The organism is Salinibacterium sp. NK8237, assembly GCF_015864955.1.
Lineage (GTDB): Bacteria > Actinomycetota > Actinomycetes > Actinomycetales > Microbacteriaceae > Rhodoglobus.
In genome coordinates, this window is record NZ_JADYWE010000001.1 from 1,309,642 (window position 1) to 1,366,167 (window position 56,526).

58 protein-coding genes (2 of these 58 cut by a window edge) are annotated in these 56,526 nt (G+C 61.5%); 25 read left to right on the plus strand and 33 right to left on the minus strand.

The genetic code is table 11. From position 1 onward, the window contains the following. Both I6E56_RS06345 and I6E56_RS06350 read left to right on the plus strand, forming a co-directional pair. On the plus strand, positions 1–649 hold the 3' portion of the coding sequence (locus tag I6E56_RS06345) for an ATP-dependent helicase (protein ID WP_197136790.1). 4,199 nt of this gene lie to the left of the window's left edge; 649 of the gene's 4,848 nt are visible here — the last part of the coding sequence; its start codon lies off the left edge, out of view; its stop codon occupies positions 647–649. Beyond that, a complete protein-coding gene (locus I6E56_RS06350; RefSeq protein ID WP_197136792.1) occupies positions 642–1,490 on the plus strand; it encodes a DNA-formamidopyrimidine glycosylase family protein in 849 nt (282 codons plus the stop codon). Before I6E56_RS06345 ends, I6E56_RS06350 begins: the two co-directional genes overlap by 8 nt. 123 nt (positions 1,491–1,613) lie before the next feature. Here the strand turns inward: I6E56_RS06350 and I6E56_RS06355 are convergent, their stop codons facing one another. Beyond that, positions 1,614–3,392, minus strand: a complete 1,779-nt coding sequence (locus I6E56_RS06355; RefSeq protein WP_197136793.1) for an ATP-dependent endonuclease — start codon at positions 3,390–3,392, stop codon at positions 1,614–1,616. Positions 3,393–3,792: 400 nt separating this feature from the next. Here I6E56_RS06355 and I6E56_RS06360 point away from each other — a divergent pair, with 400 nt between their 5' ends. Continuing rightward, positions 3,793–5,424, plus strand: coding sequence for a TIGR02391 family protein (locus tag I6E56_RS06360; RefSeq protein ID WP_197136795.1), 1,632 nt, complete (start codon positions 3,793–3,795; stop codon positions 5,422–5,424). 3 nt (positions 5,425–5,427) lie between these two features. Here I6E56_RS06360 and I6E56_RS06365 read toward each other — a convergent pair whose 3' ends face one another. After that, on the minus strand, positions 5,428–6,480 hold the full coding sequence (locus tag I6E56_RS06365) for a DNA cytosine methyltransferase (protein WP_307842793.1): 1,053 nt from the start codon (positions 6,478–6,480) through the stop codon (positions 5,428–5,430). A gap of 365 nt (positions 6,481–6,845) precedes the next feature. On the opposite strand from I6E56_RS06365, the gene I6E56_RS06370 reads away from it, so the two are divergent. After that, entirely contained in the window at positions 6,846–7,244 is a 399-nt protein-coding gene (locus I6E56_RS06370) for a (deoxy)nucleoside triphosphate pyrophosphohydrolase (protein WP_197136799.1), read from the plus strand. An 18-nt stretch (positions 7,245–7,262) separates the two neighbouring features. Here the strand turns inward: I6E56_RS06370 and I6E56_RS15305 are convergent, their stop codons facing one another. From I6E56_RS15305 to I6E56_RS06385, 3 genes are read right to left on the minus strand one after another with little or no spacing between them, the layout of a single operon-like run. Then, the gene (locus I6E56_RS15305) at positions 7,263–8,471 is read right to left on the minus strand and encodes an MvaI/BcnI family restriction endonuclease (RefSeq protein ID WP_197136801.1); all 1,209 of its coding nucleotides are present in this window, start codon (positions 8,469–8,471) and stop codon (positions 7,263–7,265) included. Continuing rightward, positions 8,459–9,520 carry a protein NO VEIN domain-containing protein gene (locus I6E56_RS15310; RefSeq protein WP_197136803.1) on the minus strand — a complete coding sequence of 354 codons (1,062 nt, stop codon included), beginning with the start codon at positions 9,518–9,520 and terminating at the stop codon, positions 8,459–8,461. The genes I6E56_RS15305 and I6E56_RS15310 overlap by 13 nt, the downstream gene beginning before the upstream one ends. Before the next feature lie 38 nt (positions 9,521–9,558). Continuing rightward, positions 9,559–10,959 carry a DNA cytosine methyltransferase gene (locus tag I6E56_RS06385; RefSeq protein ID WP_197136805.1) on the minus strand — a complete coding sequence of 467 codons (1,401 nt, stop codon included), beginning with the start codon at positions 10,957–10,959 and terminating at the stop codon, positions 9,559–9,561. Between the two features lie 239 nt (positions 10,960–11,198). On the opposite strand from I6E56_RS06385, the gene I6E56_RS06390 reads away from it, so the two are divergent. The 6 genes from I6E56_RS06390 (at position 11,199) to I6E56_RS06415 (ending at position 16,362) form a co-directional block, all read left to right on the plus strand. Beyond that, the gene (locus I6E56_RS06390; RefSeq protein WP_197136807.1) at positions 11,199–13,349 is read left to right on the plus strand and encodes a RecQ family ATP-dependent DNA helicase; all 2,151 of its coding nucleotides are present in this window, start codon (positions 11,199–11,201) and stop codon (positions 13,347–13,349) included. 73 nt (positions 13,350–13,422) lie between these two features. Further along, positions 13,423–14,220 (plus strand): type IV toxin-antitoxin system AbiEi family antitoxin domain-containing protein, encoded by a 798-nt coding sequence (locus tag I6E56_RS06395; RefSeq protein WP_197136809.1) that lies wholly within the window; start codon positions 13,423–13,425, stop codon positions 14,218–14,220. Beyond that, entirely contained in the window at positions 14,210–15,130 is a 921-nt protein-coding gene (locus I6E56_RS06400) for a nucleotidyl transferase AbiEii/AbiGii toxin family protein (RefSeq protein WP_197136811.1), read from the plus strand. Before I6E56_RS06395 ends, I6E56_RS06400 begins: the two co-directional genes overlap by 11 nt. Positions 15,131–15,206: 76 nt before the next feature. Then, on the plus strand, positions 15,207–15,770 hold the full coding sequence (locus tag I6E56_RS06405; RefSeq protein ID WP_197138152.1) for a hypothetical protein: 564 nt from the start codon (positions 15,207–15,209) through the stop codon (positions 15,768–15,770). 98 nt (positions 15,771–15,868) lie between these two features. Beyond that, a complete protein-coding gene (locus I6E56_RS06410; RefSeq protein ID WP_197136813.1) occupies positions 15,869–16,240 on the plus strand; it encodes a hypothetical protein in 372 nt (123 codons plus the stop codon). A gap of 32 nt (positions 16,241–16,272) precedes the next feature. Next, a complete protein-coding gene (locus I6E56_RS06415) occupies positions 16,273–16,362 on the plus strand; it encodes a metal-sensing transcriptional repressor (protein ID WP_197136816.1) in 90 nt (29 codons plus the stop codon). A gap of 4 nt (positions 16,363–16,366) precedes the next feature. On the opposite strand, the gene I6E56_RS06420 is transcribed toward I6E56_RS06415, so the two are convergent. Both I6E56_RS06420 and I6E56_RS06425 read right to left on the minus strand, forming a co-directional pair. Then, entirely contained in the window at positions 16,367–17,992 is a 1,626-nt protein-coding gene (locus I6E56_RS06420; RefSeq protein ID WP_197136817.1) for an amidohydrolase, read from the minus strand. Further along, the gene (locus I6E56_RS06425) at positions 17,989–19,239 is read right to left on the minus strand and encodes an MFS transporter (RefSeq protein WP_197136819.1); all 1,251 of its coding nucleotides are present in this window, start codon (positions 19,237–19,239) and stop codon (positions 17,989–17,991) included. Before I6E56_RS06425 ends, I6E56_RS06420 begins: the two co-directional genes overlap by 4 nt. A 159-nt stretch (positions 19,240–19,398) precedes the next feature. Here I6E56_RS06425 and I6E56_RS06430 point away from each other — a divergent pair, with 159 nt between their 5' ends. Then, the gene (locus tag I6E56_RS06430; protein WP_197136820.1) at positions 19,399–20,055 is read left to right on the plus strand and encodes a TetR/AcrR family transcriptional regulator; all 657 of its coding nucleotides are present in this window, start codon (positions 19,399–19,401) and stop codon (positions 20,053–20,055) included. 29 nt (positions 20,056–20,084) lie between these two features. Here the strand turns inward: I6E56_RS06430 and I6E56_RS06435 are convergent, their stop codons facing one another. Then, positions 20,085–20,822 carry a hypothetical protein gene (locus I6E56_RS06435; RefSeq protein WP_197136822.1) on the minus strand — a complete coding sequence of 246 codons (738 nt, stop codon included), beginning with the start codon at positions 20,820–20,822 and terminating at the stop codon, positions 20,085–20,087. Beyond that, complete coding sequence (locus tag I6E56_RS06440; protein WP_197136824.1) at positions 20,819–21,202, minus strand: PadR family transcriptional regulator; 384 nt, start codon at positions 21,200–21,202, stop codon at positions 20,819–20,821. Before I6E56_RS06440 ends, I6E56_RS06435 begins: the two co-directional genes overlap by 4 nt. A gap of 138 nt (positions 21,203–21,340) precedes the next feature. Here I6E56_RS06440 and I6E56_RS06445 point away from each other — a divergent pair, with 138 nt between their 5' ends. From I6E56_RS06445 to I6E56_RS06460, 4 genes are all read left to right on the plus strand, one after another. Then, positions 21,341–21,622 carry a metal-sensitive transcriptional regulator gene (locus tag I6E56_RS06445; RefSeq protein WP_197109447.1) on the plus strand — a complete coding sequence of 94 codons (282 nt, stop codon included), beginning with the start codon at positions 21,341–21,343 and terminating at the stop codon, positions 21,620–21,622. A 61-nt stretch (positions 21,623–21,683) separates the two neighbouring features. Further along, positions 21,684–21,908: a heavy-metal-associated domain-containing protein gene (locus tag I6E56_RS06450; protein ID WP_197136826.1), complete on the plus strand. Its 225-nt coding sequence runs from the start codon at positions 21,684–21,686 to the stop codon at positions 21,906–21,908. 101 nt (positions 21,909–22,009) lie between these two features. After that, on the plus strand, positions 22,010–24,235 hold the full coding sequence (locus tag I6E56_RS06455; protein ID WP_197138154.1) for a heavy metal translocating P-type ATPase: 2,226 nt from the start codon (positions 22,010–22,012) through the stop codon (positions 24,233–24,235). Between the two features lie 84 nt (positions 24,236–24,319). Further along, positions 24,320–25,423, plus strand: a complete 1,104-nt coding sequence (locus tag I6E56_RS06460) for a sorbosone dehydrogenase family protein (protein ID WP_197136828.1) — start codon at positions 24,320–24,322, stop codon at positions 25,421–25,423. A 16-nt stretch (positions 25,424–25,439) separates the two neighbouring features. Here the strand turns inward: I6E56_RS06460 and I6E56_RS06465 are convergent, their stop codons facing one another. From I6E56_RS06465 to I6E56_RS06475, 3 genes are read right to left on the minus strand one after another with little or no spacing between them, the layout of a single operon-like run. After that, positions 25,440–25,850 (minus strand): nuclear transport factor 2 family protein, encoded by a 411-nt coding sequence (locus I6E56_RS06465; protein ID WP_197136829.1) that lies wholly within the window; start codon positions 25,848–25,850, stop codon positions 25,440–25,442. Between the two features lie 60 nt (positions 25,851–25,910). After that, positions 25,911–26,912: a YihY/virulence factor BrkB family protein gene (locus I6E56_RS06470; protein WP_197136830.1), complete on the minus strand. Its 1,002-nt coding sequence runs from the start codon at positions 26,910–26,912 to the stop codon at positions 25,911–25,913. Continuing rightward, the gene (locus tag I6E56_RS06475; RefSeq protein WP_197136831.1) at positions 26,905–27,405 is read right to left on the minus strand and encodes a DUF6328 family protein; all 501 of its coding nucleotides are present in this window, start codon (positions 27,403–27,405) and stop codon (positions 26,905–26,907) included. The genes I6E56_RS06470 and I6E56_RS06475 overlap by 8 nt, the downstream gene beginning before the upstream one ends. Before the next feature lie 119 nt (positions 27,406–27,524). Here I6E56_RS06475 and I6E56_RS06480 point away from each other — a divergent pair, with 119 nt between their 5' ends. Further along, positions 27,525–28,415: a VOC family protein gene (locus I6E56_RS06480; RefSeq protein WP_197136832.1), complete on the plus strand. Its 891-nt coding sequence runs from the start codon at positions 27,525–27,527 to the stop codon at positions 28,413–28,415. A 16-nt stretch (positions 28,416–28,431) separates the two neighbouring features. Here the strand turns inward: I6E56_RS06480 and I6E56_RS06485 are convergent, their stop codons facing one another. Together I6E56_RS06485 and I6E56_RS06490 are read right to left on the minus strand one after the other, a co-directional pair. Next, positions 28,432–29,058 carry a GyrI-like domain-containing protein gene (locus tag I6E56_RS06485; protein WP_197136834.1) on the minus strand — a complete coding sequence of 209 codons (627 nt, stop codon included), beginning with the start codon at positions 29,056–29,058 and terminating at the stop codon, positions 28,432–28,434. A 32-nt stretch (positions 29,059–29,090) separates the two neighbouring features. Continuing rightward, the gene (locus tag I6E56_RS06490; RefSeq protein ID WP_197109442.1) at positions 29,091–29,462 is read right to left on the minus strand and encodes a PH domain-containing protein; all 372 of its coding nucleotides are present in this window, start codon (positions 29,460–29,462) and stop codon (positions 29,091–29,093) included. A 151-nt stretch (positions 29,463–29,613) separates the two neighbouring features. On the opposite strand from I6E56_RS06490, the gene I6E56_RS06495 reads away from it, so the two are divergent. Then, on the plus strand, positions 29,614–30,837 hold the full coding sequence (locus tag I6E56_RS06495) for a ThiF family adenylyltransferase (RefSeq protein ID WP_197136835.1): 1,224 nt from the start codon (positions 29,614–29,616) through the stop codon (positions 30,835–30,837). Between the two features lie 2 nt (positions 30,838–30,839). Beyond that, positions 30,840–31,265: a molybdenum cofactor biosynthesis protein MoaE gene (locus I6E56_RS06500; protein ID WP_197136837.1), complete on the plus strand. Its 426-nt coding sequence runs from the start codon at positions 30,840–30,842 to the stop codon at positions 31,263–31,265. 79 nt (positions 31,266–31,344) lie between these two features. On the opposite strand, the gene I6E56_RS06505 is transcribed toward I6E56_RS06500, so the two are convergent. The 8 genes from I6E56_RS06505 to I6E56_RS06540 all read right to left on the minus strand — a co-directional run bounded on the left by I6E56_RS06505 (position 31,345) and on the right by I6E56_RS06540 (position 38,406). Beyond that, positions 31,345–31,590 carry a MoaD/ThiS family protein gene (locus tag I6E56_RS06505; protein ID WP_231606259.1) on the minus strand — a complete coding sequence of 82 codons (246 nt, stop codon included), beginning with the start codon at positions 31,588–31,590 and terminating at the stop codon, positions 31,345–31,347. Between the two features lies 1 nt (position 31,591). After that, entirely contained in the window at positions 31,592–32,656 is a 1,065-nt protein-coding gene (gene moaA / locus I6E56_RS06510) for a GTP 3',8-cyclase MoaA (protein ID WP_197136841.1), read from the minus strand. Positions 32,657–32,665: 9 nt separating this feature from the next. Beyond that, positions 32,666–33,493, minus strand: a complete 828-nt coding sequence (locus I6E56_RS06515) for an MOSC domain-containing protein (protein ID WP_197136843.1) — start codon at positions 33,491–33,493, stop codon at positions 32,666–32,668. 40 nt (positions 33,494–33,533) lie between these two features. After that, positions 33,534–34,730 carry an ABC transporter ATP-binding protein gene (locus tag I6E56_RS06520; protein ID WP_197136845.1) on the minus strand — a complete coding sequence of 399 codons (1,197 nt, stop codon included), beginning with the start codon at positions 34,728–34,730 and terminating at the stop codon, positions 33,534–33,536. Between the two features lie 4 nt (positions 34,731–34,734). Then, a complete protein-coding gene (locus I6E56_RS06525) occupies positions 34,735–35,613 on the minus strand; it encodes an ABC transporter permease (RefSeq protein WP_231606260.1) in 879 nt (292 codons plus the stop codon). Continuing rightward, on the minus strand, positions 35,610–36,443 hold the full coding sequence (gene modA, locus I6E56_RS06530) for a molybdate ABC transporter substrate-binding protein (protein WP_197136847.1): 834 nt from the start codon (positions 36,441–36,443) through the stop codon (positions 35,610–35,612). Before modA ends, I6E56_RS06525 begins: the two co-directional genes overlap by 4 nt. A gap of 2 nt (positions 36,444–36,445) precedes the next feature. Next, the gene (locus I6E56_RS06535) at positions 36,446–36,859 is read right to left on the minus strand and encodes a molybdopterin-binding protein (protein WP_197136848.1); all 414 of its coding nucleotides are present in this window, start codon (positions 36,857–36,859) and stop codon (positions 36,446–36,448) included. Between the two features lie 152 nt (positions 36,860–37,011). Further along, complete coding sequence (locus I6E56_RS06540; RefSeq protein ID WP_197136851.1) at positions 37,012–38,406, minus strand: OFA family MFS transporter; 1,395 nt, start codon at positions 38,404–38,406, stop codon at positions 37,012–37,014. 154 nt (positions 38,407–38,560) lie between these two features. Here I6E56_RS06540 and I6E56_RS06545 point away from each other — a divergent pair, with 154 nt between their 5' ends. Next, positions 38,561–40,876, plus strand: a complete 2,316-nt coding sequence (locus tag I6E56_RS06545) for an FdhF/YdeP family oxidoreductase (RefSeq protein WP_197136853.1) — start codon at positions 38,561–38,563, stop codon at positions 40,874–40,876. Between the two features lie 30 nt (positions 40,877–40,906). Here I6E56_RS06545 and fdhD read toward each other — a convergent pair whose 3' ends face one another. Next, the gene (gene fdhD, locus I6E56_RS06550) at positions 40,907–41,758 is read right to left on the minus strand and encodes a formate dehydrogenase accessory sulfurtransferase FdhD (protein WP_197136855.1); all 852 of its coding nucleotides are present in this window, start codon (positions 41,756–41,758) and stop codon (positions 40,907–40,909) included. A 142-nt stretch (positions 41,759–41,900) separates the two neighbouring features. Between fdhD and I6E56_RS06555 the strand changes: the two genes are divergently transcribed. Genes I6E56_RS06555 through moaC form a run of 4 tightly spaced genes read left to right on the plus strand, consistent with a single transcriptional unit; the run spans position 41,901 to position 44,596 of the window. Further along, positions 41,901–42,530: a molybdenum cofactor guanylyltransferase gene (locus I6E56_RS06555; RefSeq protein ID WP_197136857.1), complete on the plus strand. Its 630-nt coding sequence runs from the start codon at positions 41,901–41,903 to the stop codon at positions 42,528–42,530. Next, complete coding sequence (locus I6E56_RS06560) at positions 42,527–42,814, plus strand: DUF6457 domain-containing protein (protein ID WP_197136858.1); 288 nt, start codon at positions 42,527–42,529, stop codon at positions 42,812–42,814. Before I6E56_RS06555 ends, I6E56_RS06560 begins: the two co-directional genes overlap by 4 nt. Before the next feature lie 49 nt (positions 42,815–42,863). Next, positions 42,864–44,120, plus strand: a complete 1,257-nt coding sequence (gene glp, locus I6E56_RS06565; protein WP_197136859.1) for a gephyrin-like molybdotransferase Glp — start codon at positions 42,864–42,866, stop codon at positions 44,118–44,120. Continuing rightward, the gene (moaC, locus tag I6E56_RS06570; protein ID WP_197136860.1) at positions 44,117–44,596 is read left to right on the plus strand and encodes a cyclic pyranopterin monophosphate synthase MoaC; all 480 of its coding nucleotides are present in this window, start codon (positions 44,117–44,119) and stop codon (positions 44,594–44,596) included. The genes glp and moaC overlap by 4 nt, the downstream gene beginning before the upstream one ends. 73 nt (positions 44,597–44,669) lie before the next feature. Here moaC and I6E56_RS06575 read toward each other — a convergent pair whose 3' ends face one another. After that, positions 44,670–45,179, minus strand: a complete 510-nt coding sequence (locus I6E56_RS06575; RefSeq protein WP_197136861.1) for a molybdenum cofactor biosynthesis protein B — start codon at positions 45,177–45,179, stop codon at positions 44,670–44,672. A gap of 53 nt (positions 45,180–45,232) precedes the next feature. Here I6E56_RS06575 and I6E56_RS06580 point away from each other — a divergent pair, with 53 nt between their 5' ends. Next, a complete protein-coding gene (locus tag I6E56_RS06580) occupies positions 45,233–45,742 on the plus strand; it encodes an N-acetyltransferase (protein WP_197136862.1) in 510 nt (169 codons plus the stop codon). 12 nt (positions 45,743–45,754) lie between these two features. On the opposite strand, the gene I6E56_RS06585 is transcribed toward I6E56_RS06580, so the two are convergent. Genes I6E56_RS06585 through I6E56_RS06595 form a run of 3 tightly spaced genes read right to left on the minus strand, consistent with a single transcriptional unit; the run spans position 45,755 to position 49,955 of the window. Beyond that, positions 45,755–47,524, minus strand: coding sequence for an amidase (locus I6E56_RS06585; RefSeq protein WP_197136863.1), 1,770 nt, complete (start codon positions 47,522–47,524; stop codon positions 45,755–45,757). Further along, positions 47,521–48,591: an agmatine/peptidylarginine deiminase gene (locus I6E56_RS06590; protein WP_197136864.1), complete on the minus strand. Its 1,071-nt coding sequence runs from the start codon at positions 48,589–48,591 to the stop codon at positions 47,521–47,523. Before I6E56_RS06590 ends, I6E56_RS06585 begins: the two co-directional genes overlap by 4 nt. A gap of 2 nt (positions 48,592–48,593) precedes the next feature. After that, on the minus strand, positions 48,594–49,955 hold the full coding sequence (locus I6E56_RS06595) for an NAD(P)/FAD-dependent oxidoreductase (protein WP_197136865.1): 1,362 nt from the start codon (positions 49,953–49,955) through the stop codon (positions 48,594–48,596). 56 nt (positions 49,956–50,011) lie between these two features. Between I6E56_RS06595 and I6E56_RS06600 the strand changes: the two genes are divergently transcribed. Next, positions 50,012–50,656 (plus strand): TetR/AcrR family transcriptional regulator, encoded by a 645-nt coding sequence (locus tag I6E56_RS06600; protein WP_197136866.1) that lies wholly within the window; start codon positions 50,012–50,014, stop codon positions 50,654–50,656. A gap of 77 nt (positions 50,657–50,733) precedes the next feature. Here the strand turns inward: I6E56_RS06600 and I6E56_RS06605 are convergent, their stop codons facing one another. The 6 genes from I6E56_RS06605 to I6E56_RS06630 all read right to left on the minus strand — a co-directional run. After that, entirely contained in the window at positions 50,734–51,993 is a 1,260-nt protein-coding gene (locus I6E56_RS06605; protein WP_197136867.1) for a cell wall-binding repeat-containing protein, read from the minus strand. 407 nt (positions 51,994–52,400) lie between these two features. After that, positions 52,401–53,153, minus strand: coding sequence for a GntR family transcriptional regulator (locus I6E56_RS06610; protein WP_307842794.1), 753 nt, complete (start codon positions 53,151–53,153; stop codon positions 52,401–52,403). 71 nt (positions 53,154–53,224) lie between these two features. Continuing rightward, positions 53,225–53,935: a deoxyribose-phosphate aldolase gene (gene deoC / locus I6E56_RS06615; RefSeq protein ID WP_307842795.1), complete on the minus strand. Its 711-nt coding sequence runs from the start codon at positions 53,933–53,935 to the stop codon at positions 53,225–53,227. 70 nt (positions 53,936–54,005) lie between these two features. Then, positions 54,006–54,461 carry a D-ribose pyranase gene (gene rbsD, locus I6E56_RS06620; RefSeq protein ID WP_197136868.1) on the minus strand — a complete coding sequence of 152 codons (456 nt, stop codon included), beginning with the start codon at positions 54,459–54,461 and terminating at the stop codon, positions 54,006–54,008. 29 nt (positions 54,462–54,490) lie between these two features. Further along, positions 54,491–56,065: a sugar ABC transporter ATP-binding protein gene (locus I6E56_RS06625; RefSeq protein WP_231606262.1), complete on the minus strand. Its 1,575-nt coding sequence runs from the start codon at positions 56,063–56,065 to the stop codon at positions 54,491–54,493. After that, positions 56,065–56,526, minus strand: the end of a protein-coding gene (locus I6E56_RS06630) for a substrate-binding domain-containing protein (protein WP_197136869.1). Its footprint extends 567 nt past the window's final position; 462 of the gene's 1,029 nt are visible here — the last part of the coding sequence; its start codon lies off the right edge, out of view — the gene reads right to left on this strand; it ends in the stop codon at positions 56,065–56,067. The genes I6E56_RS06625 and I6E56_RS06630 overlap by 1 nt, the downstream gene beginning before the upstream one ends.

Consider the following 56,526-nt stretch of genomic DNA (forward strand, 5'->3'; position numbering starts at 1 on the left):
TCGCGGTTACTTCATCGAGGGGCTCGGTGCCGCCCAGTTCGCGACCGGAGCCACCGTTGACCGCCTGCGTGGTTTCACTCGGGATCCGGATGCTGCGCCCCAACTTTTGGCGATCACTCTCGCCGCGACCGACCCCGCCAACCCCTACGGGGCTGCTCTCGGTTGGCCTGGGCTCGGTGGCGAGGATGCTGGGGCTGAGGGTGGTGACGCCGGAGTCGGTGCTGATGGTGCTGCCGGCACGGCTGCTGCTGGCAAGACTAGTGCTGGCGCTGGGGCCGCTGGCGACGACACCTCGGACGCGTGGGCTGCAACGTCGGCATCGGCATCCGCTGCCGCATCCGCAAAGCCCATCGCTGACTCCCCCAAAAAGCATCGCCCCGGCCGCAAGGCGGGTGCGATCGTCGTGATGGTCGATGGGCACCTTGCCCTTTACCTAGAGCGCGGCGGCAAGTCGTTGCTCGCGTTCGATCTGGAACCAGCCGTCGTGGATGCCGCAACTCGCTCACTCACGAGCACCCTGCGCGGAACGCTGCCAAAACTCCGCATCGAGAAGGTCAACGGTGATTTCGCCGTCGGCACCCCGGTGGGAAAAGCGCTCGTGGAGGCCGGATTCGTCGCAACACCGCAGGGGTTGAGGCTTCGTGCCTGAGGGTGATTCCGTCTATAAGGCGGCAGCGAAACTGCGGGCAGCGCTCGACCACCAAGTGCTCACCCGCACCGACTTTCGGGTGCCCTCCTTTGCGACGCTCGACCTCAGCGGCCAGACAGTCACGAGTGTGGTGCCGCGCGGCAAGCACCTACTGATTCGCGTTGCCGAGGGAACCGACGGCGCCACAGCCGACGCCGTCGCACCCGCACCCGCACCCGCCAGCGAACCCGGCTCGGGCCTCACGATCCACAGCCACCTCAAGATGGAGGGCGTCTGGCAGATTTACGGCGCCGGCGAGCGGTGGCGCAAGCCGTCCTACTTGGCTCGCGGAGTGCTGAGCACGGCAACGAAGACCGCGGTAGGTTTCGAACTGGGGCTGCTTGAAGTGGTGCCCACGGCATCCGAAGACAGCATTGTGGGGCACCTGGGCCCGGACCTTCTGGGGCCTGACTGGGATGCCGAACTCGCGTTGGCGAACCTGCTGTCAGACCCAGCGCGCCCGCTTGCGCTCGCGCTACTCGATCAGCGGAACCTCGCCGGTCTCGGCAACGTTTTCGCCAACGAGTTGAGCTTTCTGCGCGGTATTCGCCCGCACACCCCCATCGGCGAGATCGCCGACCCGAAGCGCCTCGTCGCGCTCGCGTTCAAGGCGATCATGGTGAACAAGGACCGCCCGATCCGCAATCTCACCGGCCTGCCGCGCGGCAAACCCCGCTACTGGGTGCACGGGCGGCGCGGCGAAGCGTGCCTGCGGTGCGGCACCCGCATCGAGTCAGACCAGCTCGGCACCGGCCCCACCGACACCCGCTACATGTGGTGGTGCCCGAGCTGCCAGAACTAGCGGCGCTCGAGACTACGAGAATCTCATATCAACCCAGCGCGCTCAAAAGGGTTTTCCAGGACGAGAAGGCGTTCGTAATCGGTTATAGGTCGGTTAGGCGCGGGCGAAATCCGGATTGAACGGTCAGCTGTCAGAAAGGAGCCGATCTAGCTCAGCACCGATCTCAGAAAAGAACGGGTCGTCGTCAGGCAATGCAGCAAGTGCGATGATTTGAATAGCTAGTATCTGCTGCGCATTCGGCGCTTCATTCTCAAGCAGGCGTAGCGCTTCTTTAGTCCGCGTTACCCACACAGACTTCGCGAGTCCCGGATCTGACTCTGGCACGTTCAGTTGCTGAAGCAGGAGAGCGTCAGGGCTGACGTCCAAGGGGAGAAAACCGACACGTTTTAGGTACCAACCGAGTGTCGTGTGGCGCGCCTTTCGAAGCTGGGCCTCGCTGTTTCCTGAGCCACCATCTCGGATTAGCGATTCCTTCGAAATCCCTAGCGCATCGAGCACACCCTGCAATTCACCATCAGGCACTGAATTTACGTCGCGGGGGAGGCTGTCGGGTCGTTGGTCGCCGTCGAATAGAACCGAACACATCGATTCAAGTGGCGCTTGAACAGGAATTACACGCCGCGCGATAGTTGCCGCTCCCCCTGGGACGCAGACAATCTCGATTGAACTGAGGAAATCACTGCCGCGGATTCGGGCAACTCGTTCTACATAGGCCTTAGCGAGCTCGTCCTCGACAAGAATAGTCTTCTGCGAAAACTGAGCACCGATCCTTGAGAAAGCTTCGTTGCTTGTCGCAGTTTGCGCGAGAACTCTCACGCGACCGTCTGCCGGATCAATATCTAGAAGTTTTCTCGCAGAATCAGGGAGCTCCTCAACCATCGCAGGCGAGTGCGTTGCAAGGACGACTTGATGCTTTCTATCGAGACATTGTTCAGCGATGTATCGCATTAGCTCGCGTTGGGCCCCCGGATGAAGAGAAGTCTCGGGTTCATCTAAGAGAATAAGGCTCGCCTCGGGCGCCTGAGCGATCGCGAGCACCATCATAATCGTGGCAAACTCACCGCTTCCAGCATAAGCCTCAGAATACTCACGGTGTCGTGTCTTCAAGGATGCCGTGTAACCCTCGACTCCAAAAAAATCATGCTTCACGAGCCGGATTGATTCGTATTCACGCTGCAGAATGCGGCCTACAGCAGCGAGCTCAGCCGCCCCGAGCTCTTCCGCTGCCTCAAGAATACGATTAGCTCCGTATAGCTCATGCTCAGATTCGAGATCGTTCAAAGCGCCATTCACGTGGTGGCCAACTCGCCGAATGCGCTTCTTCTTAGAGTCAACGTCGTTTTTCTGACGCCGCCAGTTGAAGCTCATAAGAATGTCGTATGCGGGAAGTTCCTGCCGAAAGTCCAGATAGACAACTTCTTTCTCGATCGGACGCCACCGAGTTTTCTTCCGGAAAGCTCCGTCGACGGTGACCGATGGCGCAGGCATATTCTTCATGCCGTCGCGTGATCTGGGCGCGCTGGTCTCAAAATAGTCAAGCCCTCTAGACGCTTTGCCAACTCGTGTCTTGATGACCTCGGCGTTGAATCCGCTCGGCGTACGGTATCCGTGGATATAACGATGCGGGTCCTTGACTTGGTCTCCGTCTCCCCCCTCGATCCGGTCAAGCGGTGTATCGAACCAATAGTCACCGATGTTGTACTGGCTAGGACATCCCTGTAACGCTCGAAGAATCGAACTCTTATTCGTCCCGTTGGGGCCAATAAGGGCGGTAATCGGGTAATCGAAAGTTATCTGAGAACCGTTCGCAAGATTCTTGAATCGCGGGAATCGGACCAATCGGATGAAGGGTTCACATTGGTTGTACTGAACGAATTTTTTCAGTGAGTCAAAGGCGCTCAAAATCCTGACGCTCTGATTTCAAGGTGCATCCGCTCTCCACGACCCATTCTCTCCCCCACCGTTGAACCTTCGATTGAACCTTACGATAGTTCACGTTCGGCCCGGACTGCTCTAATCCGCAGCGAGATCCTCAAGCTTTGAGGGATGCCCGCATCCCTAGAACTTCTCGACAACGCCAGCGGTCGAGGGTGAATCCTGTCCGCCTACAGAGGTTTCGCGCCTTCAGGTGCCCTTATCAGCCGCCAGCCTTGCTCCGCAGCCAACACTCCAGAAGGTGCATGGCGCGAAGTGGGTCACGGCGATAAGTCACACCCAACCACCGCTTCAAACATGAGTTTCACTACGATGTGCGACGACCAGAGTCGATATGCTCGCCTACAACTGACCTAAGGATGGCGTCGTGGAAAATGAAAGTCCTCTAGTTCTAACTTTTGACCCACAGACGGTCGATCATTTGGGGGCGAAAATGTACTCTCACCTCCCGAATGCCCTAGCAGAGCTCGTAGCCAACGCGTACGACGCGGACGCCACCCAAGTGCTGATACGAATTGAAAGCAACGGCAGTGTCTCGATCACTGATGATGGGCACGGTATGTCACGTGAAGATGTGTCAACCAAATATCTACATATCGGCAGAAATCGTCGGCTAGACCAGTCAGCATCGACGGAGAGTGGGCGACGTCGAGTATCAGGGAAGAAAGGTCTCGGAAAGCTCGCGCTGTTCGGCATCGGTAAGCGAGTAGAGCTCATGACTACTCGTTCGAATTCGAAGGAGCGGACCTGCATCGTGATGTCCTACGACGACATGATGGCTTCCGATGGCGCGTATAGACCTACGGAGTCTCAGGGCGAGGTGACACTCGAAACGCACGGCACGGCAGTTCGTTTGAGTGACCTCAAGCGAACAAGCCCGATCAATGGATCAGACGTAGCTGTAGGACTTGCTCGGCTCTTTAACTATGTCGACGCTGATTTCAAAATTGTTGTTGAGTCCCCGGAGGGCGAGCGGTTCCGCGTCACTCCTGAAAGCAGGTTGGACGCAGTTGACGTCGAGTTTGAATGGAATTTCCCTCAAGACTGGAGCGATGATGACGCTTTCGAGCTCAGCAAAGGCACAAGTGGCCACATCGTCGCCTCCAAGACGCCACTTAGACACGGCATGCGAGGTATTACTCTCTATGTCAAAGGTCGTCTAGCAAACGAGCCCGAGTACTTTGGCGCATCAGAGTCAAGTTACGCATACTCCTATTTATCGGGCTACCTCGCAGTCGACTATTTAGACGACTTAGATCCAGACGTAATCGCTACAGATCGTCGAGCAATTGATTGGGACACCGAAGAGACGATGGAGCTTCGCGATCGACTCCAGATGCTAGTTGCGCGTATTGGGCTCGAATGGCGTCAGCGACGCAAGCTCAAGAAGAAGGATGAATCAGAAGCCGCTCTCGGCAGCACCACAGAGGAATGGGTAAACAGCATTCGAACTGAAGAACGTGAAGCTGTTCGCGGAATAGTTGCTGCGATCGAGTCCGATGATGTCGAAATACCTGTGGCTCAGCAAACTGAATTACTAAGAATGGTTCAAAAAGTCGCCCCACCGCGGGCCGAGTATGTCTGGCGTCACTTACATCCAGAGATACAACAAGTCACCCGTGCTTTCTACGAGCGTGACGATTTTTATACCGCAGTTAACGAAGCGATCAAGCGCTATGTAAACCGAACCAAATCGTCAGCGGGACTTGACTCGGGGGAAGCCGCACGAATCGTGTCACAAGCGTTCGGAGGGAATGGGAAACTGCAGGTGTTTGCTCCCTACCTGAATCTATTCGATCCGAGTACGGCTTATAACGTAGAACAGGGCCAGATGCATGTGTCGATGGGCGTTGTCGCCGGCTTCAGAAACCCTCTCGCGCACGAGGAAGTTGAAAAATTGCATTCGTCCGGAGCCTTTAGCTTCGACGATTGCCTCGACGCATTGAGTATTATCTCTCACCTCATGCGTCGTTTAGACGGGGCTCAACACAGACCGTAGTTTTCAAATTAGAGCAGCGAGGTGCCGACCAATTGCTTGACCTAGTGGGATCGGCACAGCGTTCCCGATTTGCCGGGCTATCGCAGTTCGCGATCCAACAAAGCGATGAGAGTCCGGGAAACCTTGCAAGATTGCGGCTTCGTAATGGGTGATCGCGCGCATGGCCTCAGGATGTAAGTACCGGCCTTTCTCGGGCTTGAAAAACTCAGTACGTATCGTCACCGAAGGACGATCTGCGTGCAGTCGGCCCATCACGTCCCCGCTCCCATTTGTGTGTTTAATCCAGCACGGCGCCTTCAGTGCATCGGGCAAATCGAACCTATTTCCGCCCGTTGGAATCGCCGCAAAGCGAGACAGCGAAAGCTCAGAGTAGTTTCGACTCAGGTGAAGTTCGCGTGGCGAAAAACTACCAGCGTAGACCTTCCCCATAAATTCAACCGACCTAGACGCATAAACCGGATCTGAATCCGGCTCCACAGGAACTTCTTGAAACGCTTGACGGACGGTTCCGTGGTTTCCAACATGAGTAGCAGCGGGAAAACCCGGCGCCGACAAGTCTCGATGGTGCCCTATCAGTACCGCACGTTTACGGCTTTGATGCGCCCCGAAATCCGCAGCATTCAGCACCTTAAACTCGAAAGCGTAGTCACTAAGAAAGCCAGATTCCGACACAGCCTCTTCAAAATCTCCGAATTGTTTTGACTTGCCGAACGCTGCGACATTCTCGACAACAAAATACTTAGGATTTGCTCGAACGATGGTCTCTGCGTACTGACGCCAAAGAGAGTTTCGGGAGTCCTCGGCGTCCTGTTTGCCGAGCGTCGAGAAGCCCTGACAGGGAGGCCCTCCTACTACAACGTCTATATTTTCGGGGACAGTTTCTTCGTCTAGCCAGTCCTGAATCGCGCCAGCGTATACCAGTCCCGCTCCAAAAGTCTGCTCATAAGAGGCCGCGGCAGCAAGATCCATTTCTACTGCGCGGGCAGTCCGAAATCGCTTGGATGCAGCATGAAATCCCGCGGTCAGACCGCCTGCCCCCGCAAACAGATCGAGCACATTGATCCGACTTCGTCCCATAATCTTTGAGTCTAGCCGGCGATAATCGAAGAAGCACGCCAACTTTGAGCCTGTGTAGAGATTCGACGCTCCCGCGCTCTTTTTAAGGGTTGCTTGAGGGCCATTATTGCAAGCTTTTCGGCACAAAAAACACCCACTAAGTCGACGGCTGAAGTCGCAGCTCCGAAGCAACTCGTCGCGTGGCAAGCCCTGCTACACGTGGTGGTGTCCGAGTAACACTCGCTCCGCAGCAGGTAGTTTCGCGCGCCACGGAGTCACGGCATGCATAGGCTGAAGTGCACAGGCCTGCTCTGACGCAGGCGGCCAACAGACGTCGTCCGAGAAGTCCGAGAGAGAGATCATCAGTGGAGAAACAGATCAACGTCGTTGGTGCAGTCATCGTGCGCGAAGGCCTCATCCTGTGTGCCCAGCGCGGGCCCGGCGGGGGTTCGCCCGGCATGTGGGAGTTCCCCGGCGGCAAGATCGAAGCCTGCGAGACTCCCCGCGATGCGCTCGCGCGCGAAATAGCCGAAGAGCTCGAGTGCGAGGTGGCCGTGGGCGAGCTGATCACTACGACATCGCACGAGTACGACTTTGGGATCGTCGTGCTGACCACGTTCTACTGCGAGCTTCTCTCCGGCACACCAGTGCTCACCGAGCACGCGGAAGTTGTCTGGCTCGCGCCTGCCGAGCTGAGCGCGCTCGCATGGGCGCCTGCCGATATCCCTGCCGTCGAACTGATTGTGAAGGCAACGCGCGTATAGCCGCAATCGTGTTCGCGGCTAGAAGAGCCTCGCTTCTGGGATTGGCGGTTTTCCCGTAATCGTGTCTACAGATGCGAGCTGGTACTCCTGTGCTGGGGGAAAGAGCGCACCAAGATTTCTGGGGTGGATCTTGAATAGGTAGCCTTTATCGCCCTTCTCTCGGATCAAGAAATCGACGGTCACTTTGCCGTCTTCTAGCAACGACGGAAGCTGGGCGATAATCGGCTTCCGGGTGTGTTTTACCGAAGTGAATCGGATGTGTTCCCATCCATCAATAATCTGGCTTTCTGCCTTCACCCAGAAAGTTTCATTGTGCTTGGCTGCGAGACTGTGCCGCAATGCGTCCATCTCCCACTCAACTGCGTGGTGGGATACCTCGCCAGTGTGAATTGCGTGAAGGACATCCGCTTTGTTGTCCACGCTCAAACTCAAACCCTGAGAATTCACGACCCGACCGCTGAGCGTGCAACTGAGCTTCCGCTGACCATCGCGGTCATAACCAAAGGCCCGGAGTAATTCGCGCGAGCTCTTGTAACGACTAGCGCTCCAATTAGGGGTCTTCGCAAAAAGCGTGGTTCTGTTGCTCGAACTTCTTGAAGATTTGATCTCGATACCTTGGAAGTCCGGCTCCTTTCGAGAGTTGATCGCAATGCCCAGCTCCGTTTCGAGTAGACGCCCGACTGCAGTCGTCCCTTTCACAGGCGCAGGCAAAAAGCCCTTGTTCGAAACTCCGTGAAGTAATGAGAGTAGTGATTCGACGGCGCCAGTCTTTTTCTGGACGAAAGCGCCCAATACTTCGGCTGCCACGCCACTCAAATTCGAGACGTTGTGGGCGAGGGTAACTCTGGACAGATTGAAAACCCAGAAGCATCCGTCGCTCCAAACAGCAGCGATTACATCGCCCGGTTCGGAAATGTGTTTTAGGCCACCGAACCACACTCTGGGATCGCCATTCTTCGTCTGAGGTCGGTAAAGTGACGCCTTTGACTCAAGGGTCGAATTCTCCACGACCAGCCGTGCGGGCAGAATGACTTTCGCATCTGGCCCCTGCGGTTGGCGCGCATAGTCGTGAACAGCATTCGCTTCAAGAAACTCCCGAAACGGTTCTGTTGCGTCGAGTATCGACTTCTTCAGACCAGTGGCAGTCAGCTCCAGTAAGCCGAATGGGACGTCGTTGGTTGTTAAAAATGCGACGCTTTCGAGCTCCGTACCGACTAGTTCGCGCACTCGCCGATCCCCTCTACGGCGGTTACGTTGGTCCGAGAATGAACTGATACCTCGTCATGCACGCTCAGCGTGTGCCTGTATTGGATAGGTTTCAACGAATCCGAAGTCGGCTTCCAACTCAACCAACGTCGAATCCGTCCGCCACTCGTAACCCAATCATCGGACTCACCTATTTTGCACTCGATGTCATCAACCACGAAGAGTTCGGTTCTTTTGTTTTCGTTCGCGTGCTCGACTTCGTTGTACGTAACAAACACCTCGTCGATCCTGTTTTGCGAGCCCTTCACCTCGACAAAAACTCGTTGCCCATTCAAATCGAAATGCAGGTCATAGGGTCGGCCACGTTCCTCTATATCGCTAGCCCCGAGCTCGTCGTAGTATCTCGTAGCTACGTCGAGGGAGTGTCTTTCGATTTTGCGTTTCAGATCTACGTCCCTGATAAATCCTTGAGGCGTGGAGAAACTGATGCGCCCCTCACTCGCGGCAGCTGCTTCTTCAAGAATTGCAAGCTCTTCGCCGGAAGACTTCGTGGTGCCCGTCGTTGACATAGCTCGGTCTACCAACGCGAGCCACGGCATCGAAGAAGTCTCTGATTCGGCGAGACCAGCACTGACGTTGATGAGGAGTAGCTGCCCGCTCGGCGACAGCGCAAAGACTACAAATTCATCCTTTAGGAATCGCTCCGAGGTATCGCTCCAGGAAATGCTGAAGCGACGATCCGCTCTGCCGCGATTGTCGGAGCGATACAAGTTGAGGACGACATCGATGGCAAAAACTGCGCCAGCGATATCGACACGCAAGTACTTCATCGGGGTAGAGAAGCGTGATTTCTCAGCGCCCAGTTCCTGAGACTCATAGTCGTAAATTCCAGACTTTGAGAGGAAATTCCTTAGCATTTGCACCGCATCCGGTACAGCCTTACCGAGTAGAACTCGAGTGATTTGATACGGGACGCTAGGCCCCAAGGCAATGGCGATTGATTCGAATCGCGCCTTCAGTAGCGGCGACGCATCCGCAATCCGTTGCTTCTGATTAGGGTACTTAGGCACATAGGGATGTCTACCAGACCCGAGAGCGACTCGGCTACCTATTGAGTCGGTGTCGGTTCCGTTGCCAGCGCTTCGCTAACCATTCTTCCCACGGCTAGTGAGAGAAATGGCGACACAGCATTTCCCACCTGCGAATACTGCGGAACCTCAAAGCGACGACGGAGCGATCCGGTTGTTTCTTTGCCGCGGAACTCAAAATCATCGGGGAAGCCTTGAAAACGAGCCATCTCGCGCACAGTGAAAATACGAGGTTCGCTGGGGTGCACGTAGTCGTCTGGCAGCGTGACAACCGTGCGAGCTGGTTGGGACCAGTCCAGCGCCTTCTGTGAATGCTTCTTGGTCTTGAGCTCAACCATCAATTCGAACATCGACTCCGCTGATTCTGCGAGAACTGTGCCGTCGGGGGCAATGGCCGGGTACTTCGCATTCGCTAGCTGCAATCTGACATTCGAGGCTGCTTCCGCTGGCCCACTCGAGAGCTGCGAGAGCAGTCGCGGTTGAAGCCCGTTGTCCCGAAGCCACTGGTAAAGGCGGAATCGTTGAGTCGTGGATTCGCTGTGCTTACGCGGCGACTGGTTAGGCAAATGCTCGCGTCGAACTTTCGACTTAGGGAGGCCCCAGAGCGTTCGCGTGGAAGTGGCTTTGTGGAACGCCGCGGACCGACGGCTCTTGGGAGCAGGAAGCACGTCCTGCAAATCGCCGATTGCATCTGCGATTGTGGGCGACTCTTTCGACGAGACCGTCGGGTTGGGCGCGAGAGCGGGTGCGGGCTCAAACTTCTCGTCGTCGGTAAATGCCGACTTCCAGAGGTGCCCCGTGGCCTTGATTCCCTGCTCCTCTGCGACGTCTGAGCGCATTCCAATAATCATCAACCGGGGACGGTTTTGTGGTGCGCCGTAGTGAACAGCGTTGACGGCTACGCCTTGAACTTCGTAACCCGGTTCAGTCTCACGTAAGGCCTGCTGCAATTGAACAAAAGGCGCTTCTTCATCAGGAGAGAACTTGTGGCTCATACCGACCACATTTTCGATCACCACCATTTTGGGAGCAGTGCGCTTTACGAACTCGAGGTACTCCCACGGCAGCGTATTCCGGACATCGTCTGGGTTGCGGCGTCCGGCCAGAGAGAATCCTTGGCAAGGCGGCCCACCGACGACGACGTCAATTCCTGAACTTGCGAGCCCGGCCATGGCAGCTTCGTTGTCGAGCACGTCGCGAAGCGCTGAAACTGCAACTCGGTTCTGAACTTGATTTTCGATCGAGGATTTAACGTATGCCTTCCACGAATCGTCTTCAATCGATTCGTCGATGAAGTTCGCATAGAAGGTGTAAGCCGCCATGTCAGATTTTTCGACCGCAAGTTGGAGTTCTCCCCCGGAGCGTTCGATGCCCAGTGAAAGGCCGCCGCATCCGGAAAAGAGATCTACATAGTTGTACAAGGGTCCTCTTAAAAGTTTGGTGGGGGATCTTTGGTGCCGGCCCTGCTTCGAGAGTATATGTTCTCTCGCGAGGAGTCCAGGTGGGACTCAAAGTCGCTGCCGAATTCGTGCTGTGAGGGACAAGTCACCCGGAGCCACCGTCAGCCATTTGCTCCATCTCACGAGCACACATCCGATAAGAATCTTGGTCGGCAGCGACCAACCACCGAAAAGTCAGCACCCCCTGCCACACTAGCCACGTGACAGATACCCGCACCGATGCCCTGGCCGTTCTCCGCACGCTTGTCGGCAATGAGACTGCCGATTTTCATGAGGGACAGTTTGAGGCGATCGAGACGCTCGTCGATGGGCGCCGCCGCGCGCTCGTCGTGCAGCGCACCGGGTGGGGAAAATCCGCCGTCTACTTCGTTTCCACGCTGCTCCTGCGGCGACGAGGTGCGGGCCCTACCGTGCTCGTGTCGCCACTGCTGGCGCTCATGCGCGACCAGATTGCCGCGGCATCCCGAGCCGGAGTTCGGGCCGTCGCCATCAACTCCACCAACCCCCACGAATGGGCCGAAGTTCAACAGCAACTCGCCAATGACGAAGTCGACGTGCTGCTCGTCTCCCCCGAACGCCTCAACAACCCCAGCTTTCGCGACAACCAACTGCCCGCACTGATCAACCGCATCGGGATGCTCGTCGTCGACGAAGCGCACTGCATCAGCGACTGGGGCCACGACTTTCGCCCCGACTACCGCCGCCTGCGCGAACTCATCGCCACCATGCCCGACGGCGTCCCCGTGCTCGCCACCACCGCCACCGCCAACTCCCGCGTCGTCGCCGACATCGCCGCGCAACTCGAAACCGGCAGCAGCGACAGCGGCGAAAACTCGGCCACGGGCGGCACCGAAGTCGTCACCATCCGCGGACCCCTTGCGCGAGCATCCCTGCGCCTAGGTGTCCTTAAGCTGCCGGATGCCCGAGCTCGCCTCGGCTGGCTACTGAGCCACCTCGCCGAACTGCCCGGCAGCGGCATCATCTACACGCTCACCGTTTCGGCCGCCGAAGACACCGCGCGGCTGCTGCGCGACAGCGGCATGGATGTGCGCGCCTACACCGGCAAGACCGACCCGCAAGAGCGCGAAGCATCCGAAGAAGCACTCAAGAACAACACCGTGAAAGCGCTCGTCGCCACCAGCGCCCTCGGCATGGGCTTCGATAAACCCGACCTCGGCTTCGTCGTACACCTCGGCGCCCCCTCCTCACCCGTCGCCTACTACCAACAGGTCGGCCGCGCCGGGCGCGCCACCGACAACGCCGACGTGCTTCTCATGCCCGGGCCAGAAGACCAAGACATTTGGGAATACTTCGCCACCTCATCCATGCCCGACCAAGCCAACGCCGAACGCGTCATCGCCGAACTGACTGAGGCCGCGAACTCCGGCGCTGGGCCCGTCTCCACGCCAGCGCTCGAAGCCCGCGTAAACCTGCGGCGCACACCCCTCGAGCTACTGCTGAAAGTGCTCGACGTGGACGGCGCTGTCGCCCGCGTGCAAGGCGGCTGGACTGCCACCGGCCAACCCTGGAGCTACGACGCCGAACGCTACGCCGGAGTCACCGCCGCCCGCCGCGCCGAACAGCAACACATGCTCGACTATGAACGACTGCCCGCCGGCACCGACGGCTGCCGCATGGAATACTTGCAACGCGCCCTCGACGACGACACCGCCACCCCCTGCGGTCGCTGCGACAACTGCGCCGGCGTCTGGTACCCCACCGACATCAGTACGGATGCCACCACCCGCGCCACCGCCACCCTCGACAAAGTCGGCGTCCCCATCGAGCCCCGCGCCCAATGGCCCACTGGAGCCGACAAACTCGGCGTTCCCGTGCGCGGACGCATCAGCCCCGAACTGCGCGCCACCGAAGGCCGCGCCCTCGCCCGCCTCACCGACCTCGGCTGGGGCGGCACCCTGCGCACCCTCTTCGCCCCCGGCACCCCCGACGCGCCAGCGAGCCCCGCGCTCGTTGCAGCCTGCGTCCGGGTGCTCGCCGACTGGGGCTGGGATGAGCGACCCGTCGCGGTCGTCTCGATGCCGTCACGCAGCCGACCACAACTCGTGGCATCCGTCGCCGAAGCCCTCGCCAGCGCCGGCAAGCTGCCCTACCTCGGTGCACTCTCGCTCACCGGCGATGGGCCGCACGGCGAACCCGGCGGCAACAGTGCCTACCGGCTCGCGAGCGTGTGGGGACAATTCGCGTGGGCCGGTGACGAACTGCCTCAGGGGCCGATACTGCTCGTTGATGATCTCGTCGACTCCCGCTGGACGCTCACGATCGCCGCCAAAGCACTCCGCGAAGCAGGGGCGGATGCCGTGCTCCCGTTCGCGCTCGCGCTGCGCGGGTAGTTTCTTCCTCTGTAGATACGCAAATCGTCTAAATAATCTTGAAAAGTATCTATCTAGACGTTACTATTCAAGCATGAACACTCCGGATGCCCTGCGCGCGCTAGCGGCGATCTCATCCGGCCAGTGGGGAATGGTGACGACGGCGCAAGCCCGCTCGATCCACGTAAGTCGAGTACAGATGGCACGGCTCACAGACGACGGGCACCTCGAGCGCCTCGCCCACGGCGTCTACAGAGACGCCGGGAGTCCACCGCACGAGTTCGATGACATTCGAGCCGCGTGGCTGAGCCTCGAGCCAAACCGGCTGGCCGAAGACCGCATCCGGGACGGAGTCGACGGAATAGTCGTGAGCGGAAATACAGCGGCCGCACTGCATGGGATTGGAGACTTCCTCCCCACGCCTTACGTTTTCACTTCGTCCGGCCGAAGACAGTCGCAGCGTCCCGACATCCGCTTCAAACAAAAGAATCTTGCCATCGACGACGTCACGCTGGTAGTTGGAATTCCGACCACTGGAGTTGAGCGAACGATCGCTGACCTCGTCCGCGACAAAGAAGACCTGAGTCTCGTCGGGGACGTTGTGGGCGACGCGCTCCGCTCTAGAACCCTTCAGCTGGATTATCTTGTTGCACTGCTCGGCCCCCTTTCCGCACGAAACGGGTTCGCCAAAGACGACGGGCTCGGCTTCCTGCGGAAGCTTCTCGAGCTGGGTCACGTCGACGTAGCGAGCCAACTCCAGCGGGTAGTGTCAAACCCCGCCTGGCAATCAGCGACGTCCGAGACCGACATGCAATCCCTGCAAGAGCTCGTGAAAGATGCCAGCTCGCTACACACACTTGCGACGCTAAGCCAGGCACAGCATGCAGGCTGATCAGGGTGCCTACCCGAGCGGCCGCGCCGTACAAGCCGCGATCAAGAGTGCAGCCCTCAAAGACGAACGAGCCAAATCAGTCGGCGTCGGCGACCTGATCCGACAAGCAACGTTCGACCGGTTTCTGTGCCGAATCTTCTCTGACCAGTCAACCAAGTTCGCTCTCAAGGGCGGCACTGGCATGCTCGCCCGGTTGTCGACCAGCAGGGCGACAACAGATATCGATTTGTCGGCACAAGAGAGCGAGCTCGACACAGCCGTCGCCGAACTGCGGCAACTCGCATCCGTTGACCTCGATGACCATTTCAGGTTCGAGTTCACGAACACGATCGATCAGCTCGAGGGAGAGAACCAGCCGTACACGGCCGGATGTCGGCTGACCTTTGATGTGTACGTCGGCGTGACGAAACAAAGCACCCTGTCTATCGACCTCGCAGCGGGCTACAAGCCCACGGGCATGTTGGAAACGGTGAGCCCAGCGAACCGGCTGCCGCTCACTCGACTCCGAACGTGCGACTACGTGCTGTATCCGTTGGCGGATCAAGTGGCCGACAAGCTGTGTGCCACCCAGGCAAAATACGGCGAGAGCAAATCGCCCTCGTCGCGCGTCAAGGACTTGATCGATCTCCTTCTCATCTCCCTCACTGAATCGATGGATGCCCGCCAGCTGTCGATTGCCGTCGCGACTGAGTCCAAGCGTCGTAGTCTCGACCCCATCACGGCATTCCTCATTCCCTCCGACTGGTCGATTCGGTATCTCGTGCTCGCTCGACGTCTCGGGCTCGTGGATAGATTCCCCGATGCGGCGTCCGCCGAGGAACGCGTTCAAGCGATGTTGAATCCGATACTCGACGGCTCCCTTGCCGACGGTCGATGGGAACCGAGCGCTGGGGTCTGGAGAAATACTTAGCTATTCTGGGAGGTATCGAGAAGGTGCTCGGCGAGAAACTCCCGCCGCACCATCAGAGGTGATCACCGTGTCCGAGATGTACCAAAACCCTGGCCCGGGCAACTACGCCCACGCCAAAGGCCGAGCGTTCGAATTCGAAGCGCAGATTGCCGCGGCCGTAGCACGCGGTGACGCCACCATGCTGGCCGAACCAGAACGCCCCTACAACTTTCGTCGCGGACTGCTCTTCGCTCTCCTCACCATTCCCAGCACCGTCGTGCTCGTTGCAGTATTCGGCCTCAACTCCCCTACGGCGGGCATCGCGCTCACGCCACTGGCCGTCGTTGTCGCCTTTGGCCTGTTCTCGTACGGCTCCGGGCGCCGCCCCGTCACCGGCCGTGGCTTCACCGCCGCCACCGGAATCGGCCTCATCACGATGATCGCGGGCGCCGTCATCAGCACCCCCTACAGCCGTTATCTGACCTACCTCTACAACGACGGCAGCGGCAGCATTCTCAGCAGTGATTACGCCAACACCTTCGCGATCTGGGTAAACGCGAACGTCGGAACCATAGTGATCCCCAGCGTCCTCGTGACAATCATCTCCGTCGTGATCGTGTGGAGAAAAGCACGAGCAGCCCGCTCACAAGAAACGACCTGACCCCTCCCGCCGCGCTGCTGACCCATCCGCTGTGCTCGACGTCTCCGAATAACTCTGCACACAGGGAGTTCCGGCACGGTGCCGGGCGAGGAGGCATCATGGCGATCATCCGTTACACCGGGATCTACAACGCTGACGGCGGCGTCTGGGGCGAAACCCGCTACGTGATCGGGCACATGCTGGGCACCGCCGCGTGCTCGCTGTGCGACATCACGCACTCACCGATTCGCCGCAAACCCCAGTGGGACGCCATGGTCGCGCGCCTCGGTGTGCCCTTCACCGTGCGACACCGCAACGAAATCACCCCCGCCGAGATCGCACACGTCGCCACCACAGGATTGCCTGTCGTGCTCGCGCATCACGACGATGGCAGCATCAGCACCGTTCTTCAGAACAGTGAGCTGGATGCCGCGGCCGGCTCAGTAGACGCGTTCGAGTCGGCACTCACCCAGCCTGCGCTCGCAGCCTAACCACCGGGCCAGCTCGCGCCCGCGCCGAAGGTGTGGCGCACGCCATCCACCGCCTGTTCGAAGGAGACACCTACTGCATCGATGTTCTCACTCAGTTGTCGGCCGCTGTGCGTGGCTTGTGATTCTTTAGAGCACTGCTGCGTCGTAGACACTCTCGCCAGCAACCACGGTGCGCACCACCGTTGCGCTTAATAGCTTGTCGACGCCTTGCTCGAAAGGGTCACCATTAATGATCACAAAATCGGCCGCATTACCGGCCACGAGTGAACCTCGGTTCTCCGCCCCCACGACCGATGCCGCCGCATCGCGGGTAGCGTGCACGAGCGCCTGAGTCAGAGTTAGAGCGGCCGCAGGGTCGCGCGGCGCGAAGGAAGCATCGAGCGCAGAGGCCCTCGTAGCCGCAACGTAGACATTCGGCAACGCAGCATAAGGTGCGGTCGGCGCATCGGTAGAGAACGCGAGCAGAGCACCGGCGTCAACATATTCGCGCCAAGCGAAAGCGCGCTCTACCCGTTCGTCGCCAAGCATCGCTGCCCAGTTGTCAAAAATAGCGGGGTCCGCATGCACCGGTTGCATCGACGCTGTGACTCCAAGCCGAGCCATCCGTTCCGCAGTTCCGGGCGCCGCATATTCGAGGTGTTCAATACGGTGACGGCGTTCACGTTCCCCGTTGAGCTGCATGGCGTTTTCGATGGCATCGAGCGCAACAGTGCTTGCACGGTCGCCAATCGCATGCAGCGCGATCTGTAGATCAGCCGCATCAGCCGCAACAACCACCGGGGCCAAAGCCTCAACTGGCCAGATGAGTTCGGCGGATGATCCGTTCGAGTACGGCTGCGATAGGGCTGCCGTACACGCGTCGATGACGCCGTCGAGCACCAGCTTGATACCCACGACACGTAACCACGGAGAGCGAATGATGATTGAAAGCTCTGCCGCGCGCTGCACCTGTGCAAGATTGGCAGCATCATCACCCGTGTTCTCGATGAACCAGTGCGCGGCGACACGCAACGGCAACCGACCACCACGCCTCATAGCGGCGCGCTGAAGTGCAGCCAGCCCGAGCTCGTCTAACGCCATATCAACAGCTCCAGTGACCCCGGCTTCGGCGTAGGCCGACAGCATCCGCTCGACTGCTTGGTCGCGATCAGAGTCAGTAGTGACCGATGCCACATACGCCCAGGCATGCTGTTGCGCGGCGGTTTCGTACAAGAGTCCAGTCGGCTGGCCATCCTGGTCGCGGGAAATGCTTCCACCGAGAGGGTCTTCGGTCGCAGCAGTGATTCCGAGCTCTGCCATTGCGGCCGTATTGATCCAACACGAGTGGTAGTCGTTGGCATCAAGATAGACCGGAATATCCGGTACAGCGGCATCTATCATCGCGGCCGTCGGAAGGCCACCGTCGATCGAGTCAAACAGCCATCCCGTTCCCAGCAATCGTGTGGCTGTGGGATCCGCTTTGCGCGCAGCCCGCAAACGCTGCTGAATCTGATCAACCGAGCGCGCATCGGTGAGCTGCACGCGCCCCAAAGCATCGCCCATCATCACCAGGTGGGTGTGCGCGTCGGTGAAACCTGGCAGCACCACGCGGCCGGCGAGATCCGTGGCGGAGATATCAGGGCCCGCGTGCCTCACTGCGGTGTCGTTGTCTCCGACGTAGAGCAGTTCTTCACCTTCGATGAGCATGGCTTCCGCCCAGCCATCCTCGAAGCCCGTGAAAATGCGACCGCCGGTGAAGAGCGAGCGGGTCACGCTGCGTGCTCTGGAACAGCGGCCGCGGCGAGACTTGAGCGCTCTGTACGGCTCGAAATTGCTGCCACAGCAAATGCCGGCACGGCGAGAACAAAGCTTGCGACACCGAGGGCGGTAACGAAACCTTGGTAGCCGAGAGCCTCGACGAGCGCGGCTCCGATTACGGGAGTCAGAGCCGAACCCACTAGATAGATGGCGAGAAGCGGGCCTGACCAGCGTCCGTCAGCATCGAGAGCAGCCGAGGTCGAGACGAAATACATGAACGCGATTGCATAGACCGTGTTCCACAGGATGAACACAACGATGAAGGAGGTCTGATCGGTAGCGAAGCCTTCGGCGATCTTCAACGCACCGCCCGCCACCAGCAGAATTGCCAGCGGAACGGCACGACCGAGTCGGTTGCCGACGACCATCAGTAGTGCCGACCCCACGATTCCGCCAGCGGTCGCACCGCTCAGAGCAAGACCGAGCCCTTCAGGGGTGAGTCCCGCCTGATCGAAACCCATCACTCCGGCCATCGCCCAGAGCGAATCTTCACTGATCGCCCACAACGCAAACGTGGCGAGGAGAACGAACCCGGAGATCGTGACCGTGCGGCTCGGAACGGTCACGGCGCGTACCGCACCTGTAGTCGGCACTTCGATCGGCATCGCTTCTGCATTGCTTGCTCCAGCAACAGGGTCGACGACGGGCGCGGCGGGAAGCCAGCCGGTCGCTAGAAGAGCGATGAGTGCGAAGAGTGCGAGGGCACCGAATACGTCGATCGGGGCTAGCCCGATGACAGGAATGATGGCGAGCACGATGGTGACGACACCACGGTTTGCGAGCCCATTCAGCCCGGCGACACGGTCGGGGTTTCGGAACGCCGCGAGAGCCGCACCCGAGGAGGCTACTGCGGTACCAGCACCTGCGCCACCGATCACAAGACTCGCAATGACGACCGCAGTGACCGGGATGAGCGCGGCAACCAAGAAACCAATGAGAGCGATGGTGAGACCGATGCGCGCGATGAGACGGCGGTGACGTCCCGCGCAGAGCGGAGCGATGACTAGGCCCGTTATCGCGGTAGCTAGCAGCGCTGCCGTCACGACCCAACTCGCCGCGAGTACGTCAAGACCGAGGTCGGTCTGAAGCGCGGAAATCATGTATGGCGAGAGGTTTACGCCGAGATAGCCAGCAATCCCGATGGCGAACGTCGCCCCGGCGGTAGGGAAGCGCAGTGGGATGCGCAAGGAGAGATCAGTCATAGAGTTTCCTCTGTTCTAGGCACTGTGGTGTGACGGTAGGAGGTGTCATCGTCTAAACGAACGCTATTCGTTTATTGTTACAGGCATATGTCGTTCAGGGGAAGAGCAGATCACGAATTAAGCGTTTAGGCTGAAGGGACGCCCACGGATGGAGTGCACATGTCCCGGCCCAAAGTGGCTCTTCTGTCCACCGACCGCATTGCTGACGCGGCCCTCGCACTGGTCGACTCCGGGGCACCATTCGGCGTCAATGCGCTCGCGCGGAAACTAGGAGTGACGCCGTCGTCGCTGTACAACCACGTGGATGGCAAAGACGCGATTATTGAACTTATGCGCGCGCGCGTCGTCGCAGACCACATGCCTACCCATGTCTACAAATCATGGGATCACGCCGTGGTCGAAATCATGCGTCAACAACGCGCAATGTATGCCGCACATCCGGCGCTTGTTCCCCTCATCGTGGGCAAGACAATTACCGACGCCCACGCAATTGAACACTATGACCAGCTCGCGACAGCGCTGGTTGAGGCAGGGTTCTCTAACGACGAAGTACTCTCTCTCGTGGCAGTACTTGATGCCTTTGCGATCGGTTTCGGCCTAGACCTCACGTCACCCGAAGCAATTTGGCAACCGTCTGGCAGCACGCACACTCTCGGCAAGCTCATTGAGAACTCGGCCGGCGGAGCCGCTCGCAGCGACGCGGCATTCGAGCTCGGACTTGAACTGCTCCTCGGGGCGCTGCATGCGCGTCTCAACGGCGCGGCATCGCGCACCGCTCAGGTCACCCCCGCCGCAGGCGCTGACTCTCCCGACTAGCGCGTTCGAGTCGGCACTCACCCAGTTAGTCAGGGCCTGAGGAGACTGAACACCCACGCCATCGTGAATACGACGACAGCCATGAGCGGGAAAAGCCAGTTGACGGCGATCCGCAACTGGCTCCAATCACGTGGTCGCCCCTCGTCATCCGGTGCGTGCAATGGCGCAATAATCTCATCATCGTCGCGACTGCGCAGCGTTGCGACAGTGCCGACAACGGACAGCATGACCAGAACAGCCCCAGTGCCAATGAGCAGCGGTAGCGCAGACCCCATCAGCCACGCGTCATCCGCTGACGCCGGAGCCACGAGCGCTGCGAGACCGCCGGAAGCCCCCGCGACGAGCATCAGCACCACCGGAAGCCACCGTTGGCGAATGACCGCTCGCGGATAGAACGGGAAAGCAAACAACACGGTTAAGAGCACAGGGATGCCCAACAACAGCAGCTGAGGCACCGAGACGAGAACGAGGTCTTGATCAAACCGTGCAGTGCTGGCCACAGAAAATATGAGGAATGTGAAGAGCCCCAACACGGGCAAAAGCACCGTGCGGATCCTTTGCTCACGCGTATTCATAGTGGGAAGTTCCAGCGACGCCGCGTACTCACGTGGAGAGCCAAACGCTTCTTCCGCACTCTGTCCGGAGTCTGTCAGAAGCTCACGAACACCGGCGATGGCATCCCCGATTGCAGGGCCTGACACGTGGCGCAAGCGAAGCTCGACAGTGAAGGACTCGATCCAGGTGTCGTCAGTCGTTGAGGTTGTCATGGGGTCTCCGTTTCTGCTGTGCGCGCTGTGTTCAGAAAGTCGCTACCAATCGCGGCAAATCGCAGCCATTCCGATCGTGTTCGGTCTAGCTCGATTCGCCCTCGTTTCGTGAGCGAAAAGTACTTACGGCCTGGGCCGCCGTCACCCGGGCGCCACTCGACGGAGACGAACCCCACCGACTCATAGCGACTGAGAAGGGGATAGAGGGTGCCGCCCTTGACCGTCCCCAACCCATTGGCTTCAAGCTCTGCGATGATCGCGTAACCGTAGGAAGCGCCTTGCTCCAGTGCACGCAGGGTGAAGATGCCCAACACCGCACGCATCCAGTCGCTTGGCCACTCGGCGACTGGCCCCTCGGCTTCCGGTTCTTCTACACTCATGACTAGATTGTCTCTCTAACTAGTTAGACATGTCAAGGCTTCTCCTCCGACAAACGACCACTCGCTCCGGTTGACTTTCCACTCGCTCAGGCGTCTAATGGGAATACCCCTTGGGGGTATCCGGTTGGAGGGAATATCATGGTCGGTTATGTCGAAGACAAAGAAGTGCTGCTCAAGCGCCTTCGTCGCGCAGAAGGTCAAGTTCGCGGCATCCATCGGATGATCGAAGAAGACACGTACTGCATCGACGTGCTCACTCAGGTGTCGGCCGCCACGAAGGCCCTCGAGTCTGTAGCGCTCGCGCTGCTTGATGACCACCTCACCCACTGCGTCGCCGAGGCCAGCCGTGAAGGCGGAGCTGTCGCCGACGAAAAACTTCGCGAAGCGAGTGCCGCCATTGCTCGCCTCGTTCGTTCCTAAAATTCGTTTCTAGCTACACCCTCCGCCCGCGCCTCGCGCCTGCGGCAATCGAAGGAGAATCATGTCTCACACCGCCGATTACCTGGTCGAAGGAATGACCTGCAGCCACTGCGTCTCCAGCGTCACCGAAGAACTTTCTGAAGTGGATGGCGTCACCGAGGTCTCGGTTGACCTCGCCTCGGGCCTGCCCTCCACCGTTTCTGTCACGTCTGAGTCTCCCCTCGACGACGCCACCGTCAGCGCCGCAATCGAGGAGGCCGGCTACACGCTCGTGACGAGTCTCTAATGGTCGCGGCATCCGACAACGCAGCAACAACCGACGGCCCCGCCACCACCGCAGCACCCAGCACGGTCGACCTCCTAGATGTCGAACTCGACATCACCGGAATGACCTGCGCCTCCTGCGCGGGCCGCATCGAGCGCAAGCTCAACAAGCTCCCGGGCGTCGAGGCGAGCGTGAACTACGCCACCGAGAAGGCTCGTGTTCGTGCGCCCGAGGGTATGGATCCCGAGCAGTTTCTCGAAACCGTGAAGGCTGCCGGCTATAGCGCTGTCATCCCGGCGCCTATCCACGAACGCGACGAGAACGACAACGTGAGCGCGAAGAGCAGCGACGACGACTGGGCATCGCAATTGCTGCACCGCTTGCTCGTCTCGACCGCACTGGCCGTGCCGGTCGTGGTGATGTCGATGATCCCGGCACTGCAGTTCACCTACTGGCAGTGGTTGGCCCTCACCCTGACCGCGCCGGTTGTCGTGTGGGGTGCGTGGCCGTTCCACCGCGCTGCCGCCGTGAATCTTCGCCACGGTGCCGCCACCATGGACACCCTCATCAGCCTCGGCATCATCGCCGCCTTTGGCTGGTCGCTCTACGCCCTCTTCTTCGGCGGTGCTGGCGAGGCCGGCATGCACATGACGATGACCTTCTTCGGAACACCCGAGGGTGGTTCGAGCGAGATCTATCTCGAAGTCGCCGCCGCCGTCACCGTCTTCATCCTGCTCGGCAAGTACATCGAGGCCCGCGCTAGCCGCGAGTCCGGTGCTGCTCTTCGCGCCCTGCTCGAGCTCGGAGCGAAGGATGCTGCCGTTCTGCGCGGTGGTGTCGAACAGCGCGTCGCCGTCTCGTCGCTCGTCGTCGGCGACCACGTCGTCGTGCGCCCCGGCGAGAAGATCGCCAGCGACGGACTCGTTATTGAGGGCACCTCCGCCGTCGATGCGAGCATGCTCACGGGCGAATCCGTACCTGTCGAAGTCGGTCCCGACGATCGGGTCACCGGTGCCACCCTCAACGTCGGCGGACGACTCGTCATCGAAATCACTCGCGTCGGCCGCGACACCGAACTGGCCCGCCTCGGTCGCATGGTCGAAGAAGCGCAAACCGGCAAAGCCGACATCCAGCGTCTTGCCGATCGTGTTTCGGCCATCTTCGTTCCCGTCGTGCTCGGCCTCGCGGTTGTTGCCTTCGTCGGCTGGATGATCGTCGGCGGCCCCATCGAACTCGCTTTCACTGCCGCCGTCACCACGCTCGTCATCGCGTGCCCCTGCGCCCTCGGCCTGGCAACGCCGACCGCCCTGCTCGTGGGCACCGGTCGCGGATCGCAGCTCGGCATCCTCATCAGCGGACCCCAAGTGTTGGAACAGACCCGCTCGGTCGACACCATCGTGCTCGACAAGACCGGAACCGTCACGACCGGCGAAATGCGCCTCAGCTCGATCGAGGTGCTCGAGGGCGAAAACGAGGAGCTCGTGCTGGCTCGCGCCGCCGCCGTCGAGGCTGGCTCGGAGCATCCGGTGGGCCGTGCCGTTGTCGCTGCAGCCGAAGACCGCAGCATCGCCCTCCCGACCGTCACCGACTTCGCCGCCCAGGCCGGCACCGGTGTTCAGGCGACCATCGATGGCACCGTCGTGTTCGTCGGCAAGCCCTCGTGGCTCACCGCCGACCACCAACAAACAGTGTCGGATGCCGCCCGCGCCTTGGTCGAGAAGGCCGAAGCTGCCGGGTCGACCGCGATGGTCATCGCGTGGGGCGGTCAAGCGCGAGGCGTGCTGGTTGTCGGCGACACCATCAAGGCAAGCAGTGCAGACGCCATCGCCGAGTTCACGCGGCTCGGCCTGCGCCCCGTGTTACTCACGGGCGATAACGCCGGTGCTGCAGCATCCGTTGCCAGTGCGGTGGGAATCACCGACGTGCACGCCGGCATCACTCCGCAGGGAAAGCTCGACGTCATCCGTAGTCTGCAAGCTGAAGGCCGGGTTGTGGCGATGGTCGGTGACGGAGTGAACGACTCTGCCGCTCTGGCCGCCGCCGACCTCGGCATTGCTATGGGTGGCGGAACGGATGCCGCGATCGCCGCCAGCGACATCACCGTCGTGAGCGGGGACCTCATGGTCGTCGCTGACGCCGTTCGCCTCGCCAAGCGCACCCTCGGCATCATCCGCGGCAACCTGTTCTGGGCTTTCGCCTACAACGTAGCGGCCCTCCCGATCGCGATGCTCGGCCTGCTCAACCCGCTCATCGCGGGCGCGGCAATGGCCTTCTCATCGGTCTTCGTCGTCACGAACAGTCTGCGGTTGCGTGGGTTCCGGGGCTCGGTCAACTCTCGAAACTCCTAGTTACGAACACGAAACCGAGCCACAATCGGGGAGCAAAGACGCCAAGACCTTTCTTCTCAGACGAATCTGCGGTGGGATTAGCGCATGCGCTCTCCCCGTTTCACCGCCGTGCTCGTTGCTGGATTGCTAGCGGGATGCGCTCAGTCGCCCGTTGCTGAGCCAGAACAGTCAGCAGCAACGTCGGCGCCAAGCGTCGACGCCGCCGCCGTGACAGTCAACGCTGCCGAGGAAGCGACGACGATTGTTTCGGGGCTGGACGCTCCGTGGTCGATGGTGCGGCTGGCATCCGGTTCGACGCTGATTAGCGAACGTGACACCCAGCTCATCAAAGAATTGACCGCCGGCGGAGATCTTCGCGAAGTCGGGATCGTCGGCGAGGCTGCCCCCGACGGCGAGGGCGGGCTGCTCGGTCTCGCCATGCTCGACGAGACCCAGCTGCACGCCTACCTCACCACCGCGACGGACAATCGCATCGTACGTTTTGAACTCGAAGGTGAGGCTGGCAGCTATGCGCTCGGCGCGAGCGTCGACATCATCACCGGCCTGGGCAAGTCGCGCATTCACAATGGCGGCCGCATCGCCTTCGGGCCTGACGGGATGCTCTACGCCACTGTCGGCGACGCGAGCGATCCCGAAACAGCCCAAGACCTCGACAGCCTCAACGGCAAGATTCTGCGGATGCAGCCTGACGGCTCCGTTCCCGACGACAACCCTTTCGACGGATCGCTGGTCTACTCCCTCGGGCACCGCAACCCGCAGGGTCTTGCGTGGGACGACGACGGTCAGCTGTGGGCTTCAGAGTTCGGCCAAAACACGTGGGATGAGCTCAACATCATTCGCGCGGGCGCCAACTATGGCTGGCCGCTCGCGGAAGGGGAATCCACGGGTTCCAGCTTCGAAGAACCCGTCTACCAGTGGGCAACCGACGACGCGAGCCCCAGCGGCCTCACCTTCATCGACGGCACCTTCTTCATCGCGGGCCTAGGCGGCGAACGCCTGTGGGAAATTCATCCCGGAGAGACGACCACCGCGACGGCGACTTTCGAGAATGCTGCCGGCCGCATCCGCGATGTAATCCCCGGCCCCGATGGCAGCCTCTGGATGCTCACCAATAACACCGATGGCCGGGGCGATCCCCGCGACGGTGACGACCGCATTCTGCAGGTGGAGCTGACTGCCGCGCCCTAAGGCAAACGCGATTTATTCACTCCGCGGATGCCGGACGCTGGGTGTAAAACTCCGTGAACTCTTGGCAGCGCCCCGCGTCATCGAATCGCATCACAAAGCAATTGTCATAGACGCGCACAATCGGGCCATCTGGGGTGTCGCGATACGACGAAACACCCTGAGCGACGACCACAGTTCCGTCTACGGCGATCGGGCGATAGTGTGCTTCGAACGTGCCTGGTTCATCGACATCACTAGCACCGCCTTGGTCATCACCTTCGCCAAGCCACGACGCCACAACCGCATCCCGACCCCGATACGGCTCATCGTACGGGTGGTAGCGGTACGCGATGTCATCGCTGAAGAGCGCGCCAATCAGCGCGGGATCAAAGGACAGCCACGCCGCAATGTAATCATCGAGCCAGCGCTGAGCACTCTCATAATTCATGGGAAAACGCTACTCGCGGTGCGCGGCCATCACAACGGGGAAGCCGGTAATTATCCCGAGTTAGTCAGTGTCACCATTGCGCGTTCGAATGGCGATGCCGGCAGCCTCATCCGATGCCTGACGGCGAGCCAACACAAGATTGCGATAGGTATCGCGCAGGGGCAGTTGCACGGTGTTCTCTGCTGAGACTCCACCCCTCAACTGCCGCAGGCGGGTGAATTCGGCATCCACTTCAACTCCGGCCACTACCGCGAGGTTGCTGATGTAGAGCCAAATCAGCAGTGCAAGCGCTCCCCCGAGCCAGCCATAGACACGGTCATAGTTCGCGATCGTTGAGACATAAAAACCGAACCCCGCGGTCGCGAGGCCCCACGTCACTATCGCGAACACGGCACCGGTGCTGACCCATCGCATCCGTTCATGACGAATGTTGGGGGTGTAGTAGTAGAGCACCGCGATGATGAGGGTGAGGATGCCACCGAGAACCGGCCAGCGACCGTACGACCAGATCGCGACCCAGGGTTCCCCAAAGCCGAATGCGTCACCGATGGCGGTGGCGACGTTGGTGGTGGTGAGCAGGAGCACAGCCACGGCCGCAAAGGCCATAAGCAGGAAGGCCGAAAGCACAAGCATGAGGCCGCGGAACTTCACAAAGCGACGACCCTCTTGGATCTCAAAAACGCTGTTCGCGGCCCGACCGAACGCGGTGGCATAGCTCGACATCGACCACACGCTGAGGGCAATACCGATACCGAGCGCCAGACCGGGGCTCCCCACCGAGAAGAGTTGAGTCAGGGGCTCTTTGAGGGCCTCCACGGTGTCTTCTTGCAGCACTTCTCGCGCCAGATCGAGCACGGTCTCGGCCGCTTGGTCTTCACCCTGACCGAGCGCTAATGCCGAAACGACCGTAAGCGCGGCGGGGAAAATCGCGAGCGCCGCAAAGAATGCGAGCGTGGCTGCAGAATCGATGCCACGGTGCAGCATGAAGCCGTGATACGCGCGCTGGAAGGCGTAGCGCCACTCATGCCGGCGACCTGCGGCACTGCTGGGTTGTTCATTCATTCGAGAAGTACTTTCGGGCGAGTGCGGGGGCAATGAGCCACAGCAAAAGGGCTAAGACCGCGGCGACGACACCGGCCACGATTCCCGGGATGCGTCCGACAACGACGTCGAAGATCAGCATGGCCGTGCCAGCGACTGTCAGCGCAACGACGACCAGTGTCACCTTAAGAAGGCGGTCGGATGCGGCAACCAAGCGGTGTTTGACCTTGCGCCCAAAGAGTGCGCGGTGGAGACTCACGGGCGAGAGGGCGAGGGCGGTCGCGAGCACGGCGGCGGAGACGAGCGCGAGATACAGAATGACTTGGTACTGGTCGAGTTCGGAAAACCGCGATTGAAAGGCGAGCGTGAGCAAGAATCCAGTCAAAATTTGCGTGCCCGTTTGGATGACACGCAGCTCTTGAAGGATCTCTGTCCAGTTGCGGTCGCTACGTTCGGTGACAGTTTCGTCGCGCCCGTCGGGGCTCGCGTCTGCCCCCAACTCGTTCACATTCATCCCGCCAGCTTAAGCGAAACCTACTCAAAGTCAGGCGACGGGTTTATCATCGTGTCTCTAACAGCAGTGCGCTGCTAGCCGCCGCGCGTTGCGACGACATGGGTTCGAGGAGGAACACCATGAATACGATTACGCCGTGCCTGTGGTTCAACGGCAATGCCGAAGATGCTGTGCAGTTCTACACCACGGCGTTTTCCGACAGTTCGATTGTCGACACCACTCACTACCCTTCGGAGGGCTTGGCTGATTTTCAACAAGATCTTGCTGGTGCGGTGCTGACGGTTACTTTCCGTCTCGCGGGGCAAGACTTTTTGGCGATCAACGCAGGCGAGCGGTTTGCGTTCAACGAGTCCACGTCGTTCATGGTCAATTTCGATCCGTCTACTGATCCGGATGCTCGCCGCAATCTTGATGCGTTGTGGAATGCGCTTATCGACGGCGGCAGTGCGCTCATGCCGATCGCGAACTACGATTTCAGCCCGCGCTATGGATGGTTGCGCGACCGTTTTGGCGTGAATTGGCAGCTCATTTTGACCGATCCCGAGGGTGAACCGCGGCCCACCATCATGCCCGCGCTGATGTTCGGCGACGGCGTGCAAAACCGCGCCCGAGAGGCCATCGAGTTCTACGCCTCGGTGTTTGATAATTCGCAGTTGGGCGCTGACGTTCGCTACACCGAACGCACAGGCCCCGCGCATCCGGGTTCGGTGATGTTTGGCGATGTCAGGCTCCGAGACCTCTGGTTTGTGGCGATGGATGCCGCCACTCGCCAACACGTGACGTTCACGGAGTCCGTGTCGTTTGTAGTTCCGTGTGCGGATCAGGCTGAGATTGACCGCTACTGGGCGGCGCTCTCGGCGGTTCCCGAAGCTGAAGCCTGCGGCTGGTGCAAAGACAAATTCGGCGTGAGCTGGCAGATCACTCCCACCAATATCGACGAACTCATGAAACGGCCGAATGCCTTCGAGCACATGATGCAGCTGAAGAAAATCGAGATCGCCAAGCTTTAGTTAAACCCGCTCCGGACTAGGCGTGTTCCACGGGTTGCCGCAGCAGTGTGCGGAGCTTGGATGCCTCGACCTTGCGAAAGTCGTTGAAGTAGATCTCGTGGTGCTTGCCTGTCATCCGCAGCCCCTGCTCGGGAATGAATTCGCTGTGCAGCTGCGCCAGAATCTCGGCCTCATCGTCATAAGACCCGAGGTGGAGTGTTTGCACGCACAACCCCTCGTCGAGGGTTTCGAGGCGGACCTTATCGAGACTGGCGGGCAGGTTCTCGGGTGTCTTGCTCTTGGCGACCACCGAAGCCACCGCATCCTCGAACATGGTCGCGGTGATCCACTCGGGCGCGAGGATCATCGCGGTCCAGTCCCATTGCGACTTGTCGCGACCGCTCGTGAACGCGGCCATATCTTCGGCCCACCAGAGCGCTTCGAGCGGCGGCACAACGTAGTCGCGGTCGAGCGCTTTACTCGCGAACTTCAGGGTGTAAGCGACCGGATAGAGCGCGCCGATCGCGGCCGTGTAGTCGCTGTCGGCACCGGGTGCGCCATGGCCGTCGACCATGAGGTATTGCTGGGGTGGGACATCCAGAATCCTGAACTCGTTGTGGCGCGCTTTATACGCGTCGAGCGTCTTCTTGAAGTCTGTTTTCATTGCCCCACCCCGCCGTGCATTGGTTCGTATTGTTAGCTCGCGCCGATCACCACGTTGGCGATGAGCATATCGAGCTTGCGCACGTCGATGGCCTTGCCGACCTTGATCTTGATGTGGCCGGCACGGGTCCAGAGTTCAAGCTCGGCATTCATGTCGAGGGTTCCGGCGTTCTCGGATGACCACATGAGCACGTTCGAATAGGGCAGCGAGTAGAGCTCCACCTTCTTGCCCGTGATGCCCTGAGCGTCACGCACGATGAGGCGCTTGTTGGTGAAAACGGCACTGTCGCGGAAGGTTTTGTAGGCCGCGATGGGCTGTTCGCCGGGCAGCAGCATCGGCATGACATCTTCGGGAATGGGGGCTTCAGAAACGAACGTCCAGGCGGCGATTACTGCGGCTTCCATCGGGTACTCCTCAGATCGGGTGGCGAGCCGAGATCTCCGGCCCGCCCACACCCTATCGGTAGGCAACGACGCTGGGACGAACACGGATTCGCAGCATCCGAAATAGTAGAATCGTGACTGTGCCGCTCCCGGCGCGGTAAGGATCGAACCTGTGACGTCGCCCGCTCAGCATGACCGCCCGCCGCTCGTCGAGCCGGGCAACCATCTCAGCCCCGACCGTCTGATCCGCTATTCGCGCCAACTCGCTAACCCCGGCTTTGGCGAACTCGCCCAGCGTCGCCTTGCGAACGCCCGAGTGCTTGTCGTCGGCGCCGGCGGCCTCGGCAGCGCCACCATTCCCGCTTTGGCCGCGATGGGTGTCGGCACGATCGGCGTGATCGATACGGATGCTGTTGAGCTCTCGAATCTGCACCGCCAGCTCGCCCACGGGGTTGCCGATATCGGGCGCAGCAAGCTCGATTCGATGGCCGACACCGTCAGCCGTATCGACCCGGAAGTCTCGTTTATCGGCCACGATGTATGGCTCGATTCCCGCAACGCGCTCGAACTCTTCGCCGGTTACGACCTCGTGCTCGACGGCAGCGATAACTTCGCTACGCGCTATCTCGTCAATGACGCGGCCGCGCTGACCGGCATCCCCGTGGTCTGGGGTGCGATCCTGCGCTACGGCGGCCAAGCCGGGATTGCCTGGTCCGGTCACGGCCCGACCTACCGCGATCTGTTCCCCGTTCCGCCCGCGCCCGGCACCGTTCCCTCGTGCGCTGAGGGCGGCGTGCTACCCACCGTCTGTGCCATGATCGGCGCCATCATGTGCTCCGAAACCGTGAAACTCATCACAGGAATTGGCGAACCTCTCCTCGGCCGCGTGAGCACCTACGACGCGCTCACCGGCCGCTTTCGTGAACTCGAATACGCCGCAAGCGACGATGCGGATGCCATTACCGAGCTTATTGACTATGACCTGTTCTGTGGAGTGACGGCGGCGCCCGCGTCGAGTGGCACCCACGGCTCGAATGACGCCAGCGGGACCGGCGACGAAGGCGGCGCACGCAGCGCCGGCGAGGAGATCGAGTCGCGGGAACTTGCGGCCTTGCTCCGCGGTGCTGCGCCACTGCAACTGGTCGATATTCGCGAGCCCTTCGAGTACGCGATTGCCGCGATTGAGACTGCCGAACTGATTCCGCTGGGTGGCCTTGAAGGCCGGCTTGCCGACATCCGCACCGACGTTCCCGTGGTGGTGTATTGCCACCACGGCATTCGCAGCGAACGTGCTCTGCGGATGCTGCAGGGTGCCGGCTTCACCAACATCCGCCACCTAGTGGGCGGCATCGACGACTACGCGCAGGTCATTGACCCTGCGCTCGCGAGGTACTAAAGATGAACGATCAGAACCCGGCAAGCTTCGCCACCATCACGGATGCTTCGATCGATGAGGCCGCGATTCGGCGTGCGGTGGAGTCCCCCGCTTCTGGCGCGGTCGTCGTGTTTTCGGGAGTCGTGCGCAATCACGACGGCGGCAACGAAGTGTGGTCGCTCGAATATCAGGCGCACCCCGAAGCAGAGGCGCTGCTCGCTCAGTGCTGCGCCGAGGTCGCGGCCGAAACGGGCCTCGCCATTGCGGCAGCGCACCGCGTCGGCCTACTGCAGATTGGGGATATTGCCCTGTCGGCAGCCGTCTCCGCTGCGCACCGGCGTGAAGCTTTCGAGGCGTGCGAGTTGCTCGTCGAGCGCATCAAAGCAACGGTGCCGATCTGGAAACGTCAGCAACTCGCGGGCGGCGCGACCGAGTGGGTCGGGCTGTAGCGGCTGCGTGCGGCGCCCACGATCGGCGAGCGACAGTCAGTCGCACAGGCCACGTTGCCGCCGTAAGCGGAGTCGGAGCCTAGCCGCCAGCGAACGGCGGCAGCACGTCGACGCTAGCACCCACCGCGTGCGCGGGATCACGACGAACGACGCCATCGATCAGGAATGATCCCGACTCTACGACCCGCTGCATGAGCGAACCATAGCGCTCGATGAGCAGCTCCTTGAGCGTTGCCAGAGTTGCCCCCGACTCAATTTCGAGGTGCTCTTCATCGCGCCCAGCGGCCTCGGCGGCAGCGGCGAAATAGCGAATGTGAGTGGTCATGTCAGCCACCAATGTACGACATCTCGATCTTCTTCGCGCCGGGCCCTGGCGTAGTCGCCAGCCGGGCGGTGTTGAGCGAGCGCAACTCTGAGTAGCGGTCGGTGCGGTTGCGCCAGAGGTGAGTCATGGCATCCGAAAGTTCGTCGTCGGTGCAGCCATCGCGCATCAGGGCACGCAGGTCGTGCCCGGAGCTGGCGAACAGGCAGGTGTAGAGCTTGCCGTCGACCGAGATTCGGGCGCGCGAGCAGGTGTGGCAGAAGGATTGGGTGACGCTGGAAATCACGCCGATCTCGCCGCCGCCATCGAGGTAGCGCCATCGTTGCGAGGTCTCGCCGCTGTAGTTCGGGGCGATTTCTTCGAGGGGAAGCTCTGCGTTGATACGGGCCACGACTTCGGCCGAGGGCACTACTTCGCCGAGTTGCCAGCCGTTGGTGGTACCGACATCCATGTATTCGATGAAGCGCAAGATGAACGGGGTGTCTTTGAAGTGGCGGGCCATTGCGACGATGTCTTTGTCGTTGTGCCCCTTCTTGACAACCATGTTGATCTTGATCGGGCCGAGCCCGGCGGCGTGCGCTGCGTCGAGGCCGTCCAAGATCTTCTTCACGGGAAACTTGACGTCATTCATCGACTGGAAGGTCGCGTCGTCGAGCGAATCAAGCGACACCGTGACGCGCTTGAGTCCGGCCTCCGTCAGCGCGGGGGCAAGGTAGCCGAGAGCTGAGCCATTGGTGGTGATGGCGAGGTCGAGGGGCGCGCCCGCCGGGGTCGTCAGCTTCGAGAGCATCCCGACCAGTTCAGGGAGCCCTTTGCGCAGCAGCGGTTCGCCACCGGTAAGGCGGATTTTCTCGACGCCGTGAAGCGCCGCAACGCGAGCGAGCCGAGTGATTTCTTCAAAGCTCAAGAGTTCGTCACGCGGCATGAATGCGTAATCGGCACCAAACACCTCTTTGGGCATGCAGTAGACGCAACGAAAGTTGCAGCGGTCGGTCACCGAGAAGCGGATGTCATGCAGCGGCCTGCCGAGGGTGTCCAGAACTGGAGGCACAACCACGGAGGAACTCATAGCGTCAGACTAACCCGCGGCAGGCTGCGAAACCTCCGAGGCCGTCGCCTCGATCGCATCGCCGACGTGAATGCTGCCGCCATCAAGCGGAGTGAGGCGGATGCCGAACCACGTCTTGTGATCCCGCTGGCGGTGCTCCGCCAAGGTTCGAATCGGTTCCTTGCCGCGCTCGAGAGTGGAGGGTTCGATCGTGGTCATGACGCAGCGGTCGCAGATCATGGTGACGCGAAAGCGCACGTCGCCGATAGTGACGTGCGTCCAGCTTTCTTCGACGAACGGTTCGAGATCGTCAATGATCACGTTGGGACGGAAGCGAACCATGTCGAGGGGTTCGTCATCCGCGTCGGTCCACTCGTCGAGCTGGCGCAGCGATGCTCCGCTCGCGAGGAGCAGCGGGCCACCGTCGGCGAGGGACACCACGTCGCCGGGCTGGCCGCCGTCTTCGGGGTCGATCGGGCGCACCGTCGGGTCGGATTGCCAGACGAGGCGAGCGTCGAGGCCGACGCGTTCGCTGAGCCAGGCATTAACGTCGCCGCGGGCAGCAAGCGCTGTGCCTTGCCCATCGAGGTTCACTTCGATGGTGTCGCCGCCATCCGCCATATCGACGGTGATGCTGGAGCCGTCGCGGTCAGAAAGCCGCACGGCCGTCTCGCTCAGGGCGTGCGCCGAAAGGCCAAGAAGGTGGTTGTGCTGGCGCGCGGTGAGAGCTTTGCCGTCGCTGTCGACGAGAGCCCAGCGACGATCCTGCTCCAGCCCCCACGGGTTCACCACGGCCGAATCGACGTCTTCGCCCGCGAAGGATTTCACTGGATACACTCTGAGTCGTGTGACGCGCATGGGCGAATTCTAACAACGCCACCTGCCACAACGGCAGAGGTTAGCGGCGCGAATACACCGAGATTCGAGTCGGATCGACGGATGCCGTGACCCAGTCGCCCGGAGCGATTCCAGTCGTCAGCAGGTCGGCTGGCAACACCTCGGCCACCACGGTGTCGTCCTGCAGCGTGACGCGGATGCCCTGGAGTCCCGGCTCGAGAAATGCGACCGTGGCGTGCCACGAGTTCGGAGGTGCTGCGGGCGCTGCGAGCGCTGCGGGCACGACTTCTGGGGTGTGGGTAGACGACGATTCTGGCGCGCCCGAGCCCGCGCTCTGCGGCATCCGGTTCACGGCAACAGCCGCCGGCGGGAAGGCGATCGATACGTCTAACCCGACCGCGGGCAAGCCTGCAGCGACGGCGAAGCGTCGACCGTCTGGCAGCCGCACAAGGTCAGGGGTTTCGACAATGCCGTCGAGCAGGTTGAGCCCGACCAAAGTGGCGGCGAACTGGTTGACGGGTTGTCCAAGCACTCGCTCGACGTCGCCGCTGTCGATGATGCGGCCGGCATCCACGATGGCGACACGATCAGCCAGCACCATCGCATCCACCACATCGTGGGTGACCACAATCGTGGCGGGCAGGGCAGCCCGCTCGAGATCGCCGATGTGAACACCGCGAGCAGCGCCGCGAGCGCCGAGGCATTCGCGCAATAGGGTGCGCACGAGGGAAGCATTCTGCACATCGAGGGCAGCCATCGGCTCGTCGAAGAGCAGCACGTCGGGTTCGGTCGCGAGCACGCGCGCGATGGCGATGCGCTGCTGTTGGCCGCCGGATAGTTCAGCGGGCTTGCGGTCGACAAACTCGGTCATGCCGACGGCGTCGATCCACTCCCCCGCGCGCTGCCGGGCTTCGGCCACTTTCATCCCCTGCGACCGCAGCCCGAAAGCAACATTCTCGAGGGCGCTGAGGTGCGGGAACAGCAGCGGGTCTTGGCCGAGCAATCCAATGCGGCGACGATGGGCGGGCACCACCGTCATCCGGCCACCGCGTGCTGGCGGCACGTCAGTGAGTACTCGACCGTTGACGGAAACGGTGCCGCTGTCGGGGGCAAGCAGTCCGGCGATCAGCGCGAGCATGGTCGATTTGCCCGAGCCGTTCGGCCCGAGCAGCGCCAAGGTTTCGCCGGGTGCGACTGAGACGCTCGCGTCGAGAACGAAGGAGCCTCGGGTCAGCCGCAGGGTGGTATCCAGAGTCATCGGATCACCGCTCTGGGGTTGTGCGCCAGCTGCGCAGTAGAAGCAGGATGACGATGCCGACAACCACGAGCAGCAGCGACAGCGCAATGGCGGAATCTTGGCTCACGCCGGCGCCGTTGAACGCGGTGTAGATCGCGAGGGGCATGGTGCGGGTGGTGCCGGCGGCGTTGCCGGCGAAGAGGGCGGTGGCGCCGAATTCGCCGAGCGCGCGGGCGAAGCAGAGCACGGTTCCGGCGATGACGCCCGGCATGATGAGCGGCAAAGTGACGCGGCGAAACACCGTCCAGCGGCCGGCACCGAGAGTTGCCGCGACCGCCTCGTACCGGGTGCCCGCGGTGCGCAGTGCACCCTCGACCGAGATCACCAAGAAAGGCAGAGCCACGAACGATTGAGCGATTACGACAGCACCCGTCGTGAACGGAATGCGGATGCCGAACCACAGTTCGAGCACACTGCCGACGAGCCCGTTGCGTCCGAGAAGGTACAGCAGCGCGATGCCGCCGACCAGGGGTGGCATCACGAGCGGGAGCGTCGTGAGCGCGCGCAGCAGACCGGCCAGCCGGGCGCCGGAGCGCGCAATTACCAAGGCTAGCGGGAGGCCGACGATCAAACACACGACGGTCGCGGCGAGCGCGGTCTGCAGCGACAACCGCAGCGCCGACAGCGACTCTTCCGACACAATCGCGGCGGGAACGCTCGGCCAGTCAGCGCGGAGAAAGAGCCCGACAATCGGCAGAATCAGCAGCGCAAAGCCGAGCGCGGCCGGAATATAGAGCAGCCGCGGGATGCTCTGGCTGGCGGCGGTCGCGCCGCGTGTGCCCGCAGCACCGCGAGCGCCAGCAGTTTTTCTCGGGGTGAGCGCCGAGCGCGCGGTCTCACTCATGGTGTCGAGAATCCGTAACTGGCGAGGATGCTCTGCCCCTGCGCCGAGAGCACGAAGTCCACGAATGCGGCGGCGATGGCCGGTTGCACAGCCTCGTTCAGCACGGCAATCGGGTACGTGTTGCGAGCGGTTGCGGCATTGACAATCTCGACGCCCTCGACCGCACCCGCGGCATTCAGCACGTCGGTGACATAGACGAGCCCGGCATCCACTTCGCCCAGCTCGACCTTGGTCAACACGGCCGTCACGTTCTGTTCTTCCGTCACGGGCGTGAGTGCGATTTCCGCGTTGTCGAGCAGGATGTGGGAGGCCGCCCCACACGGAACTGCGGGGGCGCACAGGGCAACCTGCACGGCGGGCTCCGCCAGATCGCTCAGCGCCGTGATGTCCAACGGGTTGCCGGGCTGCACTGCAATCTGCAATTCGTTGCTCGCGAAAGAAACGGGAGCAGTCGCCAGCTCGGCGCTGACCTGCTGCATTGTCGCGTCATCCGCGGAGGCGAAAACGTCCGCCGGGGCACCTTCGCTGATCTGCGTTGCGAGAGTAGAGGAACCGTCGAAAGAGATCGGGGCGATCGTGACGCCGGGGTTCTCGGCGCCGAACGCCTCAGCCAGCTCGGAGAACGAGGCCGTCAATGAGGCGGCAGCGAAGATCGTGAGCTCACCCTGCAGCGCACCGTCATCTGAGGTGGATGTCGACGCCGGCTCTGCCGATGAGCATCCGGCGAGCCCAAGCACGCCCGCGAGCGCACCAACGGCAACCGCCCTCAGCACGCGATCCCGTCGTCGCCCGTGACCGCCCTGCTGCCCGTGCTGGCGAACACCGCGCATCACTAGGAGTTGTCTTTCGGAGCCTCAACAACCACCATCGTCGCTTTCACGACGGCGACCGCGAGCGACCCAATTTCGAGTTTCAAGTCACGCACCGCTTCGGTCGACATGAGCGACACAATACGATGCGGGCCGCACTGCAGCTCGACCTGCGACATGACAGTGTCGCTCAGGATGCCCGTGACGAGCCCGACCATCCGGTTACGAGCGCTGCTCGTTGACTCGGATGCCGCTACCAACTGCTGAGCATGTTGCGCACGTTCTTGAGCACGCTGGGCTAGGTCCGCGCCGTCGACAACTTGGCGCCCGCCGTCATCGAGAGAGACAGGCAGGCCGTCGGAGGCGATCCACCGTCGCACGGTGTCGTCGCTAACTCCGAGCAGCCCAGCAGCCTCGCTAATCCGATAGTGCGTCATAAAGCGGAGTTTAGCACCGCATCTGCGGAGAACTTAGAGCGTTTTCACCTCAGCCGAAAAGTGCCGATGCCTTAGCGACGGTCTGAACCACGCCGTAGAGCAATGGAATACCGACGAGGGCCCACACGGCCGCGAGTTGTGCCTTTTTCATCTCAGGCCTCCGTTGAGATCGTGAGGTCTTCAGACCTGGACGTGGATGGTTCGTGGAAGTTGGAATGTACGGGCCGCACCAGAAGATTGGCCATGAACCCTACGACCAGTAGTCCCACCATGGTCAAGAGTGCGGGCTGATAGGCCGCAGCGGTCAGCTCGCCAGGGGCACCCTGCGCATCCAAGAAGGAATTCACGATCAGCGGGCCAGCGATGCCTGCCGCTGACCAGGCGGTCAGCAAGCGACCGTGAATGGCGCCCACTTGGAAGGTGCCGAAGAGATCGCGCAAGTACGCCGGAACCGTGGCGAAGCCACCGCCGTAGAACGAAATGATGACGAACGCGAGCGCGACGTAGATTGCGGTCGTGCTTGATCCAACCAGAGCCAACACGAGGTAGAGCACCGCGCCCACGCCGAGATAGATCATGTAAATGTTCTTGCGGCCGGTGATGTCTGACGTGGATGACCAGACGAAGCGGCCGCCCATGTTGGCGATCGACAGCAGCCCGACGAAGCCGCCGGCCACTGCAGCCGTGACCAACGACTGCCCGTCGGGTTGACGGAAGAAGTCTTGAATCATGGGCGCAGCCTGCTCGAGAATTCCGATGCCCGCTGTGACGTTGCAGAAGAGCACGATCCAGACAAGCCAGAACTGACGGGTCTTGATCGCGTTGTTTGCCGAGACGTGGTTGCTGGTGACCAGCGCCTTCGCCTTAACTTTCGACGCGTCGAAACCGGCCGGCGTCCAGCTTTCGGCAGGCACCTTGATCGTGAATGCGCCGAACATCATGTACGCGAGATAGACGAGCCCCAGCGTGAGGAACAACTTGCCAACCGCGTCACCGCTGGCGACCCAGCCGTCAACTCCAGAGTTCGGATCGTAAAACGAGAGCAGTGCCGTGGAAACGGGGCTCGCGATTAGTGCGCCGCCACCGAATCCCATAATGGCCATACCGGTTGCAAGGCCGGGGCGGTCCGGGAACCACTTGATCAGGGTCGACACCGGGGAGATGTAGCCGATTCCTAGGCCGATACCGCCGATAAAGCCGTAGCCCACGTAGACCAGCCACAGCTGGTTGGAGAAGACGCCAAGCGAACCGATCAAGAAGCCGCTCGACCAGAACAGCGCGGCAACAAACATGGCTTTGCGTGGGCCGCTTCGGTCTACCCAGGTTCCCATGATCGCGGCCGACAGCCCGAGCATGACGATAGCGATCGAGAAGATCACGCCGATTTGGGTGAGGCTCGCATCGAAATGTTCAACGAGAGCGGTCTTGTACACGCTCGTGGCGTACGCCTGGCCGATGCTCAAGTGCACCGCCAGCGCGGCTGGCGGAACAAGCCAGCGATTGAAACCGGGAGGGGCGATGGTGTGTTCTCGGTCAAGCCAGCTCATGGATGGTCTCCTCGTCACATTAAGCATGGTGAACAGCAACGCTGCTGTCGGCAATTTGGCCGCGAAACACAGGTTAGCAATTAACCTGATCAAATCTTAGGTATCTGACCGAGATTATTTACGAATTCTCATAGATTGAAGGCAGGATGGGGTTATGACACGTGGCGCACCGGTAGACGACATCAACGAAGACGACCTGATCGTCACGAAGCCTAAGAAGTCGGCGGCCGGAGTAGAAGCGGTGCTCGTCGCTCTGGATCGTGGAATCGCGCAGGCGGGCGTGACACGAACCGCGCGCTCACTGTTGCGACTGAACCAACGCGACGGCACGGACTGCCCCGGCTGCGCGTGGCCGGAATCGCAGGGACACCGCAAGGCCGCAGAGTTCTGCGAGAACGGCGCCAAGGCGGTCGCCGAGGAGAGCACTCTTCGCACCGTGACCCCGGAATTCTGGGCGGAACATTCCATCGCCGAATTGTCCGAGAAAACCGAATACTGGCTGGGCAACCAAGGCCGCATCACGCATCCGGTCGTCATCCGCCCCGGCGACACTCACTACTCGCAGATCTCCTGGAACGATGCCTTCGAACTCATCGGAGAAAAGATTCGCGCCTCAACCCCGGAGCGCACCGTCTTCTACACGTCCGGCCGCACGGCCAACGAGTCGGCGTTCATGTACCAGCTCTTCGCCCGCTCGATCGGCACCAACAACATGCCGGACTGCTCGAACATGTGCCACGAATCATCCGGTTCCGCACTGAACCCCACCATCGGCATCGGTAAAGGCACCGTCTCTCTCGAGGACATCCATCAGGCCGAGCTCATCTTCGTCGTTGGCCAGAACCCAGGCACGAACCACCCTCGGATGCTGTCGGCGCTGGCCGAGTGCAAAGACAACGGTGGCAAGATCGTCGCCGTCAACCCGCTCCCCGAAGCCGGACTGTTCAACTTCAAAGACCCGCAAACCCCGAAAGGTGTTGTCGGGGGCGGCACGAATCTGGCCGATGAGTTTCTGCAGATCAAGGTTGGCGCAGACCTCGCGCTCTTCCAGGCCCTCGGCCACCTCCTGCTGGAGGAAGAAGAACGGGTTCCCGGCTCCGTCGTCGATCACGAGTTCGTCGCGGCGAACACCGATGGGATCGATGCCTACCGGGCCGCGCGCAAGACCATCGATTGGGACGAGACTGAGTCTGCTACCGGCCTCTCCCGCCTCGAGATCGCCAAGGTCGCTCACATGATGGTCGAGTCGAAGGCGACAATCATCTGCTGGGCACTCGGTCTTACGCAGCAGCCTCACTCCGTGAACACGCTCAAGGAGATCATCAACCTGCTGCTCCTTCAGGGCAACTTCGGCAAGCCCGGCGCCGGTGCATGCCCGGTGCGCGGCCATTCCAACGTGCAGGGTGACCGCACGATGGGCGTCTGGGAGAAACCGCACGAGTGGATGCTGGATGCCCTCGACAAAGAATTCGGCATCACTTCCCCGCGCGCCCACGGCTTCGATTCGGTCGAAACTGTGGAGGCGTTCGAGAACGACGACGTGGACGTGTTCGTGTCGATGGGCGGAAACTTTGCGCTCGCTGCCTCCGACACAGAAGCCCTCGGTTCCGCACTGCAGCGGGTAGGTCTGACCGTGCACGTCTCGACCAAGCCGAACCGTTCCCATGTGGTGCACGGACTCACCTCGCTGATCCTGCCCACTCTGGGCCGCACGGATACCGACGACAAGCATCCGGGGGGCCGTCAGGTGCTTTCCGTGGAGGATTCCATGTCGGTCGTGCGCACCACCCAGGGGCGACTGAAGCCGGTGTCGGATCACCTTCTCGCTGAGCCAGTGATCATCGCCCGGATGGCCAGCGCCACCCTGGGCGAGGATCACCCGATCGACTGGAAGGCGATGGCGGACGACTACGACGTCATCCGCGACCACATCGCCCGCGTGCTACCGGGCTTCGCCGACTTCAACACACGCCTGAAGACAAAGAACGGTTTCGTGTTGCCGAACCCGCCGCGCGACACCCGCAGCTTCGCCACCGACATCGGTCTCGCGCGCTTCACGGTCAGCCCGCTGGAATACCTCACCCCACCGCCGGGGCACCTGATCTTGCAGACCATGCGCAGCCACGACCAGTACAACACCACGTATTACGGACTGGATGATCGCTACCGTGGCATCTCTGGTGGCCGTCGCGTCATCCTCATCAATGAGGACGATGCCGCCGACATGGGTTTCACCGATCGCGCCCTCGTTGATGTGATCAGCACGTTCCAAGGTCAGGAGCGCCGTGCCGACAAGTTCCGTCTCGTCTTTTACCCGACCCCGCGGGGCTGTGCGGCAGCGTATTTTCCCGAGGCAAACAACCTCGTGCACCGTGAACTGGTCGCCCGCGAGTCGAACACCCCCGGCTATAAGGCAATGGCGGTGCGGTTCGTCCCGGCCACGGAGGACGAAGCACCGCAGATGAGCTAGCGCGGCCGCGGCCGCTACTGCGGGCGGCCGCTAGTGAGCGTGGGCCGACTCGTCCTGCGTGATGCGTTCTTGCCCGGCGTAGAGCACCATTGATTTTCCGCGCAGGAAGCCCACAAGCGTCATGCCTACCTCGGTCGCAAATTCCGCGGCGAGGGACGATGGCGCCGACACGGCGGCCAGCACCGGGATGCCGGCCATCATCGCTTTCTGCGCCAGCTCGAAACTCGCTCGGCTGGATACCATGAGCACGGTTCCCGATAACGGGAGGCGATTCTCCTTGACAGCCCAGCCAATAACTTTGTCGACTGCGTTGTGCCGCCCCACATCCTCGCGCACCACCAACATCTCCCCGGTGGTTCCATCGAACAGCGCGGCGGCGTGCAGCCCGCCAGTCTTCTCGAACACGTCTTGCGCTTCGCGCAACTTCTCCGGGAAGGTCGTGAGCAACTCAGCATCGATCCGCGCAGCATCCTCCGCGACGGAGAACGCTGACTTGGTGCGCACCGCGTCGATGCTCGCCTTGCCGCACAGACCACAGGAGCTGGTCGTGAGGAACGACCGTTCCAAGCTGGGATCGGGCGCGGCCACTCCGGGCGCGAGGGTGACGTCGAGAACGTTGTAGGTGTTCAGCCCCTCGACAGTGGCACCGGCACAGTAGCGTGCAGCGAAGAAATGGTCGCCCGTGGTGATAATTCCCTCGGAGACGAGAAATCCAGCGGCCAGATCGAAGTCATCACCCGGGGTGCGCATCGTCACCGCGAGCGAACGCCCGTTGACCCGCATTTCTAGCGGCTCTTCCACCGCAAGCACGTCCTCCCGGGCTGCCGCAGGTGAACCAATCGTCACTCGGGTGATCTTGCGTCGTGCCGTGATTCTGTTCACGCTGCCTGCCTCCTCGTGTGCTGCACAATTACTGCGCCAGCCATAAGCCGAGACTATCTCGGTGACGGCAATGAGGGCAGGAGCCTCTGGAACGAGCTTGTCGAATGGTGACGCTCATTGCCCCGTCAATTAGAGTAACTCCATGCTGATCGATGCTGCGGTACTCGCCGGAGGTCGCTCATCCCGATTGGGGTCTGCCGCCAAGGCATCGCTCCACGTGGAAGGCAACAGCCTTCTCGAACATGCCCTCGCTGCAGCCTTGAGCGTCGCGCGCACGTGCACCGTCGTTGGCCCCATTGACCCTAATCTTGTGGACTCTGCGGTGCTGATCACGCGAGAGGACCCGCCATTCTCTGGCCCCGCGGCCGCGCTAGCCGTTGGCGTTCACCACCTCGCGGCAAACGTGCCGAGCGAGAGCGACGCCATCTTGGTCTTGGCGTGTGACATGCCGGGGATCGCCGCCCACGTTCCGGCGCTTGCAGCCGCACTCTCCGCTGCGCCCGCAGACGTGGATGGCGTGATTTCTGTCGATGCGACCGGCCACCGTCAACCACTTGCCGGCCTCTATCGCCGCCGCGCCTTGGTCAACGCGATCTCGCGGTGCGCCGATGACGACCTGATCGGGCTCTCGATGAGAAAGCTGATCGAGCCGCTCACGCTGATCACCGTTGAGGCGCTCCTCGGCGAGACCGGTGATGTTGACACGTGGGAAGATGCTGCTCGTCTTGGCGCAACCGACCCGGTCACAGAAACGAAAGAAGCAACAGAATGAACTCAGAAGAACGCCAGAGCCTCGACGACTGGGCAGTGCGCCTCAGCGGAGCTTTGGGCATTGACACCGCAGAGTTTCGTGAAGCATTGGATGTCGACGGCATCCTGGACCTAGCCGGAGTCGCCGCACACACTGTGATTCGCCCAGCCGCTCCCGTCACCACGTTCCTTGTCGGTTACGCCGCCGGCCTTGCTGCGACCGCCGGAAACGATCCAGCCTCGGCCCTTCGAAGCGCGGATGCCACCGCGAGAGCTGCGCTCACGGCCGAGAACGACGCAAAGTAGCCCGACGATTCGAGCACGAATCAGAATGAGCCTTAGCTAGGGTGAGAGCATGCCCCACGAAGCATCCGCAACGCCCACGTCGATCAGCATTGAGCAGCACCTTTCACGGGTTCTGGCCACCGTCACGCCCTTACCCATCGTCACTGTTCCGATTGCGCACGCGCTGCAGCTCACCCTCGCAGAAGACGTTCGCGCCGCGATAAATGTGCCCGGTTTCGACAACTCTGCCATGGACGGTTACGCGCTCCGGCAGGCGGATGCCGCAGCGGCAACGCCGGAAACACCGGCAGTGCTCAGCGTCGTTGCTGACCTCCCCGCAGGTTCCGCAGAGAACCCGCGCCTACAGCCCGGTGAGGTTGCCCGGATCATGACCGGTGCCGCGGTGCCGGATGACGCGGACTGCATCGTGCCGATCGAAGAGACCGATGAGGGCACCGAAACGGTCACCATTTTTCGCGCCCCTCACGCTGCCGCCCACATTCGTCGAATGGGCACTGATGTGCGCGCGGGTGAGACGGTGCTGACTGCGGGTCGCGTTCTCGGCGCCCGTGATCTGGCTGCGGCAGCAGCCGCCGGAGCCAGCACGCTGTCGGTTTACCCAGCGCCGCGCATCGGGGTGCTCTCGACCGGAACTGAACTGCGCGAGCCAGGCGAGCCGCTGGCGCGCGGCCAAATCCACGACTCCAACTCGCTGCTACTGGCAGCGATGATTACCGAGTGTGGCGGCATCCCCGTTCAGCTCGGTTCTGTTCCCGACGACGACAATGCTCTGCGTGAGATCCTCGAGAAAAACGCACCCGACGTGGATGCGTTTGTCACCTCGGGCGGAGTCAGTGTCGGTGCCTACGACGTGGTGAAAGCGGTGCTCGCACCGCTCGATGTATGGTTCGGACCGGTGCGGATGCAGCCCGGCAAGCCACAGGGCTTTGGCCGCTTCCCTGTCGCGGCAGGGGTAGGTCCCGCAATTTTCGCTTTGCCCGGCAACCCGGTGAGCGTCTTTGTGTCCTTCGAGACCTTCGTGCGCCCGGCGCTGCTCACGATGGCGGGCCGCGCTCCGATCGTGCGGCCGACGCTCACCGCCACCGTGACAACGGGCTGGCGCAGCCCCGCGGGGCGCGCGCAATACATGCCTGCCATTGTCGAACAGGATGAGCAGGGTGCGGCATCCGTTCGGCCTGCGAGCGCGGGTGGTGCCGGTTCCTATCTCGTCGCGAGTCTGGCCGGTGCCAATGCTCTGGCCTTTGTGCCCGAAGATGTGACCGAGGTGCGCCCCGGCGACGTGCTGACTGTCACACTGGTGTCATGAGCGATCAGCCTTTCACCCACCTCAATTCCGCTGGCCAAGCCCGGATGGTGGATGTCACCGCCAAGACCCCGACCGTGCGCGAAGCGACGGCGGAAGGTTTCGTTCGCTGCTCCCCCGTGATCATTGAAGCGCTGCGCTCGGGTAACGCTCCCAAGGGAGACGTTCTGGCTGTCGCACGCATCGCCGGCATCCAAGCTGCGAAGCGCACCGCCGAACTCTTGCCGCTCGCCCACATCATCGGCGTGCACGGTGCCAGCGTTGACCTTGAGGTGACGGATGACGGAGTCGCCGTGACCGCGACCGTCCGCACCGCAGACCGCACCGGCGTCGAGATGGAAGCCATGACCGCGGTGTCGGTGGCGGCTCTCGCGATCGTCGACATGGTTAAGGGCATGGACAAGACCGTGCAGATCGAGAACGTGCGACTGCTCGCGAAGTCTGGCGGTCGTTCCGGCGACTGGCGTCGGCCGGAATAGCGCGCAGCGAGCACGCTCGCACTCGCACTACTCGGCCCGAAGTGAAAGTCGCTATCTCAGCGAAAGTCGCTAGCTAGTGGTCTCCGCCATCGAGCTGCTCCAGAATATGTCCAATCAGCGGCGCAACCACCGCGAGACCCTCTTCAACCGCTTTCGTCGACCCGGGCAGATTGACCACGAGAGCATCGCCCGCGATGCCGACCAGACCGCGACTCAGTACCGCCATCTTCGTGTGCCGAGCTCCCTCGCGGCGCAGCTCTTCGGCAATGCCGGGAATCTCGCGCGTGAGCACGGGGCGGGTTCCTTCGGGCGTGAGATCCCGGGGTGCCACTCCGGTTCCGCCACTCGTGATGACGATGCGGGCACCGGCGGCGAGCGCGGCACGGATGCCGGCAGTGACTGATTCCGCGCCATCCGGAATCACCGTCAACGACACCACATAGCCCTGCTGGGCGAGCAGCTCGACCGCACGCGGCCCCGAAGTGTCGGCGCGTTCGCCACGAGAGCTGCGGTCAGAAACCGTGATGACCGCGGCGGGCACTGCCGCAACATCGCTGCCCGTGCTGCTGTGAATGTGAACCATGGCTGCAACGCTACGGCAGGCTGCGCGCCCGGCCCACAACTAAGATTCAGAATATGCGCGAACCACAGTTTTCGATCCGACGAACGGAGCCAACAGATTGGCGTGAGGTCCGCGATCTGAGGTTGGAGATGCTCGCCGATACCCCGATGGGATTTGCGGAGCACCTCGAGGATGCTCAGCGTGCCACCGAAGCAGAGTGGCAGCGGCGCGCTGTTCGCGGGCAGAACTCGTTGGCGATTGCTGTCGCCGCGATCACCGCCGACGGCAGGTGGATCGGCACGATGGGGTGCTATGTCCCTGACGCAAAAACAGGCCCGCTCCTTGTAGGTGTATACGTCACTCCCGATTTTCGTGGCCGGAAAGCTGGCGTGACGGATGCCCTGCTCGCGACCATCGAGCAGTGGGCTTTCCAGTACGGCAGCACCCTCACCCTCGGCGTGCACGAAGACAACGCTCGAGCTCGTGCCGCCTACGAGAATCGCGGCTTCAGCCTGACGAGGCACACGGTTCCGTACATTCTCGATAAATCCCGACGCGAACTCGAAATGATCAAGCAGCTTTAGGGTGCGACCCGCTTAGTCGACCAACGGTGGAGTGCGCGGTGGCGCGACCCGACGCCGCGACACCGCTTCGTACGCGACACCGATACGCAGCAGGTCGAGGTCGGAGTACGCGGCACCGGCGAACGTGATTCCCACGGGCATCCGGATGTCGTCCATGAGCCCCATGGGAACCGTGACGGTTGGGATGCCCAAGTGCCGAATCGCGAGGTTGCCGTTCGCGACCCAGACACCGTTTCGCCATCCTGCTGCCGCCGTGGCGGGGTTCGTTCCCATATCGGCGGAGCCCACATCGGCGACCGCGGGGAAGGCTACGGCGTCGAGCTCGTTGGCCCGCATCCATTCTTCAAGGTCGACGCGGCGGGTTTCTTCGAGGCCGCGCACGCCCGCTTCGAGCTCGGGGATGTCGGTGAAGTGATCGTAGGGGTGGTCGCGCACCTGAGTCGGATACACCGCGATGTCGTCTTCGAAGCCGTCGTAGCGATCATGCGGGGTGCCTGGTGTCGTCGGGAAGATCGTGCTGCCGTCGACACCCACGATGGTGTCGAAGTTTGGGTCGCCGTTGGCCTGGAGAAAGTCTTCCCACGCCCACGCCGAGAGGTCAACGATTTCGCGCTTCAGGAACTCGGGGCTCACCAGACCGCGGGTGGCGATCGTGGGGGCGCCTGCCCGGTCAGCTTCGTAGTTCGAGACGGCCGGAAAGTCGACCTCCACCACGGTCGCGCCAGCCGCTTCGAGGTCGGAACGCGCTTGGTCAAACAGGGTCAGGATGCTCGGGCGGGTGTCAATCGCGGTTCCTGTCGGACCACCGACACCGCGCGTGCCCGAGCCCGCCTCGGTATCGCGGTTGATGTACATCCGGGGAACGCCGAAGCGCTTGCCCGCCAGCGGCAGCGCGGCAGCCACGTTCAGTTCGGTGTCGTCAGCGCCAGAATTCGCAACGCCAGCTCCAGCACCGCTCTCAGCCTGCAGCGACAGATACGTCTCCGGCCGCACACTCGACGCCGCCGGAATCTCCATCCACGGCTGCGAGCGCCAGAAGTCACCACGGGCATCTTCGTCGTCGAACACGATCACGTCGAGCACGGCGAGCAGGTCGGCCATGGTGCGGGTGTGCGGCACGACGACATCCATCGTGGGCACGAGCGGCCAATTGCCGCGCACCGAGATCACGCCACGCGAGGGCGTGTAGGCGCACAGCGCATTGTTGGAGGCCGGAGCCCGGCCGCTCGACCAGGTCTCTTCACCGAGGCCGAAGGCCGCAAAACTCGCCGCCGTTGCCGTGCCCGATCCGTTCGACGATCCCGATCCGTACGCCGCGGTGAGGTACTCGGCGTTGTACGGACTCTCAGCACGGCCGTAAACGCCGGGCTGCATTCCGCCGTTGGCCATCGGGGGCATGTTGGTGAGGCCGAGGCAGATCGCTCCGCCGTCGCGCAGGGCACCGATCGTTGCAGCATCCCGCATCGCCATCAGCTCGGCGAAGGCAGGACTGCCCGCCGCTGCCGTGAGCCCACGGTGCAGGTAACTGTCTTTGGCCGTGTACGGGATGCCGTCGAGCGGCCCGCGCAGTCGACCGGCGGCCCGGCGCGCATCAGATTCGCGCGCTTCGGCGAGCGCCTCAGGGTTCGGAACCACCACGGCATTGAGCAGCGGCCCGTTGCGGTCGTAGCGTTCGATGCGCGCGAGGTAGGCGGTGACAAGCGCTTCGCTCGTGAGAGTTCCGTCGGCGAGCGCCGCCTGCAGCTCGGCAATGGTTGCTTCGACAACGGTGAAGGTGCTCATACGATTGCTCCGTAAATCTCGGTGGCCTTCGCGGTCTCGGGCAGTTTCGGCTGCTGTTGAGTGATGCAGTGGATGCTGCCACCCCGAGCAAAGATCTCCCGGGAGTCGACCATACGCACGGCGCGGCCGGGATACGCGTCGGCCAGGATCTCGGCCGCGCGAGCATCCGCAACTTCATCGGCAAAGCCACACCCGATAACGCCACCGTTGACGACGAGGTGGTTGACGTAGCTGTAATCGACGAAGCCGTGGTCATCGCGAAGGATACTCGGCGCAGGCAGCTCCACGATCTCGAACTCGCGCCCTGCGGCATCACGTTGGCCTTTAAGAGCCGACCGAATCTCGGCCATCACCTGGTGGTCTGGATGCTCGGGGTTGGGCTGCGCGTGCAGCAGCATTCGGCCCGGCGACGCAATAGTCGCGACGATGTCGACGTGCCCGTTGGTGCCGAAGTCGTCATAGTCGCGGGTGAGGCCGCGCGGAAGCCAGACGGCGTGCGTTGCCCCAATCGTGCGCAGCATCTCACTTTCGACGCGGGCGCGATCAGCGAGCGGATTACGGCGCGGATCGAGCTGCACCGTGTCGGTCAGCAAAACGGTGCCTTCGCCATCGACGTGAAGTCCGCCGCCCTCAGCGACGAGGAGCGAGCTGACAAGTTCAGCCCCCGCGGCTTCCGCGACGAAACGACCAATCTCCGCCGACTTCGCCCACTCAGCCCAGGCCGGAGCGCCCCAGCCGTTGAAGATCCAGTCGACAGCGCCGAGCATGCCCGGCCGCTCATCGTCGAGCACGAATGTTGGCCCGATGTCGCGCATCCAAAACTCGTCGAGCGGTGCGTCGAGCAACTCAATGCTGCTGGCGAGCATCCGTCGGGCACGAAGCATTTCGGTCGGGTCAACGACCATCGACACGGGCTCAAATTGGGCGACGACATTGGCCACGTCAGCCCAAGCGGAATAGCCGAGTTCGCGTTCGGCGTCGGTCGCGCCGAGCGTTTCCCCGACGCACGGGAACGCCATCCAGGTGCGCTCATGCTCAGCGGTTTCGGATGGCATTCTCCAGCTCATGGCTAGCCTTTCGAGGATTCGATGATGGATGCCGCGAGCCGCTGCCCCACACGAATAGCACCGTCAACGTGTTGGTAGCCTTCAGCCGCGAGGTCGCTGGAGCCGAACTGAATCGGCCCAACCGGCACAAGCTGGAGCGCCCCATAGCGGGTGAGCCCGCCGAGATCGAAGCTCGCCGCGTAAGCGCCACGCGTCCACTCTTCGGAAGCCCAGTCGCTTTCGTAGTACACGGCTGGGGTGAGCGCTTCGTCGCCGTAGTAAGTGGCGAGCGACTCAAGGATGCGCTGCTTGCGGTCGGCAGGATCAAGAGCGAACAGTTCGTCGGCCTTCTCCCCCGACACGAAGCCCACGAGGGTGCCGCGCTCTTCGCCATGGTTCGTGTTGTCGTAAGCCTCGTGCACGATTTGGTACGGGCTAAAGGCTGTACCGGAAAGTCCGGCAGCACGCCAGAACGGTGTCGCGTAGGTCGCGTGCACCTTGATGACGAGACCGAGGGAGGAGTGCTGCTGCATCTGCTGGCGCATGCGCGGCAGAGCCGGAACGTAGTCGATGCGGTCATAGAGGTTTGGCGGCACGGCAACGATCACGTGCTCGGCACGCACCGCTAGCTCATCGCTCGTGACGGTCGCGCCTGTGGCGTCCCATTCGATCTGGCGAACGGCCTGCGAGAGGCGAACGACGTCGCCGCCCAGGGCGTCGGCCATGAGCAGCGGGACCTGCTGAAGCCCACCGACCACGCGCTTATCGAGAATGAAGTCGGCGTCAACGAGGTTGCTGAAGCTGCCAGCACTGGCGGCCATGAGCAACGCCTGCAGCAGCGAGAAGGCATGAGCCGGTTTGGTGAGCATTGCCTCGGCAACGTAGAGCGCAATATTGTCGACCGCTTCGGCATCCGCACTCTGGCTTTCGAGCCAGCTGCGGTACGAGATACGGTCGAATTCTGCGGCCCGCGGATGCTCCCACGGAGCCGCAATGTCGAGCTCAGCCACGAGGCCGTCGAGCAGCGCGATCAGTCGAGTGATCTCGGCTTCGGTTGCCTCACCCGCAGGGAAGATATCGCCGGTGAAGCGACGCGCAACACCATCGCGAGAGACGTAGACGCTGTCACCGTCACGGTAGCGGGAGTAGGTTTCGAGGCCGAGCTCAGCGAGCGTGTCGATGAGAGCGGTCTGGTCGGGTGACACCCATTGGCCGCCGATTTCATACATCTGGCCGTCGATGTCGTTTGTCCAGAGGCGACCGCCAATGCGGTCGCGAGCTTCGAGCACGATGACGCTCTTGCCCGCACGAACGAGAGCTCGGGCAGCGGTGAGGCCGGTGGCGCCGGCTCCGACGATAACAACGTCGCGGGTGATGGTGTTCATGATATTCATTATTTATCACCTACTCAATAAGAGTCAATAGCGGGTACACTTTTGCCATGGCAGTAGGTACCACTCGGCGGCGGAACCCCGCCGAACGCGCCCTCGAAGTGCGCGAAGCAGCGCAAACAATCGCGCTTACGCGCGGGCTTGCCGCCATCTCGCTCCGCAACCTTGCCACGCACTGCGGAGTCACCGCCCCGCTCATCGCACACTATGAGCCGAACATGGATGCCCTCGTCGCTTCCACTTTTACGGCGATCGCCGAGAAAGAAATCGCTGAAGTAACCCTGCACGCGCTGGCACCCGTCGGGCCACTCGACCAGTTTCGCGCGCTCCTTAGCGCCCTCGCCGATCCCGCCCGCGACAACGTCGGCGAAGTGTGGTGTGACGCCTGGAGCCTCGGCCGCAAAAACGAGCCCCTTGCCGAAGCAGCCCGCCACTCAATGGATTCTTGGCACGCGCTCGCCATCGACATCATCCGGGCCGGTCAGGATGCCGGAGAGTTTGCCGCGATCGCGCCCGAGCGTGCAGCCCTAGTGCTCTTCGCCCTCGTGGATGCCACTGCGTCCTACCAGCTGGTCGATTTTCGCAGTCGAGAAACCCGCGACGCTCTCGTGCGCGAAACCCTCGAAGACATGCTCGACGTGTCGCTGAAGTTGGGCGACGACGCTCGAAGCCCCAGCAACAAACCGACCGTCTAGCGGTTCCGCGGGCCACACTCTGCACGCACAACAAAGCCCCGCATTCGTTGAGAATACGGGGCTTGTGTTGGTCGTAACTACTTGCAGATCGTCAGCTTTGCTACTCCGCTGCCAAGAGCTCCCGTTCCGCCAAGCAGAACTCGGCTGGAGGTTTCGAAGTCGTTCAGGTTGCTCACAACGCCCTTCGGAACACAGTTTCCTGGCACCACATACAAGGGGGCCGATGTGCCGCCCGCGAGCGCAGCGCCAGCGAGAGCATCCGCGAATCCGGTACCGACAGCGAAGAAGGCCCGCGGTGCGGTGTCGAAGCTTGCGCTATTGATCGCCTCCGAAGTTTCGTAGCGGTTAGAGCCGGAGTATCGAGTGACCTTCGTGACGCCGGGCTGCGCATCTAGAGCCTTGAAAACTTTGCTCGAGACCACACCGGTTCCTCCGGCGATCATGATCTTCGAAATATCAAGGCGATCGATGAGCTTGGCGGTTGCTGAGTCGACGCCGCTACCGGTGCCGTCGATCAGGATGACCGGGCTTCCCGTATTTCCCGCTGCAGCACTGGCACTCAGAGCGTCGGGGTAGTTGGCACCAGTGGCGAAGAATGCGGTGTTCGATCCATTAGGGAACGCTCGCTCGATCACGATGCGTGACGTCTCGTAGCGGCTTGCGCCACCGTCACGTCGAATCTTGGGCGCCAGTGCTGCGAGTTGCTTATAGATAGAACTCGACAGCACACCGCTTCCGCCGACGACCACGATAAGGTCTGGATCGAGCCGTTTGATCTCGTTCTTCACTACGGTCGGCAACCCTGTCGGCGGGGTCAAAAGAAGCGGACCGCCCTGCGCGGCTGCGGCAGGAGCCGCGCTGAGAGCATCGGGATAGTTGGCACCGGTTGCAACGTAGACGACGCTGACTCCCGGGTCGTACTCTTGCGAGATTGCGACCGCAGTCGAATAACGGTCGGAGCCCGAGAGGCGCTCGACGCCACTCGGCAATGTCACCGAAGGGACGCTCGAGCCGTACTTGGCAAAGTTTTGTACCGCCCAAGTGGAGTTGCCGACGGTGATAAACGAAATACCGATGTCGGTGTAATCGCCCATGATGTTCGCGCGGTGCCCGGCAGAATCCATCCACGCATTATGAACGGCAGTAGGTGTTGTCCACCCTCGGGCAACGTTTTCCCCGGAGCGACTCCAGCCACTCGGGATCTGCGAGGAATAGCTCGGATTGTGTGCCATGACCCCGTTGGAAGCCATCTGCTGCGCCCACGTCAGCGACACCTTACTGAGCGACGAGTTCAGCTTCAGTGGGCCAAGACCCTCCGCTGCTCTCGCACTATTCACCAACGAGAGGATGGTGCTCTCTCCCGCTGCTGCAGCTGGCGTCGGCGCTGATGAAAGCGCTATGCCTGAAGCTAGAACCCCCACGATCGCCAACATGCCCAATGCGCGTACGACTGTGCGTCGCGCTCGAAACCCCCCGGTTTTTCCCACGAATCGAACGTTACGCGAGGCCTGCACGCACCGATAGTCCCCTCTTCCGGGGACCGAGAACCGCTCGTAGCCACCCTTATGGGGTGCGAGCCGGGAAACTATTCCGGCACAAATTCGGCACAAAAGAAAAGCCCCACATCACAAGGATGCGGGGCTTTTGCTGGCGGTACCGGTGGGATTTGAACCCACGGTGCGTAAGTAATCGCCGACAGAGTTCCTCACTATCGGTCGATGAAATCCTCGCTGGAGAACTTGCGCTAGCGACGCGAGAGGAGGGAAGTCATCTGAAGTCGACCGCTGTGAATCCAGACATCCGAATACTCGACCGGTCGGTCGTCTGCAAGATAAGTGACCTGCTGCAGATATTGCACGGGCGCTCCCACCTCAAGATTGAGATGATCGGCCACATCGGCCTCAGCCGGCTGGGCGCTGAAAGTGCGCCGGGCGGACGCGATCCTCAACCCATACGTTCCTTCAAGGGTGCCAAAGAGGCTCTTCTCCTCAAAATCTACGAGTTCAATGCCGTTTGCCAAGTCAGTGCGGACATAGTTGTAGAGGAGCACCAGAGGTCCACGCTCAGCGCTACGAAGTCGAACTAGTTTCAGAACAGAGCCCCCTTGCGGGACCTCCAAGAGCGCCGCGACGGGCGCCGGCGGGGTCTCGAGCGAACACTCAAGCACTCGAGTCGTCGCCACGATTCCTTGGTGGGCGAAATCTTCAGACAGCGTGCTCAGCTTCTGAGCGATTGCGGGCTCGATCGTCGTCGAGATCACGAAAGTGCCTCGACCACGCACCTGTCGAAGGAGCCCTTCTTCGATGAGTGTCGTGATTGCACGTCGCAGGGTGCCTCGGCTTACGCCCAAGTCATTAGCCAATTCTGGCTCGCTCTTGAGGCGGTAGTGCGCTGGCCACTCCCCGGACAGAATTCGTGCCCGGATTCCCTCAGAAATCTGAACATGAATGGCGGTTGGGGCATCACGATTGATCACTTCACTCAACGTGGTGGTCACGGAACTCCCTTAGCTTAAGTAATGAATACCACCGTCCCGACGCATCACGCAATCGGGACGGTGATCTTTGATCAATAACTGACGGTGTTCTCGTCTCCGCCGTCCCGAAGAATTTCGATCCCCGCGCTGGTGCCGAGCAGGACAGCGCCAGCACGCAGCAGGTTAAGGCCCTGCGTGTAGCTCTTGATCGAGCCGGAGGCCTTCACGAGAACGCCGGGGCGGGCGCGCTCGACGAGAAAACGAACGCTTTCCGGGTTTGCAGTTTCGATCTGCCCGCTGCTGGCGTTCTTCAGGTAGGCAGCCCCCGCATCCATGGCGAGTTCAACCGCAATATCCTTCTCAGCATCCGTCAACAACGGCAGCTCCAGCATCACTTTGACGGGGATGCCCGAGGCACGAACGACTCCAGCAATGTCTTCTCGGAACTCGTCGTACATTCCACTCTTGAGCCATCCGATCTGCACCCCGATGTCGAGCTGCGTTGCTCCGAGGCGTGCGATCTCAGCAGCCTCGGCTGCTTTGCCTGCGCTGGTCATTACACCAACGCTGGGGAAATCGAGGGCTGATGCAATCTGGATGCCGGTGCCGGCGAGTTCGGCTGCGACCAAGGGCACCCACGAAGCGGGAACCATCGCGGCATTGAACCCGTACTTGACGGCTTCCTGAGCGTGGGCGATCATCTCATCGCGAGTGGATCCAACCTCGATCTTGGTGTGCTGAATGTACGGAGCCATCTCAGCAGGGGTGAGCATGAGCTCAGGGGTAGTAGCAGTTTCAGACACTTGTTTCTCTTTCTATTGCGTGTTGTCGGCACCGTTAGCGGGGCGACACTGTGGCGCTTCTGCGCCGTGGTTAGAGTTGTGATGCGTAGTAATCAGGGGCGATGACGCCGTTCCCGCCGAACCACTTAGGCACGTCGACACCGCAGAACAGGCCGATGTTTCCCCAGGGTTCGAAGGCACCGGTGCGCACGATGACCTTGGCTTGGTCGGCGACTTCCTTGAGCATCTCGGAGTGCGGGCGACTCGTGAAGTCGGCCGTGTTGAAGCGCTCGTGGAGCCATCCATCAAGTTGTGGGTTGTTGGATGTCACGTCATCGGCCCGCACAACGCCCTCGACTACGATTTCGTCAGCGATTAATCCAATGACCGTTCGAAGGTCGGGAAGATTCTCGGCTACAGCGAGGTCAATCCGGTGGGCCGTCCGCGGGATCGGAAATCCGGCGTCGACCACCAGAATGAGATCAGTGTGCCCGAGCGTGGCCAGAGCACCGCTTAGTTCGGCGTTCAGAATGCCGTTGCGCTTCATGTGGTTCCTTTCGATGTGTGGTGATGCGGTTAAGCTGCTGTCGAAACAGCACCGGTGGCGAGGGTCATGATTGATTCCTCAGTTGCAGACGCCGTATCGACAATCCCGACTAGACGCCCTTCGCTCAGGACCGCGATGCGATCTGTGATGGTGAGCAGTTCGGGCAGGTCGGAGGACGAACACAGAATTGCGACTCCCTCGGCAGCGAGGGCGAAGAGTTGCTCGTAGATTTCAGACTTCGCTCCCACGTCCACACCACGCGTCGGCTCATCAAGTACCAAAACTCGTGGTTCGATCGCGAGCCAACGGCCAAGCATTGCCTTTTGTTGGTTACCGCCCGAAAGGTTGGTAATCGGCTGGTCGATCGTTGCAGTCTTAACGCGGAGCGCTTGGGCTCGTTCGTTGGCACCGCGATCAAACGCACGGCGTCGGATAAGGCCGAGTCGCGTGAACGCCCGCACGGTGAGAGCTCCAATGTTGTCCCCGACGCTCATCGTCGAGAGCAAGCCCTGAGCACGTCGTTCCCCCGGCACGAATGCTAGCTTGGCTTCGATGCTCGCGATGGGAGTGCGGTTCACGTAGGGCACTCCGCCTAGTGTGACGGTTCCACCGGTCCCTTTAGTTGCTCCGAAGATGTTTTGCAGCATTTCAACGCGTCCCGAATCAGGGAGCCCCGCGACTCCGAGAATTTCACCTGGGTGTAGTTCAAAGCTGATGGATGAGTGGCGGGTTCCGCTGAGCTCGTTAATTGCAATCGTCGGGATAGCTCCCGATGCAGGAATGGGGCGTGCACCCGATTGAGCGCGCGTGGTGAGTTCGCTCAGCTCGCGACCCACCATCGCCGCAACAACCTGTTGTGGTGTGGTTTCGTCGGCACGCCACGAGGCAACGTGCTTTCCGTCTCTCAGCACCTCGATCTGATCCGCGAGCGCGAACACCTCGGGCATGCGGTGCGATACATAGACGAGTGTTGTCCCCGCAGCCTTCAGCCGTGCCATCAACGCGAAAAGCCGATCGGACTCTGCCGGGGTCAACATAGCCGTTGGCTCATCCAAAATGAGCACGCGGCAACCCCTCGCGATCGAACGAGCCACGACAACAAGTTGCTGGGTCGCCATGTCGAGCTCACGAACCGGCATCCGCGGATCAATCCGCAACCCGAGTTCATCGAGCAGAGCAATTGTCCGCTGCACCATTGCGCGCTGTGACGGGAACAGTCTGTTTCCTGGTTCAACGCCCGCGAGGATGTTCTCCGAAACCGTGCGGTCCAGTAGGAGCGAGAGCTCTTGAGGGACGATTGCGACACTGTGTTCGGTAAGCATCGTGTTGGGACTGAATGAGGTGACCTCTCGGTCGAAGAAGGAAACGCTCCCTCCACTCGGCGGTTGCAGGCCCGCAAGAATCTTGAGCAGCGTTGACTTTCCGGCGCCGTTCTCTCCGAGGAGCGCGGTTACTTCGCCGACTGGTACATCGAAGCTCACGTCCTCGAGAGCACGCACTGGGCCGAAGCTTCGGCTGAGTCCTCGGATGATTACTGCCGGGGGCGGTGTCATTTGCTTACTCATGGTGGGGCCTGAATCGTCGGGCAGAGGGAGCGTAGCCATTAGCCCTCTACCGTCGCTTCGCTCAGGTTGTCCTGCGTGATGAACTCGGCGCCCGTGTCTACACCGGTGATCGCGGTGCCTTCGGTGAGGAAGTCATACAGGATCTTTACTGCCTGGTAGCCCTGCTCGGAGGGGTTCTGGCTAATTGTGAAAGTAATGACACCGTTCTCTACGAACTCGGCGGTCGACGGCAGCAGGTCAAAGCCGACGGTCGTGATCTTCCCTGTGTTTCCGGACTGCTCTACCCACTGCGCGGCTGCCGTTGTTGAGCAGCAATCGAGGCCAGCGATGGCTACGACATCCGAGAGTCCAGCCATGGTCGACTCAACTGTGTTGTACGCAGCGTTGGGTTCGTTGCCAACGTTTACGGGGCCGACGAGCTCGAGGTCGCTACCTTCGAAGCCAGCCTCAAATCCACCGAATCGTTCGTTCGACCAGCCTGCACCGGTGTCGAGCGAGAA

Coding starts and splice junctions, on each gene's coding strand:
- I6E56_RS06395 (WP_197136809.1), top strand. CDS start 13,423: ATGAACACTCCGGATGCCCTGCGCGCGCTAGCGGCGATCTCATCCGGC.
- I6E56_RS06400 (WP_197136811.1), top strand. CDS start 14,210: ATGCAGGCTGATCAGGGTGCCTACCCGAGCGGCCGCGCCGTACAAGCC.
- I6E56_RS06405 (WP_197138152.1), top strand. CDS start 15,207: ATGTACCAAAACCCTGGCCCGGGCAACTACGCCCACGCCAAAGGCCGA.
- I6E56_RS06410 (WP_197136813.1), top strand. CDS start 15,869: ATGGCGATCATCCGTTACACCGGGATCTACAACGCTGACGGCGGCGTC.
- I6E56_RS06425 (WP_197136819.1), bottom strand. CDS start 19,239: ATGACTGATCTCTCCTTGCGCATCCCACTGCGCTTCCCTACCGCCGGG.
- I6E56_RS06430 (WP_197136820.1), top strand. CDS start 19,399: ATGTCCCGGCCCAAAGTGGCTCTTCTGTCCACCGACCGCATTGCTGAC.
- I6E56_RS06435 (WP_197136822.1), bottom strand. CDS start 20,822: ATGACAACCTCAACGACTGACGACACCTGGATCGAGTCCTTCACTGTC.
- I6E56_RS06440 (WP_197136824.1), bottom strand. CDS start 21,202: ATGAGTGTAGAAGAACCGGAAGCCGAGGGGCCAGTCGCCGAGTGGCCA.
- I6E56_RS06445 (WP_197109447.1), top strand. CDS start 21,341: ATGGTCGGTTATGTCGAAGACAAAGAAGTGCTGCTCAAGCGCCTTCGT.
- I6E56_RS06450 (WP_197136826.1), top strand. CDS start 21,684: ATGTCTCACACCGCCGATTACCTGGTCGAAGGAATGACCTGCAGCCAC.
- I6E56_RS06455 (WP_197138154.1), top strand. CDS start 22,010: ATGACCTGCGCCTCCTGCGCGGGCCGCATCGAGCGCAAGCTCAACAAG.
- I6E56_RS06460 (WP_197136828.1), top strand. CDS start 24,320: ATGCGCTCTCCCCGTTTCACCGCCGTGCTCGTTGCTGGATTGCTAGCG.
- I6E56_RS06465 (WP_197136829.1), bottom strand. CDS start 25,850: ATGAATTATGAGAGTGCTCAGCGCTGGCTCGATGATTACATTGCGGCG.
- I6E56_RS06470 (WP_197136830.1), bottom strand. CDS start 26,912: ATGAATGAACAACCCAGCAGTGCCGCAGGTCGCCGGCATGAGTGGCGC.
- I6E56_RS06475 (WP_197136831.1), bottom strand. CDS start 27,405: ATGAATGTGAACGAGTTGGGGGCAGACGCGAGCCCCGACGGGCGCGAC.
- I6E56_RS06480 (WP_197136832.1), top strand. CDS start 27,525: ATGAATACGATTACGCCGTGCCTGTGGTTCAACGGCAATGCCGAAGAT.
- I6E56_RS06485 (WP_197136834.1), bottom strand. CDS start 29,058: ATGAAAACAGACTTCAAGAAGACGCTCGACGCGTATAAAGCGCGCCAC.
- I6E56_RS06490 (WP_197109442.1), bottom strand. CDS start 29,462: ATGGAAGCCGCAGTAATCGCCGCCTGGACGTTCGTTTCTGAAGCCCCC.
- I6E56_RS06500 (WP_197136837.1), top strand. CDS start 30,840: ATGAACGATCAGAACCCGGCAAGCTTCGCCACCATCACGGATGCTTCG.
- I6E56_RS06505 (WP_231606259.1), bottom strand. CDS start 31,590: ATGACCACTCACATTCGCTATTTCGCCGCTGCCGCCGAGGCCGCTGGG.
- moaA (WP_197136841.1), bottom strand. CDS start 32,656: ATGAGTTCCTCCGTGGTTGTGCCTCCAGTTCTGGACACCCTCGGCAGG.
- I6E56_RS06515 (WP_197136843.1), bottom strand. CDS start 33,493: ATGCGCGTCACACGACTCAGAGTGTATCCAGTGAAATCCTTCGCGGGC.
- I6E56_RS06520 (WP_197136845.1), bottom strand. CDS start 34,730: ATGACTCTGGATACCACCCTGCGGCTGACCCGAGGCTCCTTCGTTCTC.
- I6E56_RS06525 (WP_231606260.1), bottom strand. CDS start 35,613: ATGAGTGAGACCGCGCGCTCGGCGCTCACCCCGAGAAAAACTGCTGGC.
- modA (WP_197136847.1), bottom strand. CDS start 36,443: ATGCGCGGTGTTCGCCAGCACGGGCAGCAGGGCGGTCACGGGCGACGA.
- I6E56_RS06535 (WP_197136848.1), bottom strand. CDS start 36,859: ATGACGCACTATCGGATTAGCGAGGCTGCTGGGCTGCTCGGAGTTAGC.
- I6E56_RS06540 (WP_197136851.1), bottom strand. CDS start 38,406: ATGAGCTGGCTTGACCGAGAACACACCATCGCCCCTCCCGGTTTCAAT.
- I6E56_RS06545 (WP_197136853.1), top strand. CDS start 38,561: ATGACACGTGGCGCACCGGTAGACGACATCAACGAAGACGACCTGATC.
- I6E56_RS06555 (WP_197136857.1), top strand. CDS start 41,901: ATGCTGATCGATGCTGCGGTACTCGCCGGAGGTCGCTCATCCCGATTG.
- I6E56_RS06560 (WP_197136858.1), top strand. CDS start 42,527: ATGAACTCAGAAGAACGCCAGAGCCTCGACGACTGGGCAGTGCGCCTC.
- glp (WP_197136859.1), top strand. CDS start 42,864: ATGCCCCACGAAGCATCCGCAACGCCCACGTCGATCAGCATTGAGCAG.
- moaC (WP_197136860.1), top strand. CDS start 44,117: ATGAGCGATCAGCCTTTCACCCACCTCAATTCCGCTGGCCAAGCCCGG.
- I6E56_RS06575 (WP_197136861.1), bottom strand. CDS start 45,179: ATGGTTCACATTCACAGCAGCACGGGCAGCGATGTTGCGGCAGTGCCC.
- I6E56_RS06580 (WP_197136862.1), top strand. CDS start 45,233: ATGCGCGAACCACAGTTTTCGATCCGACGAACGGAGCCAACAGATTGG.
- I6E56_RS06585 (WP_197136863.1), bottom strand. CDS start 47,524: ATGAGCACCTTCACCGTTGTCGAAGCAACCATTGCCGAGCTGCAGGCG.
- I6E56_RS06590 (WP_197136864.1), bottom strand. CDS start 48,591: ATGAGCTGGAGAATGCCATCCGAAACCGCTGAGCATGAGCGCACCTGG.
- I6E56_RS06595 (WP_197136865.1), bottom strand. CDS start 49,955: ATGAACACCATCACCCGCGACGTTGTTATCGTCGGAGCCGGCGCCACC.
- I6E56_RS06600 (WP_197136866.1), top strand. CDS start 50,012: ATGGCAGTAGGTACCACTCGGCGGCGGAACCCCGCCGAACGCGCCCTC.
- rbsD (WP_197136868.1), bottom strand. CDS start 54,461: ATGAAGCGCAACGGCATTCTGAACGCCGAACTAAGCGGTGCTCTGGCC.
- I6E56_RS06625 (WP_231606262.1), bottom strand. CDS start 56,065: ATGGCTACGCTCCCTCTGCCCGACGATTCAGGCCCCACCATGAGTAAG.